At 60.8% G+C, this 56387-nt stretch carries 57 protein-coding genes and 2 pseudogenes (2 of these 59 only partly in view); 6 read left to right on the top strand and 53 right to left on the bottom strand.

Annotated elements, in window-relative coordinates:
• The 22 genes and pseudogenes from PSH78_RS06180 to PSH78_RS06075 all read right to left on the bottom strand — a co-directional run.
• Window positions 1-165, bottom strand: the 5' portion of a protein-coding gene (locus PSH78_RS06180; protein ID WP_305499152.1) for a phage tail assembly chaperone. Its footprint begins 282 nt before the window's first position; only the first 165 of its 447 coding nucleotides appear in the window; the start codon lies at window positions 163-165; its stop codon lies beyond the left edge, outside the window.
• The gene (locus tag PSH78_RS06175; RefSeq protein WP_305499150.1) at window positions 166-1062 is read right to left on the bottom strand and encodes a phage tail protein; all 897 of its coding nucleotides are present in this window, start codon (window positions 1060-1062) and stop codon (window positions 166-168) included. It abuts the gene before it with no gap.
• A 108-nt stretch (window positions 1063-1170) separates the two neighbouring features.
• A complete protein-coding gene (locus tag PSH78_RS06170) occupies window positions 1171-1731 on the bottom strand; it encodes a tail fiber assembly protein (RefSeq protein WP_305499148.1) in 561 nt (186 codons plus the stop codon).
• A gap of 7 nt (window positions 1732-1738) precedes the next feature.
• The gene (locus PSH78_RS06165; protein ID WP_305499147.1) at window positions 1739-2833 is read right to left on the bottom strand and encodes a phage tail protein; all 1095 of its coding nucleotides are present in this window, start codon (window positions 2831-2833) and stop codon (window positions 1739-1741) included.
• A 29-nt stretch (window positions 2834-2862) separates the two neighbouring features.
• Window positions 2863-3372 carry a phage tail protein gene (locus PSH78_RS06160; RefSeq protein WP_305499146.1) on the bottom strand — a complete coding sequence of 170 codons (510 nt, stop codon included), beginning with the start codon at window positions 3370-3372 and terminating at the stop codon, window positions 2863-2865.
• On the bottom strand, window positions 3369-4538 hold the full coding sequence (locus PSH78_RS06155) for a phage tail protein (protein ID WP_305499144.1): 1170 nt from the start codon (window positions 4536-4538) through the stop codon (window positions 3369-3371). Before PSH78_RS06155 ends, PSH78_RS06160 begins: the two co-directional genes overlap by 4 nt.
• 11 nt (window positions 4539-4549) lie before the next feature.
• The gene (locus PSH78_RS06150) at window positions 4550-5149 is read right to left on the bottom strand and encodes a YmfQ family protein (protein ID WP_305499143.1); all 600 of its coding nucleotides are present in this window, start codon (window positions 5147-5149) and stop codon (window positions 4550-4552) included.
• Complete coding sequence (locus tag PSH78_RS06145; protein WP_305499142.1) at window positions 5137-6177, bottom strand: baseplate J/gp47 family protein; 1041 nt, start codon at window positions 6175-6177, stop codon at window positions 5137-5139. Before PSH78_RS06145 ends, PSH78_RS06150 begins: the two co-directional genes overlap by 13 nt.
• Window positions 6167-6565 (bottom strand): phage GP46 family protein, encoded by a 399-nt coding sequence (locus PSH78_RS06140; RefSeq protein WP_305499141.1) that lies wholly within the window; start codon window positions 6563-6565, stop codon window positions 6167-6169. Before PSH78_RS06140 ends, PSH78_RS06145 begins: the two co-directional genes overlap by 11 nt.
• Window positions 6565-7074 carry a phage baseplate assembly protein V gene (locus tag PSH78_RS06135; protein WP_305499140.1) on the bottom strand — a complete coding sequence of 170 codons (510 nt, stop codon included), beginning with the start codon at window positions 7072-7074 and terminating at the stop codon, window positions 6565-6567. Before PSH78_RS06135 ends, PSH78_RS06140 begins: the two co-directional genes overlap by 1 nt.
• Before the next feature lie 209 nt (window positions 7075-7283).
• Complete coding sequence (locus PSH78_RS06130) at window positions 7284-8324, bottom strand: phage baseplate assembly protein (RefSeq protein ID WP_305499138.1); 1041 nt, start codon at window positions 8322-8324, stop codon at window positions 7284-7286.
• Between the two features lie 3 nt (window positions 8325-8327).
• On the bottom strand, window positions 8328-9566 hold the full coding sequence (locus tag PSH78_RS06125) for a DNA circularization protein (RefSeq protein WP_305499137.1): 1239 nt from the start codon (window positions 9564-9566) through the stop codon (window positions 8328-8330).
• The gene (locus PSH78_RS06120) at window positions 9553-11127 is read right to left on the bottom strand and encodes a phage tail protein (RefSeq protein WP_305499136.1); all 1575 of its coding nucleotides are present in this window, start codon (window positions 11125-11127) and stop codon (window positions 9553-9555) included. The genes PSH78_RS06125 and PSH78_RS06120 overlap by 14 nt, the downstream gene beginning before the upstream one ends.
• Before the next feature lie 130 nt (window positions 11128-11257).
• Entirely contained in the window at window positions 11258-11554 is a 297-nt protein-coding gene (locus tag PSH78_RS06115) for a phage tail assembly protein (RefSeq protein ID WP_305499134.1), read from the bottom strand.
• Complete coding sequence (locus PSH78_RS06110; protein WP_024780162.1) at window positions 11551-11898, bottom strand: phage tail tube protein; 348 nt, start codon at window positions 11896-11898, stop codon at window positions 11551-11553. The genes PSH78_RS06115 and PSH78_RS06110 overlap by 4 nt, the downstream gene beginning before the upstream one ends.
• A gap of 67 nt (window positions 11899-11965) precedes the next feature.
• A complete protein-coding gene (locus PSH78_RS06105) occupies window positions 11966-13462 on the bottom strand; it encodes a phage tail sheath subtilisin-like domain-containing protein (RefSeq protein ID WP_305499132.1) in 1497 nt (498 codons plus the stop codon).
• On the bottom strand, window positions 13462-13644 hold the full coding sequence (locus PSH78_RS06100) for a DUF2635 domain-containing protein (protein ID WP_305499131.1): 183 nt from the start codon (window positions 13642-13644) through the stop codon (window positions 13462-13464). Before PSH78_RS06100 ends, PSH78_RS06105 begins: the two co-directional genes overlap by 1 nt.
• Complete coding sequence (locus tag PSH78_RS06095) at window positions 13641-14225, bottom strand: hypothetical protein (RefSeq protein WP_305499129.1); 585 nt, start codon at window positions 14223-14225, stop codon at window positions 13641-13643. Before PSH78_RS06095 ends, PSH78_RS06100 begins: the two co-directional genes overlap by 4 nt.
• Window positions 14226-14356: 131 nt before the next feature.
• Window positions 14357-14707: a phage holin family protein gene (locus tag PSH78_RS06090; RefSeq protein ID WP_305499127.1), complete on the bottom strand. Its 351-nt coding sequence runs from the start codon at window positions 14705-14707 to the stop codon at window positions 14357-14359.
• A 63-nt stretch (window positions 14708-14770) separates the two neighbouring features.
• On the bottom strand, window positions 14771-15352 hold the full coding sequence (locus tag PSH78_RS06085; RefSeq protein ID WP_305499125.1) for a DUF642 domain-containing protein: 582 nt from the start codon (window positions 15350-15352) through the stop codon (window positions 14771-14773).
• Window positions 15349-15538 (bottom strand): annotated as a pseudogene (locus PSH78_RS06080) (Com family DNA-binding transcriptional regulator). The gene PSH78_RS06085 and the pseudogene PSH78_RS06080 overlap by 4 nt, the downstream one beginning before the upstream one ends.
• Before the next feature lie 459 nt (window positions 15539-15997).
• Window positions 15998-16732, bottom strand: a complete 735-nt coding sequence (locus PSH78_RS06075; RefSeq protein ID WP_305501185.1) for an XRE family transcriptional regulator — start codon at window positions 16730-16732, stop codon at window positions 15998-16000.
• Between the two features lie 545 nt (window positions 16733-17277).
• Between PSH78_RS06075 and PSH78_RS06070 the strand changes: the two genes are divergently transcribed.
• The 5 genes and pseudogenes from PSH78_RS06070 (at window position 17278) to fdxA (ending at window position 21545) form a co-directional block, all read left to right on the top strand.
• Entirely contained in the window at window positions 17278-17553 is a 276-nt protein-coding gene (locus tag PSH78_RS06070) for a DUF6124 family protein (protein ID WP_305499124.1), read from the top strand.
• 256 nt (window positions 17554-17809) lie between these two features.
• Window positions 17810-18040: pseudogene (locus PSH78_RS06065) on the top strand (zeta toxin family protein); the annotation flags it as partial.
• 73 nt (window positions 18041-18113) lie between these two features.
• On the top strand, window positions 18114-18281 hold the full coding sequence (locus PSH78_RS06060; RefSeq protein ID WP_305499122.1) for a hypothetical protein: 168 nt from the start codon (window positions 18114-18116) through the stop codon (window positions 18279-18281).
• 228 nt (window positions 18282-18509) lie between these two features.
• Entirely contained in the window at window positions 18510-21077 is a 2568-nt protein-coding gene (gene mutS, locus PSH78_RS06055; RefSeq protein WP_305499120.1) for a DNA mismatch repair protein MutS, read from the top strand.
• Window positions 21078-21221: 144 nt separating this feature from the next.
• On the top strand, window positions 21222-21545 hold the full coding sequence (gene fdxA / locus PSH78_RS06050; RefSeq protein WP_305499118.1) for a ferredoxin FdxA: 324 nt from the start codon (window positions 21222-21224) through the stop codon (window positions 21543-21545).
• 490 nt (window positions 21546-22035) lie between these two features.
• Here fdxA and rpoS read toward each other — a convergent pair whose 3' ends face one another.
• The 8 genes from rpoS to PSH78_RS06010 form a co-directional block, all read right to left on the bottom strand.
• Window positions 22036-23043 carry an RNA polymerase sigma factor RpoS gene (gene rpoS, locus PSH78_RS06045; protein WP_003198289.1) on the bottom strand — a complete coding sequence of 336 codons (1008 nt, stop codon included), beginning with the start codon at window positions 23041-23043 and terminating at the stop codon, window positions 22036-22038.
• A gap of 106 nt (window positions 23044-23149) precedes the next feature.
• Complete coding sequence (locus PSH78_RS06040; RefSeq protein ID WP_305499117.1) at window positions 23150-23995, bottom strand: peptidoglycan DD-metalloendopeptidase family protein; 846 nt, start codon at window positions 23993-23995, stop codon at window positions 23150-23152.
• Between the two features lie 226 nt (window positions 23996-24221).
• Window positions 24222-24857 carry a protein-L-isoaspartate(D-aspartate) O-methyltransferase gene (locus PSH78_RS06035; protein WP_161796107.1) on the bottom strand — a complete coding sequence of 212 codons (636 nt, stop codon included), beginning with the start codon at window positions 24855-24857 and terminating at the stop codon, window positions 24222-24224.
• Between the two features lie 41 nt (window positions 24858-24898).
• Window positions 24899-25648, bottom strand: a complete 750-nt coding sequence (gene surE, locus PSH78_RS06030) for a 5'/3'-nucleotidase SurE (RefSeq protein WP_305499115.1) — start codon at window positions 25646-25648, stop codon at window positions 24899-24901.
• Window positions 25636-26694 carry a tRNA pseudouridine(13) synthase TruD gene (gene truD, locus PSH78_RS06025; protein ID WP_305499113.1) on the bottom strand — a complete coding sequence of 353 codons (1059 nt, stop codon included), beginning with the start codon at window positions 26692-26694 and terminating at the stop codon, window positions 25636-25638. Before truD ends, surE begins: the two co-directional genes overlap by 13 nt.
• Window positions 26691-27164, bottom strand: coding sequence for a 2-C-methyl-D-erythritol 2,4-cyclodiphosphate synthase (gene ispF, locus PSH78_RS06020; RefSeq protein ID WP_305499111.1), 474 nt, complete (start codon window positions 27162-27164; stop codon window positions 26691-26693). The genes truD and ispF overlap by 4 nt, the downstream gene beginning before the upstream one ends.
• A 43-nt stretch (window positions 27165-27207) precedes the next feature.
• Complete coding sequence (fghA, locus tag PSH78_RS06015) at window positions 27208-28053, bottom strand: S-formylglutathione hydrolase (protein WP_305499109.1); 846 nt, start codon at window positions 28051-28053, stop codon at window positions 27208-27210.
• A gap of 8 nt (window positions 28054-28061) precedes the next feature.
• Window positions 28062-29174 (bottom strand): S-(hydroxymethyl)glutathione dehydrogenase/class III alcohol dehydrogenase, encoded by a 1113-nt coding sequence (locus tag PSH78_RS06010; RefSeq protein WP_214915574.1) that lies wholly within the window; start codon window positions 29172-29174, stop codon window positions 28062-28064.
• A gap of 107 nt (window positions 29175-29281) precedes the next feature.
• On the opposite strand from PSH78_RS06010, the gene PSH78_RS06005 reads away from it, so the two are divergent.
• A complete protein-coding gene (locus PSH78_RS06005) occupies window positions 29282-30178 on the top strand; it encodes a LysR substrate-binding domain-containing protein (RefSeq protein ID WP_305499106.1) in 897 nt (298 codons plus the stop codon).
• A 150-nt stretch (window positions 30179-30328) separates the two neighbouring features.
• Here PSH78_RS06005 and ispD read toward each other — a convergent pair whose 3' ends face one another.
• The 23 genes from ispD to rpsB all read right to left on the bottom strand — a co-directional run.
• Entirely contained in the window at window positions 30329-31036 is a 708-nt protein-coding gene (ispD, locus tag PSH78_RS06000) for a 2-C-methyl-D-erythritol 4-phosphate cytidylyltransferase (RefSeq protein WP_305499105.1), read from the bottom strand.
• Window positions 31033-31311 carry a cell division protein FtsB gene (gene ftsB, locus PSH78_RS05995; protein WP_003184873.1) on the bottom strand — a complete coding sequence of 93 codons (279 nt, stop codon included), beginning with the start codon at window positions 31309-31311 and terminating at the stop codon, window positions 31033-31035. The genes ispD and ftsB overlap by 4 nt, the downstream gene beginning before the upstream one ends.
• Before the next feature lie 168 nt (window positions 31312-31479).
• Entirely contained in the window at window positions 31480-32769 is a 1290-nt protein-coding gene (eno, locus tag PSH78_RS05990) for a phosphopyruvate hydratase (protein ID WP_258631378.1), read from the bottom strand.
• 154 nt (window positions 32770-32923) lie between these two features.
• The gene (kdsA, locus tag PSH78_RS05985) at window positions 32924-33769 is read right to left on the bottom strand and encodes a 3-deoxy-8-phosphooctulonate synthase (protein ID WP_305499104.1); all 846 of its coding nucleotides are present in this window, start codon (window positions 33767-33769) and stop codon (window positions 32924-32926) included.
• Window positions 33770-33773: 4 nt separating this feature from the next.
• Complete coding sequence (locus tag PSH78_RS05980; RefSeq protein ID WP_305499103.1) at window positions 33774-35405, bottom strand: CTP synthase; 1632 nt, start codon at window positions 35403-35405, stop codon at window positions 33774-33776.
• 274 nt (window positions 35406-35679) lie between these two features.
• Complete coding sequence (gene tilS / locus PSH78_RS05975; RefSeq protein ID WP_305499101.1) at window positions 35680-37008, bottom strand: tRNA lysidine(34) synthetase TilS; 1329 nt, start codon at window positions 37006-37008, stop codon at window positions 35680-35682.
• Window positions 37009-37141: 133 nt separating this feature from the next.
• A complete protein-coding gene (locus PSH78_RS05970; RefSeq protein ID WP_305499099.1) occupies window positions 37142-38089 on the bottom strand; it encodes an acetyl-CoA carboxylase carboxyltransferase subunit alpha in 948 nt (315 codons plus the stop codon).
• 149 nt (window positions 38090-38238) lie between these two features.
• Window positions 38239-41760 carry a DNA polymerase III subunit alpha gene (dnaE, locus tag PSH78_RS05965; RefSeq protein WP_305499098.1) on the bottom strand — a complete coding sequence of 1174 codons (3522 nt, stop codon included), beginning with the start codon at window positions 41758-41760 and terminating at the stop codon, window positions 38239-38241.
• 99 nt (window positions 41761-41859) lie between these two features.
• Window positions 41860-42504 carry a ribonuclease HII gene (rnhB, locus tag PSH78_RS05960; RefSeq protein WP_305501184.1) on the bottom strand — a complete coding sequence of 215 codons (645 nt, stop codon included), beginning with the start codon at window positions 42502-42504 and terminating at the stop codon, window positions 41860-41862.
• Window positions 42505-42515: 11 nt separating this feature from the next.
• Window positions 42516-43646 (bottom strand): lipid-A-disaccharide synthase, encoded by a 1131-nt coding sequence (lpxB, locus tag PSH78_RS05955; RefSeq protein WP_305499097.1) that lies wholly within the window; start codon window positions 43644-43646, stop codon window positions 42516-42518.
• A 2-nt stretch (window positions 43647-43648) separates the two neighbouring features.
• Entirely contained in the window at window positions 43649-44425 is a 777-nt protein-coding gene (lpxA, locus tag PSH78_RS05950; protein WP_305499096.1) for an acyl-ACP--UDP-N-acetylglucosamine O-acyltransferase, read from the bottom strand.
• Window positions 44422-44862, bottom strand: a complete 441-nt coding sequence (gene fabZ, locus PSH78_RS05945) for a 3-hydroxyacyl-ACP dehydratase FabZ (protein WP_003184897.1) — start codon at window positions 44860-44862, stop codon at window positions 44422-44424. Before fabZ ends, lpxA begins: the two co-directional genes overlap by 4 nt.
• A 111-nt stretch (window positions 44863-44973) precedes the next feature.
• Window positions 44974-46029, bottom strand: a complete 1056-nt coding sequence (gene lpxD, locus PSH78_RS05940; protein ID WP_305499095.1) for a UDP-3-O-(3-hydroxymyristoyl)glucosamine N-acyltransferase — start codon at window positions 46027-46029, stop codon at window positions 44974-44976.
• A gap of 3 nt (window positions 46030-46032) precedes the next feature.
• Window positions 46033-46536, bottom strand: coding sequence for an OmpH family outer membrane protein (locus tag PSH78_RS05935; protein WP_003184901.1), 504 nt, complete (start codon window positions 46534-46536; stop codon window positions 46033-46035).
• A gap of 45 nt (window positions 46537-46581) precedes the next feature.
• Window positions 46582-48969 carry an outer membrane protein assembly factor BamA gene (bamA, locus tag PSH78_RS05930; RefSeq protein WP_305499094.1) on the bottom strand — a complete coding sequence of 796 codons (2388 nt, stop codon included), beginning with the start codon at window positions 48967-48969 and terminating at the stop codon, window positions 46582-46584.
• 74 nt (window positions 48970-49043) lie between these two features.
• The gene (gene rseP / locus PSH78_RS05925) at window positions 49044-50396 is read right to left on the bottom strand and encodes an RIP metalloprotease RseP (RefSeq protein ID WP_305499093.1); all 1353 of its coding nucleotides are present in this window, start codon (window positions 50394-50396) and stop codon (window positions 49044-49046) included.
• Between the two features lie 52 nt (window positions 50397-50448).
• Window positions 50449-51639, bottom strand: a complete 1191-nt coding sequence (gene ispC, locus PSH78_RS05920; protein WP_305499092.1) for a 1-deoxy-D-xylulose-5-phosphate reductoisomerase — start codon at window positions 51637-51639, stop codon at window positions 50449-50451.
• Window positions 51636-52442: a phosphatidate cytidylyltransferase gene (locus PSH78_RS05915; protein ID WP_305499091.1), complete on the bottom strand. Its 807-nt coding sequence runs from the start codon at window positions 52440-52442 to the stop codon at window positions 51636-51638. Before PSH78_RS05915 ends, ispC begins: the two co-directional genes overlap by 4 nt.
• On the bottom strand, window positions 52442-53197 hold the full coding sequence (uppS, locus tag PSH78_RS05910) for a polyprenyl diphosphate synthase (RefSeq protein WP_305499090.1): 756 nt from the start codon (window positions 53195-53197) through the stop codon (window positions 52442-52444). The genes PSH78_RS05915 and uppS overlap by 1 nt, the downstream gene beginning before the upstream one ends.
• 13 nt (window positions 53198-53210) lie before the next feature.
• Window positions 53211-53768 (bottom strand): ribosome recycling factor, encoded by a 558-nt coding sequence (gene frr / locus PSH78_RS05905; RefSeq protein WP_305499089.1) that lies wholly within the window; start codon window positions 53766-53768, stop codon window positions 53211-53213.
• Complete coding sequence (gene pyrH / locus PSH78_RS05900) at window positions 53765-54508, bottom strand: UMP kinase (RefSeq protein WP_039591983.1); 744 nt, start codon at window positions 54506-54508, stop codon at window positions 53765-53767. The genes frr and pyrH overlap by 4 nt, the downstream gene beginning before the upstream one ends.
• Window positions 54509-54723: 215 nt before the next feature.
• The gene (gene tsf / locus PSH78_RS05895) at window positions 54724-55587 is read right to left on the bottom strand and encodes a translation elongation factor Ts (protein WP_024619613.1); all 864 of its coding nucleotides are present in this window, start codon (window positions 55585-55587) and stop codon (window positions 54724-54726) included.
• 194 nt (window positions 55588-55781) lie between these two features.
• Window positions 55782-56387, bottom strand: the 3' portion of a protein-coding gene (gene rpsB / locus PSH78_RS05890) for a 30S ribosomal protein S2 (RefSeq protein WP_003198231.1). 132 nt of this gene lie beyond the right edge of the window; only the last 606 of its 738 coding nucleotides appear in the window; its start codon lies off the right edge, out of view; its stop codon occupies window positions 55782-55784.

Genomic DNA, 56387 nt, shown 5'->3' with positions numbered 1-56387 from the left:
GGGGTTGGCTGAAACACGCTTGGGTGAAATGGCAAGTTGCTGAAGCAGCGACAGCCAGTAAGCCTTGGGGATTTCAATCACGTCGCCAGGAATATCAGAAATATTGATTCCAGGCACATAGGCTCCGCAAGTGCTTGGACTGAACAACAAGGTGAATTCATTCATTCAATAACCCTTCGCAAAATAGTAAACGCCCCATCCCGCGCTGACGTGCCCAGAATAGTCCCGGACTTTCAGACGCACGCCTTGGCGGGTAGCGGTTCCACTTACCACCATGACCATCGCTCCATCACCGCCCACATGGTTCGCCACAACCGAAACAAAAGTATTAGGGAATGAAATCGGGAACGTAACAAACACCTCCCCATTAACGTCAGTTGTACCGTAACCCCACTGGTCGATGTTTCCGCTCGCGTACCTTTGGTAACCCGGATTTCCCAATTGACCTGAAAACAACGAGGTGTATTTCAAAAGAACGGTGCCGCCGATCAACCGCCATTGATTGTCCAGCTTGACGAACTCTGCCGTTTCGCCACGGCCCAGATCGATGGGTCCAAGAGCTGAAGATGAAGGTCCCAGAGTATCGGTAGGCGAGGCTGTCGATACCTTTACCGCGGTCCCTACGTTGATAAGCGTGAGCGTCGCCCCATGCAAGATTCCCACGGTGTTGGGGAGCGTGACGTCGATTGCGGTGGCACTGGAAAAGCTGACGGCACCGCCGACATGGGCCGGTGTCAACGCGGTACTGACTGCGTACGCGAAAAAACCGGAGTACTGAATCCCGCTGCGCCTTACGAACTCCGTTGTCGCCACGGATCTGTCGTTATCAAATTGAGGCGCCGTGGTGAACAATTCGCTGCCACGCAAGGCCGTTAACAATTGATTGTTCAATTGTTCCGACGGCGTCTGACCGGCAGCTTGTATAACATTAAGCAACTCCAGCGTTACCCCATTGCCCCAACTGGCGGGAATCAACGATCCCGGCGTTCCCGCCAAAGGATCCTCGTCCACGAACCTGCCATTCGATAGACCTGCGCTGGGCACACTTTTTGGATAGTCCACATTTCACTCCTGATGGGCCAAAGATAAAAAACAGGCGAGACAAAGCCTCACCGGCATTACGCGGTGGCGCGATTGATTGGGAAAGTCTGAGAGGCTGCCCGAGGCGGGTTAAAGAGCAGGCTCGGGCAGGACAGGCCAGGTGATAGCGGTTGGAAAACCAGCTTGATGCTGGATGCGATTCAACTCGACGCTATAAAGCTTCCACTCCATCAGAGCCAGTTGTTCCTGGTCGCTGGCGTCGCCGATGTCTTCAGCGTACTGAAGCGGGGCTATACGCAACATTGCGTCGCGCAGAAGCGCATCCCGTTGGGCCAGAACCTGGCCAGTGATGTCGCTCAACTGCAAGTCAACGTCGAACTCCCAAGTGTGATTTTTCCAAGTATGGTAATTACCTGGCCATGGCTCAGTTGTGAACGCGTCCGGCAATTCCCCCAGTTCGTTCCAAATCTGCTGGCCGCCGTCTTTCTTGCGGTAGACCAAGCCGCGACGGTCAATAACCTCTCGGGGCACATTGTTCACCAGCGCCCATGTGCGGCCACCTTCCGGAGGGGGTAGTTCAAAGGAAATTGCCACCGCATTACTGGGGATCTGAACGCCAATACCTGGCGTTACGGGAAACTCCACGGGTCCGGACAATGCGCCGGCTTTATCGAAATGATAATAAAACACAGACACCTCAGATGAGTTTGATCCGCGCCGGATAAGCGACATTGCGCGGGCGCGATTTGAATGAGTAGAGCAACGTGTTGGCCGTATCTACCTGGAAACTGGTCCCGGTAGGAAATATCGGACCACCGTTTACCAGGTCTCCGATGATTTTGATTTCCTCACGGGTGTTGGCACCGAATCCGGTAAGGCTATCGGACCATCTTGACCCAACCGCACCAGCCCCTTGGCCTCCCAACGCATAGGAGTGGACAGTACCGGGTTGAAAGGTCCCCATTGCCCGACCAGGATCCACGGAGCGCCCTTCGTCCAGGATTCGCAAGAACTCTCCCCGTCCTTCCGGGGCACGAAAAGTGAGAACGCCATCACCGGAACTCCATTTGCCTTCACTGCCTTCCCGAGTGGCCTCGGTGCCGAGCATTCCGGACTGTTGGGCGTGATCCCACAGCCAGGGCCACTCAGCACGTTTCATGACTGTGCCGTTCAGCGCACCGTATCCACCCGGGCTGAGTTGGATAGTCGTTTCAAAAAACGGCCGTCCCAAAGCTGTGCTGTCAAACCGTCCCATGGGCCACCAACTGCCGGCGCCGTCACTGCGTAGATGCCACCAGTCACCACTGCCCATCAGCACGAGAAATGGATAACCGGCGGCCGAAAGATGGGTGTGAAACCTGATCCGATCAGCCCCACCGGCCTGAACCACAAGACGATTGCCGCTGTTGTCCAGGCGCCGAATGACGACATCTCGAACACCCAGCGCAGCGTTGGCCGGGGGTAATCCGATGGTCGTAGCGCCAGCGTTGGCGTCAATCAATACAAGGCCAAGTTCATTTGCCGTCAGCGCTTTCGACAGGGCCAGCCGGCTAATCACCGAACGCATGGGGTTGGTCATACCGATGATCTTCTGAACGGCTTTGAAAAGCTGATTGGTGTCCGCCTCGGAGGGCGCCATATCGGCGCCAGAAATCACACCAAGGATTTCCTGGGTAACGCTGTTTCCCCACACAGCCGGAATCAAGGATCCCGGCGAACCTTCGACGGGATTTTCATCCACGAACCGACCGTTCACCAGCCCGACGCTGGGAACACTTTTTGGATAATCCATGTCTTGTTTTCTCTTCTATGAGATGAGGATCACGCGCGAAGGCGTAGCGCCCGGATGGCCGCGAGCGCGTCATCGGCGGTTTGAGTGGCGAGTTCGGCTTTGCCCTTGGCTAGGTGCGCGCGAATCTGCGCCTTGGCCTTGAGGCGCAGCTCGCGAAGCGTCAACAGGGTCGCTTCGAACTCGGCGGCCTTGGCGAGAATCTGGTCCGCCGCCTGCCTGGCTGTGCGGCCCTTGACGACCCAGGCAGAAACCGACAACGGAACAGCTTTTTTCGGGTAGCCCTGATCCTTGAACGCCTGCGCTTCAAGGGCCGCTTGTTGATATTCCAGGGCCCGTAACGGATCACCGGCCAAAACGCGACGGGCGCTGTCGGCAGCGGCATCGACCTTGTCGCACAGGCGCTCGCCTTCCAGGCGCAGCAGTTCAGCAGCGTTCTCGTCGGTCAGCAGCCATGTCCCGTCCTCCCAGATGTGGGCCGCAGAGGGCGGAGGCGGACGCAGTCCTTCTTCGTACTGGTGCAGTTCTTGAATGACATTCATCGGATCAGCTCCCAGGACAGATGGACATTGACGGCGTTGGTGAAATTGATGCCGATACCGACGCTGTAGTCGGTTAACGCCTGGTGTCCTTTGATCCCCATGCTGAAGAGCAATTCGTCACTCTCCGCACTGGTTGAGCCCAATGTGTGCTCGGCCTGGTAGGACTGCCAAAGCGAACGCAATTGGTTATGGTCGAAACTCGCGGTGACCGTGGAAACCGTGACGTCATTGACAACGTTGTTGGAAAAGATCGCGCACATTGCCATCGGCACACTTGTAGGGTTCGCCCAACCCAGTGCGTTGTTGCCGGGATTTTCCGAGACGGGTGACAGGTAGCTGTAATTGCCCCCAACCCATCCAGCCGGAGCGAACGTCACCGATGTCACCCCATTCGGTGGGGGTGTCGGATTCCCCGCCACAAGCCGCCCCGCACGCGCATGTGGATCCAGCGGCAGATACACCACCCCGGTGCCATTTACCGTTTGCGTCCAGGTCAATTGAGCACGGTTGTAAATCGTGCGGATCGTCGGCAGGGAGCCAGGCGTCCCGGTCACCACCCAGGCCAGGCACATGTCCAGCGGCGTCGATGGGAACCCACCGCCTGCCGCTCCGTTTACGGTGCCTTTCAGGGATTCCGGAGCAAGGTCATACAGGCTTCCCCGCTGCACATAGAACGTCAGCGCATCACCGACTACCTGTGCCCTCAAAAAATAACTGGCGCTGGGCAACAGATCGGCGCTGCTCCAGGCCGTCGTCACGTAGGTACGTGTCCGCCCCAACCGCCCAGCCACCACCTCCTGCCCGATGCTGACGTACACACCCGCCGGAATCGAGACACGCCCACCACTGGTTGACAGCGCTGCTGGAGTGACGGCCAAACGGCTGTCCGCCGTGGCAATCGTCGGCAGCGGCAGCGCTGCGATCGGCAGGGCGAAGTCCTGGTTCCAGCCCTTGGCGGTTACCGTCCGAATCGCCGCGAGCAATTGATCGCTGCGGGTTTCATCCGGCGTCAGATCTCCCGCCTTGATGACATTCACGATCTCCTGCGTCACCCCGTTTCCCCAATCCGCCGGAATCAACGATCCCGGCGTCCCGGTCAACGGATTTTCATCGACGAACTTCCCATTCACCAAGCCGGCGCTGGGTACACTTTTCGGATAATCCATCCGTCTACTCCCTAGTCATAGTTGATGTGAACCTTGGTATGCGCCGGTGCACTGCGGTGAATAAGGCACTCCAGCGCCGACCCCGGATTGACGCCAAAACGTTCGCCCCAATAGCTCGCACCAAAGCGCCGTCCCAGCAGCAGCCGGCCGCCGGTGTTGAGGGTCCACATGAACTGTGCCTGCCACGTTCCGAAGTGCGCTTCGCCAAACCGTGAACGGCCCATGCGCGGCGCCTTGAGTTCGGTAATCGTTGCGTTGGGGTAGCCCTGGCTCCTGGCGATTTCCACGTAATAGGCGATGGCCTGGCTGCCCACCGCCAGCAACCGCCGGCGCACCGCGAGACGGCGATCGTCATACAGCGGCGTGGCGCCAAGGCACGGATCCGGCAGTTCCATCACCCGTTCCCAATCCGGCACCAGCTCGCTCACTCCCGCCGGGTCCATCTCGTTGAGCAGGTCGGCGGCGCGGGCATCCAGGCGCGCCAGCTCCTGGGCGATGCCTTGCAGCACTTCGTCCAGTTCCGGCACGCGCTCCGGGTCCCACGCCGGGCCGCTGGGCAGCAGGCTGCGCAGTTGGGCCTGGTATTGTTCGGCGGTTCTTATCCCAGCCATGTGCAGCCTCCGAAGGTCAGCAACTGGTTGCTGGCGGCGACGACATCGGCGGCGGGTGCGCTGAGCTTGTGGTCGGTTTCGCCGGTGGCGCTGCTGATCGCTTCGGCGATATGACTCAGCAACAGCGTTTCGCCGAGGCCGGCTTCGCGGTTATGCAGGTCGCGCAGTTGCGCCTCGATGGCGGCGCGCACCGCGCTGGTGTCCGGGCTGATGCGCAGCTTGTAGTTCACCGGCACCTGAGTCGGGGCCAGCACATGCAGTTCGGCGGTCACCGGGCGCAAGGGCTCGATGTAGGCCCGCACTTCCTCCAGTTGCTCGGCGTTGGGGATCGGTTGCGGATCGTCGTCACGCATCACGAACAGGCCAACGGTGCCCGGCCCCAGGTAGCTGCCGCGACACCAGGCGCGGGTAACCCCGGGACATTCCAGGGCCCAGGTCTCGTAGTCCTGGGCCGAACCGCCGTGAGGGATGACCCGATAGGAACGGATCACCCTCGATCGCAGCGATTCCAGGCTTTCCCGGGCGACACCGCCGGTCAGTCCTGGCGCCAGCACGGTGAAGCTGTTGCCGATGCCCAACAGCGGCTGCACCGGCGTGAGCACCAGGCCGGCATCGGCATTGCCCAGGCTACCGGCCTCCAACGCCGCAATGGCGGCGGTGTTCAGGCCATTGCTGGTGGTTCGCGCGGTGGTAACTTTATAAGTACGGCCATCGGCCGCTTGCAGCAGCGTGTCGGCATCCAGCACGGCACCCGCCGTGGCGGTGAAGCTGACGCTGCCGGTGGCCACTTGGGCGGCCTTGCGCGCCTGGTTCAGGCGCAGCGCGGCGATGCGTTCCAGCGTCGATTCATCGGCCTTGTCCGGGAGGATCTGCTCGGCGATCCAATCCAGATAGCCATACAGGCCATAGGCGGCGCCGCCGAGGGTACGCGCCAGGACCTGGGCGTCGGACTGGCGCAGCGAATCGCTGGCCAGGTCGCTTTGGGCGCGTTTGATCAGCACCGGCAGCGAAGGGGTTTCAAACGGCATAGGTCACCTGCCAACTGTGGTCGGGGTTGATGTCCAGGCGCTCGCCATTGGCCAGGGTCAGGACCGTTCGCAGGTTCAGACGCTGGGCGTCGAGGCGTTCGCTGATGATGTCGATGGCGCTGCAATGACCGTCATCGATCAGCCATTGCAGCGCCTCGCGGGCATAAAATTCGGCGTCGAGTTGGGTCTGGCGGGTCAGCTTGACCCGCCGCAACAGCCACAGCCGTGAGCCGATGCGGTCGTCGGCGACGGTGGGAAAGGTGTCGCCCCACCAGCCGAAACGCTCGTCGTCATCGACCGCATCGTCGGCGGCGGCGCGGCGCCAGGTGAACAGGCTGATCAGCACCGAGCGGGTCAGCGCGGCGTGCAGGTTCTGGCTGATGAACATCACTGGCCTCCCGCCGGCGCACCGGTCTGGCCGTTGCCGCCCTGTACACCGACGTGCACGTGCTTGATCTGGCTGATGCCGCCGGCGATCTGGTCGCCCTGGGAAACGATCTTGCCGGTGTGGTTGATCACCGGGCTGTCGATGTTCACCGCGCTGCTGGCGCGGATGTTCAGCGTCGCGGTCTCGATGTCGATGACCCGGCCGCGCTTGAAGTGGAGCTTGTCACCTTCATCGGTGTAGAGCGCGACTTCGCCCGGGGCCAGGGCCTTGAGACGAAAGCGCCGATCGGCGACCACCAGCACCACCGCGTGGGAGCGGTCGCCGCCGAGGAACGTGGCGATGCCCTCGGCGCCGGCCAGCGGGTTGCTGGTGAAGCCATAGGGCTCGAAATGCTCCATGTCGTCGCTTACTTCGCCAGCGGTGAGGCGCATTTGCAGCGATTGCAATTTATTCGCCGAATGGGCGAGCACGACAGTGCCGCGCGCCAGGAGGCGGGTCAGTAGGCTCATTGGGTTTTTCCTTCGGAATCGGGTTTAACGGCAGAGCACTGTGGGAGCGAGCCTGCTCGCGAAGGCACCGGCACATTCAACATCGATGCAAACCGAGCCACCGCTTTCGCGAGCAGGCTCGCTCCCACAAGGGATCTGCGCTGGGCAGGAATCTGGCGGCGGTCTCGCTCCCACAAGGGATTTGCGCAGGGCGGGTATCGGCGTCGGGCTCAGGCCTTGGGTGGCACCGGGTTCGCGTCGAAGGTGTGCGGCGGGGCGACTTGCAAGGTGGTGACCGAACCCTGGGCGGACAGCGAATAGGTCACCCTGGAGATCAGCATGTCGGCGTCAAATCCCAGCACCGGATCGATCACCCGCACCAGGGTGTTATGCCGCCAGATATCGCCGTTGGCCTGGCGCCAGCCCTGCACGCGGTAGGTGGTGGTCAGGGCGCGGCCGCTGCGAATCGCGCTTTCCCAGTCGGCCCGTTGCTGGGCCAGCGCCGGGGTCAACTGAGCGCTTTCGCTGATGACAGTCACCCGCTTGCGCTTGAAGCCCAGGTCAGTGGCGGTGCCCGAGACCTCGCTCACCGCCGCCCCGCTCTGCTGGTCATTGCCTTTGTGCTGGCCGATGACCCGGTATTCGGAAAACACCTGGCTGTAATCCATCGGCGCGTTGCCCGAGAGAATATTCTTGCCCAGTTCCAGCACATCACTGGCCCGCCCACCGCTGCCGGGCTTGGCCAGCAGCACGCGACCTTGCGGGTCGTCGGTGGAAAACACCCGGAACAATGTCAGCAAGCGGTCGATGGATTGAAATACCGTTTCTCCAGGCACGATGCTGTGCTCGCTCAGGCGCGCGGTTTCCGGGATCTCGCTGATCACCCCCACGGCATAGGGCGATGCCAGCGCCTGGACGATGCTCAGCAACGTTTGCCCGCGCCATTGCGTCGGGCGGTTGATCGCCGCGCAGTCCACCAGGTCCTGGGTCTTGGAGCCGCCTTCGATGCTCAGGCTGATCTGCCGGCCGTCGTAGCTGATGGGCGCCTTGAATACGTAGCCGCTGAGCAGCAGGTCGGCGCCGATGCGCACCTGGCATTCGTCACCGGGACGAATCGGCACCGCCTGGGTCTGCCCCGGCCATTGCCAGGTGATGTCGAGTTTGAAGGTGCGGAACTGGCGCTCCAGGTCCGCACTGATTTCCACGCTTTTCCAGCCGCCGTAATCCAGCCCGCCGACGGTGAGCGTGACAGCGTTTTCGAGCTCATTCATGGCTCACTCCCCGGAGACTTTCAGGTCGTTGGGTGGCAGGAAGCCAGGGTGCGCCACGCCGTTGCGCTGGGTCACCTCGGTCACCCGGGTAGCGTCAGCAAATTGCTGATACGCCACCACCAGCGCCGGCAGGCTTTGCTTGAACGACAGGTTGATCAGGCGGACACCGGACGACGCCACGGCCGTCAGGTGCGCGGCCATTTGCTGACGCAGGTTGTTCATTGCCTGGTAGTGATCCGGAGCGGCCTTGAGGGAAGCCTGCCAGATGGCTTCGTTGAGGGCATCGCGCAAGGCGAGCACATCATCGGCCACCGGCACGTCTCGGCGCTGGACCGGTTGCACCGCCTGTTGCGCCACCGACGGAGTGGCGTCCAGCTTGACCACTGGCGCCGCCACCGGCATCGCCGCAATCCATTGCGCCGCTTGCACCAGCAAGGTGTCCTGGACCAGATCGGCAACCGCCTGGGCTGCCGCCGTGGTGTCCTTGCCAGTGGTGAGTTTGGGCGCGTCCGCCTGACGGATGGCTTCCACCTGTTGCGACACGCTGGCAATCACGCCGCGATAGCCGTCACGGGCAAAATCCTTCAGCTCCCGAATGTCACCCAGCAGTCCCTTGAATTCCGCCGCCACTTCCTTGGGCAGCTCCTTGACCGCCTTGACCAGATCGCTGAGTTGCCGATAGGTCTCGATCAATGGTTTGAGCTCCTGCTCGATGACCCCATAAACCTCCTTGAGGCTGTTGCGCAGGTCGGCGATGCCGATCCGCGCCGCCTTGATCAGGCTCATGGCGTCTTCGAAACGCCGCACCGCCGAGCCGAGGAAACTGTCGGCCGAGACCAGCAGCAGTTTCTGGCTGTTGATCGCCGCCGAGGGAAACTGCAGCGGCTGGTCGGGGTAGAACTTCAGGGCAAACGTGACCAGCCCGCCGTCCTGGCGGGTCTGGGTCATGTCGCATTCACCCACTTTGACCTGCAGGCGCCCCAGCCATGGGTGCACCAGTTCACCGCTGCCCTGCTCCAGGGCTGCGAGCAGTTTGTCGCGCTGCTCCAGGCAATCGGGGCCGACGATGAACGCGGTCAACTCGTGGATGCGTGCCTGCCGGCCGAGCCCTTCGAAATACGGCTGGTCACGCTGTGGGTACTCATGCAACTGGCCTTTATGACCAATCGGGGTTTTCGCCTGGTCGACCCAGAACCCGACGCCACGAAACGACGCCGGCAACAAACGATCACGCCAGCTCATTGGAACCTCCTGCGGAAAGTGAGCGATAACCGATGCGCGAACTCACCGCCAGGCCCGGTTGATTGGTCTGGGGCGGGTCGGCGCGCAACCCCGCCGGCGCGTTTTCGAAGCGCACCGTCAGGCCGCCTTCCAGTTGCGTGCGGTTGTTGGCGGCGCTTTGTTGCACCAGGGCTGCGGAAGTTTGCGGCAATGTCCCTGGGGTCAAGGACGCTCTGGGCGACGCCGTGGCGGGCGTCGGCGCAAGGCTTGAAGACAGCCCCGAAGGCTGCTCGCTGGCTCCACCAAAAAACGCCGGCGCCAGCTCACCCTTGCCTTCGGCATTGGTGGCACGCTGCGCCTCGGCCAATCCCTCGACCTTGCCGGTGAACGAGGCAATCACCTCGCCAAAGCCGCCGTTGAAGAACGCCTTGATCGGCGCGATCACGCCCTGCAGCTCGTCCCACCATTGGCTGAACCATTCGCCCACCGGTCCCCACTGCCGGGTCAGGCCCTCGATGGGCGACCAGTCGAACAGGCCGCTGAATACCGCCAGCATGATCGAAACCTGATTGCGAATGCCCTCCCAGATCCCGGCGAAGACTTCGCCGATCGTGCCCCAGTTGGCCATGATCAGCCCCAACGGCGTCCAGTCGAACAAGCCTTTCAGGGCGTCCATCACCGGCACGGTCAAGGCTTTGAGCAAATCCCAGATTGCCGCGAACAACCCGCTCAGGGGCGTCCAGTTGGCAATGATCAACCCCAGGGGCGACCAGGCGAACAGCGTCTGCATGAAACCGATGATCGGCGTCGCCGCCGCCACGATCACATTCCAGAGTGCGCCAAAAAAGCTGCTGATCGGCCCCCAGTTGCTGATCACCTGCCCCATCGGGGTAAAGGCGAACATCGTCTTGAAGAACTCGACCATTGGCAGGACGATCGGCGCCAGCCGTTGCCAGAGCCCGGCAAAAAACGCCGAGATCGGCGTCCAGTGGGCGATGATCATCCCTGCCGCCAAGGCGATGCCCATGGCAATCAAGCCGATGGGGTTCATCTTCAAGGCCAGGTTGACCACTTCCATTGCCTGGCTCGCGCCGCTGACCGCCGTCTGGATCGCGTTGAACGCGACGACGCCATTTGCCAGGCCCTGGACCAGTTGCGGATTGTCCTGCAGTACCTGGGCCACGCCGCTGACCATCGGCTGCAAACCGACCGCCACCGCGTTGACCGCAGGCCCCAGCGCCGAGCCGAACTGCACCGACACATTGCTGATGGAAGTCTTCAATCCCTCCAGGTTCTGTGCCGCTACGCGAGGCGCTTGCGGCGCCTGGACGGCACTGGCCGCCGCGCTCGCTGCGCCGGCCTCATCCTTGAAGGCCAGCGCCGACTTGAGCCCGTCCATGAACGGTTGGGCCAGGCCGCCGCTGGGCAGCAGCCCGGAAATATCCAGGCTGCCCAGGCCCGTGGCGTCGAGGTTCTGCTTGAAACTCGCGACCTTCGCACGAAGGCTGGCGAGCTTGGGCGACAGCTCGTCGATACCGGTCAGCAGTAGCGCCTTTTTCTCTACCTTCTGTGTGTCTGCCATCACTGCACCTGCTGCATCGCATTGATCCGTTGCGCGTGCTCCAAGGATTCGCGGAGCACATCCAGTGGCCTGGCCATCATCTGTTCGGGGTCAACCTTCCAGAACCAGGCCAGGTCATAGGCGGCGGCGATCAGCTCGCCGATGGCCGCGACGCCGCACTCATGAAAAAACTCGCGACGGCCCAGCTCAGCGCGTTGAGGTCAGCCAGGTCCAACTGGTTGACCGATGACGGTGGGATACCGGCGCAGACCGCGATGTATTTGGCCGCGACGTCCATGTCCAGGCTGACCTCCTCGCTCTTGTCGATCTTGTACGGCAGCGCCTTGATCGCACGGACCTCCTGCACCGTCGGACGGCGCAGGGTCAGTTCGCTCAACGGCTCGCCGTGGGCCTCGATGGCCACGCGCAACGCCACGACATCAGTCATTGCCAGGTCCCCTTGATGCCTTCGAATTTCAGCTCGATGGTGGCGTCGTCACCTTTGGATACCGGCTCTTCCACCAGATACGCGCCGGCCAGTACGTAGACTTTGCCGTTGCTGAACTCGCAGGTGACGGTCATGTCAGTGCCGGCGACCAGTTGCTTGAGCGGAAAATCGGCGGTGTGCAGCGCGGTGACCTTGAACGACGGCGCGATGTCGGTTTCCTTGTAGAAACCCGGTACGACGGTTTCGCGTTTGGTAAACATCAGTGGCGCTTCGCAGCCGCCGTTGATGGTCAGTTGAGCGCCGTCCACTTTGACGTAGCAGGTGCCCGCAATCAGTTGACCCATGGTGTTTCTCCCTTCAAATAAAAAGCCCACGCGAGGTGGGCTGAATTCATGCAGCTGAGTGCCACTGTCAGGCGGCGGCGTCGTATTGCAGACGGAATTGGTTGAGCAGCGCGAACACGCGCAGGCCGTTGATGTAGTCCGGCGGGAACAGCACGTTGACCCGGCTCGGGTCCTGGCTGTCGCGCTCGACGATCAAGTGCTCGGCGAACAGTTCGGCGTTTTCCACGTGGCCTTCCAGCTCAAGCTTGGCGTACTGGGCGATCAACTCACCGCGAATGGTGCTCGGGGTGACGATGGGCTGGCCGGCGCCGAAACGAGTGCCGTCGGAGGCCAGTTTGTGACGACCGTATTTGCTGGTGATCACGCTTTGCAGGCGCCGCACGATGAACGCCGACTGGTGCATGGTTTCGCTGTCCAGGTAGGAGTTGTCCGCCTGGCCGAAGGCATTCTTCTGATAGGTAGTGATGGAACGCTGGATACGAACGTAGCCGCCTTCGTAGTAAGCGGTCGCGATGCCGTAGTTGAGCAACGATTGCCGCTCGGTCAGGGTGAAGCGCTCACTGGCCGGTGCCGGATCGAGCCCCGGCAGGCTGCCGCTTTGGGTCGGGCGGCTGGCGTCGGCGGAAATGAACACCGCAGTGCGTGCGGCCAGCGCAGCGGCCTGGACCCAGAACGGTTGCGGCACGCCCGGCTCCAGGGCCTGGATGGTCATGTGCTGGTCGTTGCGGGCCTGGCCGGCGGCGACGAGAGTGCCGAGGGTGCCGCGCTTGGCGCTGTAGACGTGGCCGAACAACTGCTTGGCCCAGGACCAGCGACCGGTGCTGTCATCCATGACCGCTTGCCACGTGTCGAGGCTCGACACATCGGACCACGGCATGGCAATGAACTCGAACGGCTCATCGCCCAGGGCGGCGACGGCGGCAGTCTGGTCCGGCACACCGACACCGCCGGCCATGGCAGTGACGGCCGTGGTCAAGCCGGCCGGGGTGTCTTCGCCGTTGCTCTTGCCCAGGCGATTGAATTGCAGGCTGATGTCATTGCCGCTGGCGCCGGTCCATTTGGCACTCAGGGTCACCACGCCTTCGGCGGCCGCGGCAGTCACCGGCAGATCGGCGGATGCGTTGATCTTGAGAGCCAGCGCCGTGGCCGCCTGGGCTGCGCTGGCACCTTTGACGACAGCGGCCTGGACACGCACGCCAGCGACGTACAGGTTGAGCACGCCGCTCTCCGCAGCGCTGCCGGTCAGCGTCAGCGTACCTTGGGCAATCGCCCCCTCGACGTTATGCAGCGGCAGGCACCAGATCTCACCGATCGGGTCGGTCTTGCGCCAGGTTTCGTACATCGACGCCAGCATCGAGCCTTGCCCGCCAATGCTCTTGGCCAGCGCGACGCTGGACACCAGCACCAGCTTGCCTACTTCGGCCGGGGCAATGTTGTCGTTGACCTGGGCAACGATCAACCGGCGCATGGCCGACGACGCGCTATTGGCGGCCGAATTGTCCATCTCGGCGTAGAACAGCGGAACACGAATGTCCGCGGGAATGTTGCTGAATCCAATCGCCATTATTTGGCTCCCTTCGGTTTTGCCGCTTGCACGGCTTTGGTAGTGATATCGCCATCGGCCAGACGTCGACGCCACCAGGCGTTGTCCGGCACTTCACGGCCTTCGAGGGGCAACAGGTCGCCCGCTTCCGGGTCCGGTACGACGCGGCCAGGGGCCGGCAGCACGGTGATACGTTTGCTCATGGGGTTACGTCTCCAGAGAAAGTCAGTTCCAGGCGCCCGTCGGGGCCGGGACGTTTCAGGTTGGGGTCCGCCGGGTCGATGGCATCGACGCGCACGGTGGCCCCGGTAAAGGACGACAAGCCGTCCAGTTCACGCTCATGCCAGCTTTCGGCAGGCTGGCCCGGCAGATTGCGGCCCAGCTGGAACTCGGCGAAAAAGCGCAGCCGGTACAACACGCGACTGCTATTGATGGAAACCAGCTCGCTGCCGTCGTACTCGACGCCGGTGTACTCGGCGCCCGGCTTGAACCCCACCAGCGCGCGCCACAGTTCAGCCCGCAGGTCGTGCAACAGATCCAGCGCTTTTGTCGCGTCAGTCGCGTCGAGCACCAGCACGGCATCGAAACGATCACGTACCGCTTGCAGCGTGACGTTCTGCGCCGCGTTCTTGCTGGCAACGTCGGCGGTTGCCAGGACATAGGCGCAGGGGAGTTGCAGCGGGGCCTGGGCTTGCAGCGTGGCAAGGTCAAAGCCTGCCGCCACGCGACGGGCGAGCGTGGGGCATTGCTCACGCAGTTGCGTGAGGATCGGGGTGATCTTCATGGGAGGGTCCGGTGGTATGGAAGGTAACGTCAGGGAAACCTGTGGGAGCGAGCCTGCTCGCGAAAGCGGTGGGCCAGGCGATACGGATGTGGGTTGTGCTTACATCTTGCGGGCAGGCTGGAAACAGGGAATCAATGTGGGTCGGAACGGGAATCGCGCGGCGGTAGCTCACTGATGCCCATCCGCTTGGCGGCCCAGCGTTCGTAAAGCCCGATGGCCACGTCAGCCCCGGCCATCGCGGTCAGGCAGCCGAAGGCACCGGCGGCCCAGATCGACAGGCCCATGGCGTACAACAGCATGATCGCCGAGACGCCACAGACCATGCAGGCGCCGGAGCGCAGGGCCAGGCGCCGCAGCAGTGACCAGCCACGGGCGCCCTCCTTGTCGGCACGCCACATCTCGCCAGTCACCCCGCCCACCAGGGCGAGCACGATGACCAGCCAGATCGGCATGTCCAGCAACGCTTGTTGCTCGTTTGTCATGTCTCGTTTCCTGGGGAGATGGATGAAAGAACGGGGGTCAGGCCTGGACAGCCAGATAACGTTCTACAGTCGCTCAACGATTACGTTGTCGATAAAGGCATAGTTGGCATATGGATTCTGCTCATTGGAAAAAGCCAGGGTTGTCTGAGGCGAGGTCGCGATGAAGTCATACGTAATGGTGCTCCACTCAACAGCTCTACCTTTTGCTGAAGGGGTGTTGAAAGTGACACTTTGGCCCGCCACTTTTATTTGGATAACACCTTCACCGGAACGACTTGCGTAACGCGAATTACCTGCGCTGAAGGTCAAGCGGTACTTGGCGCCAACGGAGGTTGCAAAGTTCTGCTGAATGCCGCCGCCGTTGCTATAGATATAGTTAGCCAAGTCGACAATGACGACGCCATCCGCCGCCAGGGAACCGCCAATCGAAGCGGGCAGGTTGAAATACTCGGCTCCAGACAGAAACGTCGTCCAACCCGTAATGAAGTTGGCTTGCGCTGGAGTACTCAATATGCAACTTGCGCTGCAGCCTGGCTGTTCGAAGCTACCGTTGACCAGAAGGTTGGCAGCAACAGCGTTGCCTCCGACACCGAACAGGACAACGCAGAGCATCAGCGGGGTAGCGTACTTCTTGAAACGATTCATGATTCACCTGTTGAGTTCGTGATTGATTGCACGGCTGATACATTGCTCGCCGGCGTCCACTCGAGGCTCAACGGCCTTCACATGATTCAACGTCCCGCAACGGGGACACTTGATCTGGAGTTCGGTGTTCTCGCCCATGCGGGCCAGAAGTCTTTTGCAGTGACCGCATCTGAAATCCTTCAGCATCGAAGTCCTCCCACTGGTGGCGGTTTGAAGTACCTCGCGGCACAGGCATTCCAAAAAGCCCGGTCGCCCAGGCTTTTCAGTAATGCGCTTGATCTTTCGGCGCGACTGGCGCGGTACGGATCCATTCAAATTGTTCCTCCGACCGCGGTCCCTGCCCGCCGGATAACTGCTTCTGGTGCTTTACGCTGCACACCCGGGTCAGTTGCCAACCCTCTGAACCGTTAAGGCCGGTTCATCGCTGCCTGTTGGTGGAACTAAAGAGCTTTGTTGCCAGCTGCTTTGTCGAGCGGCTTGGACACAGAATATGCATGGATGCATATACAGTCAATGCGTTAATGCATTTATTTATGCGCGACGAATGCGCAAATGCATGGAGCCCGCTTAAGTACCGGGGTCGAAGGTTTTCAGGAGGCGAAAAAAAACCCGCACGACGGCGGGTTTTATCTGACAGCGGAAGGATTAACGGGCGTACATGCCCCACCAAAAGACGTGACCGAGGATGACGATCTGCTCGTCCTGCATTTCCTGGAACGTGTAGTCCTCGTCCGGATGCTCATCGCGGTTGAAGCTGCGCAGGCGAATGCCGGTGGGCAGGCGATAAAGCTGCTTCACCCGCAGTTGGCCGTTGTGATTGATGGCGTAGAGGTCACCGTCGACGATGTCGCCGATCCCGCATTTGCCCGCGTTCACCCCGACCGTGGCGCCGTCGCGCAGCACCGGCAACATACTGTTGCCGCGCACCGTCACGCACTTGGCCTGGTCGAACTGCACGCCGTTATGGCGCAGGCTGCGCTTGCCGAAACGCAGGCTTGAGCGCTCGCTTTCCTCGATGACGAATCTTCCTGATCCAGCAGCCAATTCAACCTCACGCAGAAAAGGAACGGACACCTCGTCTTCCTCGACGGGCGTGTCATCGTCCCACAGGCTTATGTCCTTGAGTTCGGAATGCGGCTCTTCGCGGCGGCTGTTACCGGCAGGCGCAACGTCGACGCGACCGCGCAACTGGTCGGTGCTCACGGCGAAATATTCGGCGATCTTCGAGATATGTTTATCAGAAGGGTCGACGATCTTGCCGCTGAGGATCCGCGAGAGGGTGGACTGAGGCACGCCGGTACGCCGGTGAAGCTCCGTGGGGGAGATCCCGTGCTGATCGAGCAATGCTCTTAATACGGTAGAAACGTTGCGTTTTTGCATAACGCGCATAATGCTTGTTCTTTTCGCGGAAGACAAATGCTGTTTTGCATAAATACGCAAACATTGTGCTTAAGCTCTGCAGATGCTTTTGTGGCGAGGGAGCTTGCTCCCGCTTGAGTGCGCAGCGCTCACAAAAGGGTCTGCTGCGCAGCCCAGCGGGAGCAAGCTCCCTCGCCACGGGATTCGCCCTACACAGCCTTAGGAAAAACCTCCCACCCCGTCCTTCAAATGCGCATCGCGAGACTACGTTGCCTTGCGCCTCTGCCTACAACTACGCCAGAATCCGCCGGCTTGTGCGCCTTGGGCCCCACCGGTACTTTTGATCTTGTCACTGCCCATCAGTGATCGGGTTTAGTAGCCCGGCATTCCAAGGCGTACATCGCTCCGCTCAGCCAGGTTTTTACCTGCGCTCAATGGTAGCTGTGCGCAGGGCGCCCTCGGGCGCGCCGGTTTCTTGGATCCCCGGTCTACTAACCTGCGTACAGCTGCCGCCCATCTCGTTTAGTAGCGGATTGGTAGTGGCTCCAACTCAAGGATCCAAGACTATGTCCAAACAGATACCAGATCCCCTCGAAGATGACCTCAAGCCGAAAGCCGACGAGGAAAGATCCGATACCCTCTACCTTATTGCTCCCAACATCGACACCGAATGCCTGCTCGCCAACCTCAGCGAAACCCTGGCCTCGGCCAACGCCATGGTCAGCGATCTCGCCTTCGACCTGGAAGGCTCGCGACGACATATCGCACTAGGGATCCTGCAGATGATCGAGCTGAGCCAGTTGCTGGCGAATCGGGCATTGGATGTCGTGGATCCCAGATAAAACAGGCCAATTCGACGAGAAACAAAAAAGCCTGCATGTCGCCAGGCTGTTCATTCAAGAAGGACAACCCCCTATGACGAGGGGGCTTGCTCCCGCCGGGTTACGCAGTGACCCCGCTTCTAGCGGCCGCTGCGTCCCCAAAGCGGGAGCAAGCTCCCTCGCCACGTCGTTATCAACTATAAATGGGCAGCAATAAGCACAAAGAGGCCTGGGGGGTTCGATACAAACAGTCAGACCATCGAAAGGGATCGGATTAATGACGGAGAATGCCGATACACGCAGCCGGCTACTGGCCTCAGCAGACCAAGCCGTCCATGAAGACGCATTGCGCTTCGCTCGGTCCAATAAAAAAGCAATCGCGAAGCGACTGACAGATAAGGCTCTTTATCCGCCAGAGGAAGCGCCGGTGTCAGTTTTTATGGCAGGCTCTCCGGGCGCCGGTAAAACCGAGGCATCAATAGCCTTGGTGAATCTGTTCGCAGATTCACTACCATAATCCCTGAGCAACACACGCGGGCCGACCTAGAGGCCATGCTCGAGCCACCATCAGGAGGGCACCTATGATTTCGATCAAGCTGGGCTTGTCCAAAGGAACCAAAAGCACCTTTGCCGATTTTATTCGTAATGCTAAATCGGACCAAAAGAAACGTGTTTATAGCGAGGTTTTGACAGAGGCTACCAAGCAGCAAAACCTCGTGATGATGCAGGCCGAGGCGAAACGAGGCTGATATCAAAATTCAAGAGAAGCCCGACTACATGTCGGGCTTTTTGTTGCGAGATTTACCTGGCCAGAGGTTTTTCCGCAACATTCTGGGAAAACAATCGAACCCACTCATCCCTGGGTCGCACCAGACCGCCCATGTTAACCTTGCGCCCATCGCGGAAAAGCCGGGCCGATGCCCCTCCTTTTGCCCCACACCTTTCAACGAGCTTGCCTGACACCGATGAATACCGCCGTGAACGACCTGTCCTCCCACACGCCGATGATGCAGCAATACTGGCGCCTGAAGAACCAGCACCCCGATCAGCTGATGTTCTATCGCATGGGCGACTTCTACGAAATCTTCTATGAGGACGCGAAGAAGGCCGCCAAGCTGTTGGACATCACCCTGACGGCGCGTGGGCAATCGGCGGGCATGGCGATTCCGATGTGTGGGATTCCTTACCACGCGGCGGAAGGCTACCTGGCGAAGCTGGTCAAGCTGGGCGAGTCCGTGGTGATTTGCGAACAGGTCGGCGACCCGGCCACCAGCAAAGGCCCGGTGGAACGCCAGGTCGTGCGGATCATCACTCCCGGCACAGTCAGTGACGAGGCATTGCTGGATGAACGTCGGGACAACCTGATCGCCGCTGTCCTCGGTGACGAGCGCCTGTTCGGCCTGGCCGTGCTGGACATCACCAGCGGCAACTTCTCGGTATTGGAAATCAAGGGCTGGGAAAACCTGCTGGCGGAACTGGAGCGGGTCAATCCTGTGGAGTTGTTGATCCCGGATGACTGGCCCAAAGACCTGCCGGCGGAAAAACGCCGTGGCGTACGTCGCCGGGCGCCGTGGGATTTCGAACGCGACTCGGCGTTGAAAAGTCTCTGCCAGCAGTTTTCCACCCAGGACCTCAAGGGCTTCGGCTGCGAGAACCTGACCCTGGCCATCGGCGCCGCCGGCTGCCTGCTGGCCTACGCCAAGGAAACCCAGCGCACCGCCCTGCCCCATCTGCGCAGCCTGCGTCACGAACGCCTGGATGACACGGTCGTGCTGGACGGCGCGAGCCGCCGCAACCTGGAACTGGACACCAACCTGGCCGGTGGCCGCGATAACACCCTGCAATCGGTGGTCGATCGCTGCCAGACCGCCATGGGCAGCCGCCTGTTGACCCGCTGGCTGAACCGACCGCTGCGGGACCTGACGGTACTGCAAGCACGCCAGTCTTCGATTACTTGCCTGCTGGACCGTTATCGTTTCGAGCAGTTGCAACCGCAGCTCAAGGAAATCGGCGATATCGAGCGGATCCTCGCGCGGATCGGCCTGCGCAACGCCCGTCCTCGCGACTTGGCGCGCCTGCGCGACGCCCTCGGCGCGCTGCCCGAACTTCAGGTGGCAATGACCGACCTTGAAGCACCTCACCTGCAGCAACTGGCGCGCACTACCAGCACCTACCCGGAACTGGCCGCGCTGCTGGAAAAAGCCATCATCGATAATCCGCCAGCGGTGATTCGGGACGGTGGCGTGCTGAAAACCGGTTACGACGCTGAACTCGACGAGCTGCAATCGCTGAGCGAAAACGCCGGCCAGTTCCTGATCGACCTCGAAGCCCGGGAAAAGGCCCGTACCGGCCTTGCCAATCTCAAGGTCGGCTACAACCGCATCCATGGCTACTTCATCGAGCTGCCGAGCAAGCAGGCCGAGCAAGCCCCGGCCGATTACATCCGGCGCCAGACCCTCAAGGGCGCCGAGCGTTTCATCACACCGGAACTCAAGGCTTTCGAGGACAAGGCCCTGTCGGCCAAGAGTCGCGCCCTCGCCCGGGAAAAGATGCTCTACGAAGCGCTGCTCGAAGACCTGATCAGCCAGCTCCCACCGTTGCAGGACACCGCCGCCGCCCTGGCGGAACTGGACGTGTTGAGCAACCTGGCCGAGCGCGCGCTGAACCTGGACCTCAATTGCCCACGCTTCGTCAGCGAGCCGTGCATGCGCATCAGCCAGGGTCGCCACCCGGTGGTCGAGCAGGTACTGACCACGCCGTTCGTGGCCAACGACCTGAGCCTGGACGACAATACCCGCATGCTGGTGATCACCGGTCCGAACATGGGCGGTAAATCCACCTACATGCGCCAGACCGCGCTGATCGTATTGCTGGCTCACATCGGCAGCTTCGTCCCGGCGGCCAGTTGCGAACTGTCCCTGGTGGACCGGATCTTCACCCGGATCGGCTCCAGCGATGACCTGGCCGGTGGGCGTTCGACCTTCATGGTGGAAATGAGCGAAACCGCGAACATCCTCCACAATGCCACCGAGCGCAGCCTGGTGCTGATGGACGAAGTCGGTCGCGGCACCAGCACCTTCGATGGCCTGTCCCTGGCCTGGGCGGCCGCTGAACGTTTGGCCCAGTTGCGCGCTTATACGCTGTTCGCCACGCACTATTTCGAATTGACGGTGTTGCCGGAGAGCCAGCCGCTGGTGGCCAACGTCCACCTCAACGCCACCGAGCACAACGAACGCATCGTGTTCCTTCACCACGTACTGCCCGGCCCGGCCAGCCAGAGCTACGGCCTGGCGGTGGCACAACTGGCCGGTGTGCCGAGCGACGTCATCACCCGCGCTCGCGAGCACCTCAGCCGCCTGGAGACCACCAGCTTGCCGCACGAGGTAGCGCGCCCGAGCAAAGGCAAACCGGCCGCGCCGCAGCAAAGCGACCTGTTCGCCAGCCTGCCGCATCCGGTGCTCGACGAACTGGCCAAGCTCGACCTCGACGACATGACCCCGCGCCGGGCGCTGGATTTACTCTATACATTGAAGACACGGGTCTAACGCACAGGCTTTCAAGCTGTTAGAATCTCGCGCGGTTTGGGATGCTGCGACCTATTAGCCTGGGTTTGCAGACAATCGCTCCCGAACCTCGCGACCCCTACCGTGATGGGGCTTCGCCGCAGCCGCCTGAGGAGAGAATTAGAAATGACCTTCGTCGTCACCGACAACTGCATCAAGTGCAAGTACACCGACTGCGTAGAAGTCTGTCCGGTGGACTGCTTTTACGAAGGCCCGAACTTCCTGGTCATTCATCCGGACGAGTGCATCGACTGCGCCCTGTGTGAACCGGAATGCCCGGCGAACGCCATTTTCTCGGAAGACGAAGTGCCAGCCGGTATGGAGAACTTCATCCAGCTGAACGCCGAACTGGCGGATATCTGGCCGAACATCACCGAGAAGAAAGACGCCCTGCCCGACGCCGAAGAATGGGATGGCAAGACTGGCAAGATCGCAGACCTGGAACGCTGATTACCCCAGCGTTCGCTGAAAAGGCCCCTCGCGGGCCTTTTTGCTGCCTGGAACAAAATCGCGGGCAAAAAAAAGGGGCGGTTTGACCCGCCCACATTTTTTCCATAATCCCTTTAATCCTTTTCATCGTCCTGATGAATCGCATCCTGCGATGTCCTTCCTGTCCCATCGTCCTTGACGGGTGTGTCTGTCCGTCGACACAGGATTGATATTAGTGTTTTCCCAAACGAGTGCAATGCCTCGGCGGCGCTCCGCCGGCACTGTCACGAGCCATTCACACTTAGGAAAATCTTTTAAAAACAGTCACGTACAGGTTTATAAAACGCTTGATTAGCAATCTGTCCCATCGTCGTGGAACCGAACGCTTACGTAACACTAGGCAAAAGCTTACAAACTGAAGCTGCAAAATGGGCTGATGAGAAATTCTCCCTGCTGGCAAAAGCAAAAGCCCCGAACTCAGTCGGGGCTTTCTCTGCTGCGCTTGCCTGATCTACTGGAACAACGACTCGCTCGACAGGCCGTTCTTCTCCAGGATCTCCCGGAGCCGCTTGAGGCCTTCGACCTGGATCTGCCTGACCCGCTCACGCGTCAAACCAATCTCCAGGCCCACATCTTCAAGGGTGCTGCTTTCATGACCGCGCAAGCCGAAGCGGCGGATTACCACTTCCCGTTGCTTGTCCGTAAGCTCCGACAGCCATTGGTCGATGCTCTGGGACAAGTCATCATCCTGGAGCAACTCGCACGGATCGGTCGGACGATCGTCGGTAAGGGTGTCGAGCAGCGTCTTGTCCGAGTCTGGCCCCAGTGAAACGTCGACCGATGAGACCCGCTCGTTGAGACCGAGCATGCGCTTGACCTCGCCCACCGGCTTCTCCAACAGGTTGGCGATTTCCTCGGGTGAAGGTTCGTGGTCGAGCTTCTGGGTCAACTCGCGGGCGGCCCGCAGGTAGACGTTTAGCTCCTTGACCACGTGGATCGGCAGCCGGATGGTCCGGGTCTGATTCATGATCGCCCGTTCGATGGTCTGGCGGATCCACCAGGTCGCATAGGTCGAGAAACGGAAGCCGCGCTCGGGGTCGAACTTCTCGACGGCGCGAATCAGGCCCAGGTTGCCCTCTTCGATCAGATCCAGCAGCGAAAGCCCACGATTGACGTAGCGTCGGGCGATTTTCACCACCAGGCGCAGGTTGCTTTCAATCATGCGTTTTCGACCCGCCGGGTCGCCACTTTGCGACAAGCGCGCAAAATGAACTTCTTCCTCGGGGGAGAGCAATGGTGAGAAGCCGATTTCGTTGAGGTACAGCTGAGTGGCGTCCAGCGCCCGGGTGTAATCGATGTACTTATGTTGTTTAAGTGAAGCGGAGTGTTTGGATTTGGCACGAACGGAAGGTGGAGTCGCCCCTTCATCATTCGACATCGAATCCATAGCGATGCCGGTCTCCATAAGGAGGACCTCATCGTCGATGTCAAACTCCGGCACTTCTTTACTGAGAGCCATTGTTATAGTCCTTTGGTGAGTTCGACCTCAAGCTCAAGCGACGCCTTTATCCTTGGCAACGCTGGAGCCTGTTCCCTCTACGTGACGGAACAGGCTGACAAGCAAATCAACGACGTGGCAGGAATTGCAGCGGATCCACAGGTTTACCTTGTCGGCGAATCTCAAAATGCAGTTTCACTCGATCCGTACCCGTTGAGCCCATTTCGGCAATTGTCTGTCCGACCTTGACCTGCTGCCCCTCCCGAACCAACAGCCTGCGGTTGTGACCGTAGGCACTGACGTAGGTATCGCTGTGTTTGATGATCACGAGTTCGCCGTAGCCCCTTAAACCACTCCCGGCGTACACGACCGTGCCATCAGACGCTGCCAAAACAGGCTGTCCCAAATCCCCGGCGATATCAATTCCTTTATTCAAACTACCGTTTGAAGAGAATTTTCCAATGAGAACGCCATTAGAAGGCCATCCCCAGCCGGTCGGGGCGGGGCCTGCCGGAGGCATCGGAGCGGGTGCCGGCTTGTTCGCGACGGACGGTACAGTCGCCGTTGCGGCACCCGCCGGACGACGGATAACCGTGGTTTTGCTCGAGGATGACGGGGTCGAACCCGACTGCGTCACGACCGCGGTAGGCGTTGAGGCACTGCGACCGTCAAAGCGAATTGTCTGACCCGGATGGATCGTATAAGGCGCAGGAATGTTGTTGCGAGCCGCGAGGGCCTTGTAGTCCCAGCCGTAGCGAAACGCGATGGAAAACAGCGTATCGCCGCGACGGACTACATACTGGCCGGTCGTTACTGTAGGCCGCTGCGGTGTCGCATTGTTGCGATCGACCACCCGGACATTACCCGACGGAGTACTGGAACAACCGACCAGCAAGGTACTCAAGAGAAGGCCAGTCACCAGGCGCTTGAAGCTCGTGATACCCATACGCTGCGCAATGACTGTGAGACTCACCCGCCGCTCCCTTTGTGGTGGCTGAAAAAATTGCACACTGCCTGTCCAGGCAGAAATATTGCCCCGTGGCGAGCCGACACCACGCTTCTATAAAGGAAGCGCGAAAAGCTACCGCACACGTTTGCTCGACGCTGTTGAACGCTGTTTGGCAAACCAGCGCTTGTCGAACAGCTGCTGCCGTAAGACACATGTCGTGCCCCGGAATTCAGCGTCTGTCTATAAATGCTCAGGCCAATGGCCCGTTGAGCAACGGCACGAAACGCACCGCCCCGAGGACGTGTCGTGAAAAACCGTGTTCTTCACGCACAATCAACATCAGTTGCTGGACTTCGCCCGCACCCACCGGAATCACCAGTCGCCCGCCGGGAGCGAGTTGGTCCAGCAGGGCCTGGGGAACATCGGTGGCAACAGCCGTGACGATGATGCCGTTATAAGGCGCCAGTGCCGGCCAGCCTTCCCAACCGTCGCCCCAGCGAAACACCACGTTGCGCAGGTTCAGCTCCACCAGGCGCTCCTTGGCGCGATCCTGCAGGACCTTGATCCGTTCCACCGAAAACACCCGCTCCACCAACTGCGACAATACCGCGGTCTGGTAACCCGAGCCCGTGCCGATCTCCAGCACCTTGTCCAGCGGCCCCGCCTCCAGCAGCAACTCGCTCATGCGAGCCACCATGTAGGGCTGGGAAATGGTCTGGTTGTGGCCGATCGGCAACGCCGTGTCTTCATAGGCGCGATGGGCCAGCGCTTCATCGACGAAAAGATGGCGCGGCGTACGGCGAATCACCTCGAGCACCTGGGCGTTGGACAAGCCTTCTTCGTACAGCCGCTGGATCAACCGTTCCCGGGTCCGCTGGGAGGTCATGCCAATTCCGCGGCGCAGCATATCGTCTTGTTCACGTGCCATCAGCGCAGCCCCTCCAGCCAGCCATCGAGACTTCGAAAGGCATCGTTGAAAGTGCGATCGAGCTGCAAGGGCGTGATCGAGACATAACCCTGCATCACTGCATGGAAGTCGGTGCCAGGCCCGCCATCTTCGGCATCGCCGGCGGCGGCGATCCAGTAGCCGGCCTTGCCGCGCGGGTCGACGACATGCATCGGCCTGGCAGCCCGGGCGCGGTGACCCAGGCGAGTGAGCTGGATGCCACGGATATGATCAAGCGGCAGATTCGGGATATTCACGTTCAGCACCGTACGCGGCGGCAGGTCCAGCTCGCCGTGGGCCTGCACCAGTTTGCGGGCGAAGTAGGCGGCAGTGGGCAAATTGTCGACCTGCCGTGAAACAAACGAAAAGGCAAACGACGTATGGTTGAGGAAACGACCTTCCAGGGCGGCGGCAACCGTTCCGGAATACAGTACGTCATCGCCCAGGTTGGCCCCCAGGTTTATCCCGGAGACCACCATGTCGGGCTCGCGCTCCAGCAGGCCGTTCAGGCCCAGGTGCACGCAATCGGTCGGCGTACCGTTGAGGCTGATGAAACCGTTGTCCAGGTAGCAGGGATGCAGCGGACGGTCGAGCGTCAGCGAGCTGCTCGCGCCGCTTTTGTCCTGGTCCGGGGCGATGACCACGCACTCGGCAAAATCCGCCAGCGCAGCATAAAGCGCGGCAAGACCGGGTGCTGTCACCCCGTCGTCGTTAGAAATCAGAATACGCATGGGCTGTCCGTCTGCCCCACCGGCACCAGATCGACGAGTTCGCGCACCAAGACAGTGGCGAAACATCCGGCCGGCAGGACGAATTCCAATTGCAGAATGTCAGGCGAGGGATAATGCCACGACAGCCCGCCAATGGGCAGTCGCAGGATGCGACGTTCGTGACTCATTCCCGCGTTTATCAACCAGTCCCGCAGATCGGCCTCGTCCGCGGCGATGGCCTGCTCCAATTCGAAGGTTGCCCCGGCGGCGGGCGAAGGTCCTTCGCCCCACTGCGGCCCGGTCGGGTGCAGATCGAGAATGGCCAGGCGCGGATCGCTGCACTCAGCCTCACTGGCGGGGAAAAAACTGCGGCTGTCGGTAAAGGCGAGCAAGTCGCCCACCTGGGCTTGCCGCCAGGTACCGTCGGCGACTCGCGCCGCCAGCACCCGGTTGAACAGAAAGCTGCGCGCGGTGGACAACAGCCGAGAGCGCACGTTGCGCTGCTCCGGCAAAGCCTTGCGCGCCGCCCAGGCACGGGCATCGACGACATTGCCGCCGTCATGGCCAAAGCGCTGGGCACCAAAATAATTCGGAATGCCTTGGTGGGCGATGTGTTGCAGACGTGTCTCGATAGCCTCCTTGTCGCCCGAGAATTGGGTCAGGCGCAAGGTAAAGCCATTGGCCGAGTGCGCGCCACGCTGCAGCTTGCGTCTGTGGCGTGCGGTCTTGAGGATCTTCAGCGTATCGTTTTCTGCCGTCGACAGGTCCGGGTCGGCCTTGCCGGGCAACTGCACGCTGAACCATTGCCGGGTCAGGGCCTGACGATCCTTGAGCCCGGCGTAGCTGACCGTGCGCAAAGGCACGCCGGCGGCCTTGGCGATTCGCCGGGCAGCCTCCTCGGTATTCAAGCCGCGTTTTTCCACCCAGATCCACAGATGCTCGCCATCCCCGGACAACGGGATATCAAGCACTTCGTCGACCTGGAAATCCTCGGCGGTAGCCTTCAGTACCGCACGGCCCAATGTCTCACCGTAGGCCCGCGGGCCCAAGAGTTCCAGTTCGGTCATGGGCGCTGCAACAAGGCGACGGAATGGACGGCGATGCCTTCTTCGCGACCGACGAAACCAAGCTTCTCGGTCGTGGTGGCCTTGACGTTAACCTGGTCCAGTTCAACCTGGAGATCCTCGGCAATCCGCTGGCGCATCGCTTCGATGTGCGGCGCCATCTTGGGGGCCTGGGCAATAATGGTGTTGTCGACATTGGCCACGACCCAGCCCTTGGCGTGGATCAACGCGACCACGTGGCGCAGCAGTACGCGGCTGTCGGCGCCCTTGAATTGCGGGTCGGTGTCCGGGAAATGCTTGCCGATGTCGCCCAGGGCAGCCGCGCCAAGCAGAGCGTCGCTCAAGGCATGCAGCAACACGTCACCGTCAGAATGCGCAAGCAGCCCGAAGCCGTGTGCGATACGCACGCCGCCCAGAGTAATGAAGTCGCCTTCAGCGAAACGGTGAACATCGTAGCCGTGGCCAATACGCATAAAAAAACGCCCCGATTTTTGTCAGGGCGTGATTCTACCTGCATTAGGCGTTCAGAGCGCGCGCATGATGCTGCAAGTGTTCATCAATAAAGCTGGCGATGAAGAAATAGCTGTGGTCGTAGCCTGGTTGCAGGCGCAACTCCAGCGGATGACCGGCCGCTTTGGCCGCCTGCTGCAGCGCTTCGGGCTTGAGCTGATTGGCCAGGAAATCATCGCGATCACCCTGATCCACCAGCAGTGGCAGCTTTTCCTGCGCCTCGGCAATCAATGCACAGGCATCCCACTCACGCCACTTCGAGCGGTCTTCCCCCAGGTAGCGGGAAAAAGCCTTCTGCCCCCACGGACAATCCATCGGGTTGTTGATCGGCGAAAAAGCCGACACCGAACGGTAGCGCCCTGGGTTGCGCAAGGCGCAGACCAGCGCGCCATGGCCGCCCATGGAATGACCACTGATGCCGCGTTTATCCGAGGCAGGGAAATGCGCTTCGACCAGCGTCGGCAATTCCTGCACCACATAGTCATGCATCCGATAGTGTCGCGCCCAAGGATCCTGCGTGGCATTCAGATAAAAGCCCGCGCCCAGGCCGAAATCCCAGGCGCCGTCCGGATCGCCCGGCACATCGGCGCCACGGGGGCTGGTGTCCGGCGCGACGATGATCAGCCCCAACTCGGCGGCCATGCGCTGGGCACCGGCCTTGTGCATGAAGTTTTCATCGGTGCAGGTCAGTCCGGACAACCAGTACAGCACCGGCAGCTTGCCGCCCTGCTCGGCTTGCGGCGGCAGGTAGACGGCAAAGACCATGTCACAACCGAGCACTTCGGAACGGTGACGGTAACGTTTGTGCCAGCCGCCGAAGCTTTTCTGGCAGGAGATGTTTTCCAGGCTCATGACCGACCTCAGAAATGGATAACGGTACGGATGCTCTTGCCTTCGTGCATCAGGTCGAATGCCTTGTTGATGTCTTCCAGGCCCATGGTGTGGGTGATGAAAGTATCCAGCGGGATCTCGCCCTTTTCGGCCATTTCCACATAGCTTGGCAACTCGCTGCGACCACGCACGCCGCCAAAGGCCGAACCGCGCCAGACGCGACCGGTCACCAATTGGAATGGACGGGTGGCAATTTCCTGGCCGGCCCCGGCCACGCCGATGATCACCGACTCGCCCCAACCCTTGTGGCAGCATTCCAGCGCGGCACGCATCAACTGGACATTGCCGATGCATTCAAAGGAGAAGTCCACGCCGCCATCGGTCATGTCGACGATGACTTCCTGGATCGGGCGATCGAAGTCTTTCGGGTTGACGCAATCGGTCGCGCCGAGCTGCCTGGCGATTTCGAACTTGGCCGGGTTGATGTCGATGGCGATGATGCGCGAGGCCTTGGCTTTCACCGCGCCGATCACTGCCGACAGGCCGATGCCGCCCAGGCCGAAAATCGCCACGGTGTCCCCTGGCTTGACCTTGGCGGTATTGAGCACCGCGCCGATGCCGGTGGTGACACCGCAGCCCAGCAGGCAGACTTTTTCCAGGGGCGCTTCTTTTGGAATCTTCGCTACGGAGATTTCCGGTAGCACGGTGTATTCAGAGAACGTCGAAGTACCCATGTAGTGGAAAATCGTCTCGCCCTTGTAGGAAAAGCGCGAAGTGCCGTCCGGCATCAGGCCTTTGCCTTGGGTGGCGCGAATCGCCTGACACAGGTTGGTCTTGCCCGACTTGCAGAACTTGCACTGGCCGCACTCCGGTGTGTACAGCGGAATCACATGATCACCCACCGCCACCGAAGTCACACCTTCGCCAATCGCTTCGACGATCGCGCCGCCTTCATGACCGAGGATCGACGGGAAGATCCCCTCCGGGTCAGCGCCCGACAACGTGTAGGCGTCGGTATGGCAAACGCCCGAAGCCACCACGCGCAACAGCACCTCGCCAGCTTTCGGCATGGCGACATCGACTTCAACGATTTCCAGGGGTTTCTTGGCCTCGAAGGCAACGGCGGCGCGCGACTTGATCATTCGGATTCTCCGGCAAATAAAAACAAGACCGGGAGTGTAATCCTTCGCCGAACGATGAATAATCCAACCAAAAGCAAAACATTATTGCTGTATAGGGACAATCCTTCATGTATGACAATCGCTGGGAAGGCATCGACGAGTTCGTCGCCGTGGCCGAATGCAGCCAGTTCACCGCGGCGGCCGAGCGCCTCGGGGTTTCGTCTTCGCACATCAGTCGACAAATCGTACGGCTGGAAGAGCGTCTGCAGACACGATTGCTCTATCGCAGTACCCGGCGTGTGACCCTCACCGAGGCTGGTCAGACTTTTCTGCAGCATTGCCAGCGCCTGCAGGACGGACGCGAGGAAGCGCTGCGGGCGGTGGGTGATCTCACCAGCGAACCCAAGGGCATGCTGCGAATGACCTGCGCCGTGGCCTACGGCGAGCGCTTTATCGTGCCGCTGGTGACGCGGTTCATGGGGCTGTACCCGCAACTGCGAGTAGACATCGAACTGAGCAATCGCCCACTGGACCTGGTTCACGAAAGTCTGGACCTGGCGATTCGCCTCGGCCGCCTGCAGGACTCGCGCCTGGTCGCGACACGCCTGGCGCCGCGGCGCATGTATCTCTGTGCTTCACCGTCCTATCTGGAACGCTATGGTCGGCCCCACAGTGTGTCGGAACTGAGCCGTCACAACTGCCTGATCGGCAGCTCCGACATTTGGCAACTGGAGCAGAACGGGCGGGAATTTTCTCAACGGGTGCAGGGAAACTGGCGTTGTAACAGTGGGCAAGCGGTGCTTGATGCGGCGCTGCAAGGGGTGGGTTTGTGCCAATTGCCGGATTATTACGTGCTTGAGCATCTGCACAGCGGTGCACTGATCTCTTTGCTGGAGGCTCATCAACCGCCGAACACAGCGGTTTGGGCGTTGTACCCGCAGCAACGGCATTTGTCGCCCAAGGTGCGCAAGTTGGTGGATTACTTGAAGGAGGGGTTGGCTGAGCGGCCGGAGTATCGGGGGTGACCGTGGTTTTTGTGTTGCCTGAGCAATTGCTATCGCGAGCAGGCTCGCTCCCACAGAGGTTTTTGGTTGTACCCAACATTCATGGCGACTGGAGATCCAATGTGGGAGCGAGCCTGCTCGCGAAGACGGTCAGGAAGACGCCTCCAGCGCTCAACGCCGATTAGCCCAACGCTGGCGCAACCACTCCAGGTCTTCCGGCCGGGTTACCTTGATGTTGTCAGATCGCCCTTCGATCAACCGAGGCGCCTGCCCCGCCCATTCCATGGCCGAAGCTTCGTCGGTGATCAGTGCATCCGCCACCAGGCTGTCGGCCAGGGCCCGATGCAAGGCGCCGAGGCGGAACATCTGTGGCGTGTAGGCTTGCCAGATCACGCTGCGATCGATTGTTTCCAGCACACGGCCATGCTTGTCGACGCGCTTGAGCGTATCGCGCGCCGGTACCGCCAACAGACCGCCGACCGGATCGTTCGCCAGCTCATGGAGCAATGTGTCGAGATCGCCCCGCGCCAGATTGGGCCGCGCGGCGTCATGCACCAGCACCCAATCGAAATCGTCGGCGCCTTGTTCATGAAGGTGCAACAAGGCATTGAGCACCGAATCGGAACGCTGCTCACCGCCGGCCACACGCTGGATTCGAGGATCGCTGGCGCAGGCCAGTGTCGGCCAGTAAGGGTCGTCCTGTGCAACGCTGACCACCACGCCCTTGACGGTTGGGTGGTCGAGAAAACAGCCAAGGCTGTGTTCGAGAATGGTACGTCCGCCCAGTTGCAGATATTGCTTGGGACGGTCCGCGGCCATGCGGGCGCCAACGCCCGCGGCAGGAATCACGGCCCAGAAGGCCGGCAAACGAATACTCATTGGGCCAACTGGTAGAGGGTTTCGCCCTCCTTGACCATGCCCAGCTCATGTCGAGCCCGCTCTTCAACGGTTTCCATGCCTTTTTTCAGCTCTGTCACTTCGGCGTCCATTACCCGGTTACGCTCCAGCAGCGCCTCGTTTTCAGCATGCTGGTCGGCAATTTGCTGAGTCAGGTCGGCCACTTGCGCCAGGCTGCCGTTACCCACCCACAGGCGGTACTGCAAGCCGGCCAGCAAGAGAAGCAAGACAAGAAACAACCAATTGGGACTGCGCATCGAATATCAGTATCCAGTGAAAAAAGACCGCCATGCCAAACTTGAAGGTCTGATAGCACGAAGCCTGGAAAATCCAGGCTTGTGCTTGATAAGGCATCAGATTAGAGGCAAAACCGTCGCCTTGGCGACCTTTGCGACACAATCCGCTGTCTTTTTACCATTTACCGCTTAGCCGCGAAACTCGGCACGGCCGTTGTACTTGGCCTTGCCGTTCAACTGCTCTTCGATACGCAGCAGTTGGTTGTACTTGGAAACGCGGTCGGAACGGCACAGGGAACCGGTCTTGATCTGGCCTGCCGCAGTACCCACGGCCAGGTCGGCGATGGTCGAATCTTCGGTTTCACCGGAACGGTGGGAGATTACCGCGGTGTAGCCGGCAGCCTTGGCCATCTGGATGGCTTCCAGGGTTTCGGTCAGGGTACCGATCTGGTTGAACTTGATCAGGATCGAGTTGGCGATCTTCTTGTCGATGCCCTCTTTCAGGATCTTGGTGTTGGTCACGAACAGGTCGTCACCCACCAGCTGGGTTTTCTCGCCGATCTTGTCGGTGAGGATTTTCCAGCCAGCCCAGTCGGACTCGTCCAGGCCATCTTCGATGGAGATGATCGGGTAGCGCTCGGTCAAGCCCTTGAGGTAGTCGGCAAAACCTTCGGCGGTGAACACCTGGCCTTCGCCGGACAGATTGTATTTACCGTCTTCGAAGAACTCACTGGCCGCGCAGTCCAGGGCCAGGGTCACGTCGGTGCCCAGCTTGTAGCCAGCGTTGGCCACGGCTTCGGAGATCACTTTCAGCGCGTCTTCGTTGGACGCCAGGTTCGGCGCGAAGCCGCCTTCGTCGCCAACCGCGGTGCTCAGGCCACGGGCCTTCAGCACGGCCTTGAGGTGATGGAAAATCTCGGTGCCCATACGCAGGCCTTCGGAGAAGGACTTGGCGCCGACCGGCTGGACCATGAATTCCTGGATGTCGACGTTGTTATCGGCATGCTCGCCGCCGTTGATGATGTTCATCATCGGCACCGGCATCGAGTAGACGCCCGGGGTACCGTTCAGGTTGGCGATGTGCGCGTACAGCGGCAGGTCCTGGTCCTGGGCGGCAGCCTTGGCGGCGGCCAGGGAAACGGCGAGGATCGCGTTGGCGCCCAGGGTCGCTTTGTTTTCGGTACCGTCGAGTTTGATCATGGCCTGGTCGAGGGCTTTCTGGTCGGCAGGGTCCTTGCCCAGCAACAGGTCGCGGATCGGACCGTTGATGTTGGCGACGGCTTTCAGCACGCCCTTGCCCAGGTAACGGCTCTTGTCGCCATCACGCAGCTCCAGCGCTTCGCGCGAGCCAGTGGAAGCACCGGACGGCGCGCAGGCGCTGCCGATGATGCCGTTGTCGAGAAGCACGTCCGCTTCGACAGTGGGGTTGCCACGGGAGTCGAGAACTTCACGACCTTTGATGTCGACGATTTTTGCCATTGTTGTGAACACTCCAAAGTTGACGAAAACGACGCAGCGAGAGGAAATCTTTTACCGTCGGCGGGTACAGAGCAGCGGGCAGGCTCGCCGACGATAACGCCCGGCCCGCAGGCCAGAGCGTTTATCGAGCGGTACTTTACCGGAGAAAGCCGTGTTACGCGGTTTCTATCGTCGGAAAACCCTTGACCAGCTCGTCCAGCGCCTTGAGCTGAGACAGGAAAGGTTCCAGCTTGTTCAAGCGCAGGGCACAAGGGCCGTCGCACTTGGCGTTGTCCGGATCAGGGTGGGCTTCGAGGAACAGGCCCGCCAAGGACTGGCTCATGCCGGCCTTGGCCAGCTCGGTGACCTGGGCGCGACGACCGCCCGCGGAATCGGAACGACCGCCGGGCATCTGCAGCGCATGAGTAACGTCGAAGAATACCGGGTACTCGAACTGCTTCATGATGCCGAAGCCGAGCATGTCCACCACCAGGTTGTTGTAGCCGAAGCTCGAACCGCGCTCGCAGAGGATCAACTGATCGTTGCCGGCCTCTTCGCACTTGCTCAGGATGTGTTTCATTTCCTGGGGCGCGAGGAACTGGGCTTTCTTGATGTTGATCACCGCGCCGGTCTTGGCCATCGCGACCACCAGGTCGGTCTGGCGCGACAGGAAGGCCGGCAGCTGGATGATGTCGCAGACCTCGGCGACAACCGCGGCCTGGTCAGGCTCGTGCACGTCGGTGATGATCGGCACGCCGAACGCTTGCTTGATGTCCTGGAAGATCCGCATGCCCTCTTCCAGGCCCGGACCACGGTAGGAAGTCACGGATGAACGGTTGGCCTTGTCGAAGCTGGCCTTGAACACGTAAGGAATGCCCAGCTTCTGGGTGACCTTGACGTACTCCTCACAGACCTGCATAGCCATGTCGCGGCTTTCCAGCACGTTCATGCCGCCGAACAGTACCATGGGTTTGTCGTTGGCAATCTCGATGTCGCCGACGCGGATGATCTTCTGAGCCATGGTCTTATGCCTTCTTCTGGTGTTGAGCCAATGCGGCTTTCACGAAACCGCTGAACAACGGATGACCGTCACGCGGTGTCGAGGTGAACTCCGGGTGGAACTGGCAAGCGACGAACCACGGGTGGTCCGCGGCCTCGACCACTTCAACCAACGCACCGTCACCGGAGCGGCCGGAGATTTTCAGGCCGGCTTCGATCAGTTGTGGCAGCAGGTTGTTGTTGACTTCATAGCGGTGGCGGTGACGCTCGACGATCACGTCCTTGGCGTAGCAATCGTGCACCTTGGAGCCAGCTTCCAGCAGGCACTCCTGGGCTCCGAGGCGCATGGTGCCGCCCAGGTCGGAAGTTTCTGTACGCACTTCGACCGAGCCGGTGGCGTCTTCCCACTCGGTGATCAGACCCACGACCGGGTGGCCGCTGCTGCGATCGAATTCGGTGGAGTTGGCGTCCTTCCAGCCCATCACGTTACGCGCGAACTCGATGACTGCCACTTGCATGCCCAGGCAGATGCCCAGGTAAGGCACCTTGTTCTCGCGAGCGTATTGCACCGCGGTGATCTTGCCTTCCACGCCCCGCAGGCCAAAGCCGCCCGGCACGAGGATCGCATCGGCGCCTTCAAGCAGGCCGGTGCCCTGGTTCTCGATGTCTTCGGAATCGATGTAGCGCAGGTTGACCTTGGTGCGGTTGCTGATGCCGGCATGACTCATCGCCTCGATCAGCGACTTGTACGCGTCCAGTAGCTCCATGTACTTGCCGACCATGGCGATGGTGACTTCGTGCTCCGGGTTCAGCTTGGCATCGACGACCGCGTCCCATTCCGAGAGGTCGGCACTGGCGCATTGCAGGCCGAAGCGCTCGACGACGAAGTCATCCAGGCCCTGAGAATGCAGGATGCCGGGGATCTTGTAGATGGTGTCGGCGTCTTCCAGGCCGATCACCGCACGCTCTTCGACGTTGGTGAACTGGGCGATCTTGCGCCGCGAGGAAATATCGATCGGGTGGTCGGAGCGGCAGATCAGCACGTCCGGCTGCAGGCCGATGGAGCGCAGCTCCTTGACCGAGTGCTGGGTCGGCTTGGTCTTGGTTTCACCGGCGGTAGCAATGTACGGAACCAGTGTCAGGTGCATCAGCATCGCGCGCTTGGCGCCGATTTCGAAACGCAGCTGGCGGATGGCCTCGAGGAACGGCTGGGATTCGATATCGCCCACGGTACCGCCGATCTCGACCATCGCCACGTCGGCGTCGCCGGCACCCTTGATGATGCGGCGCTTGATTTCGTCGGTGATGTGCGGAATGACCTGGATGGTCGCGCCCAGGTAGTCACCCCGACGCTCCTTGCGCAGCACGTGCTCATAGACACGGCCGGTGGTGAAGTTGTTGTTCTGGGTCATGGTCGTGCGGATGAACCGCTCGTAGTGGCCCAGGTCCAGGTCGGTCTCGGCGCCGTCGTGGGTGACGAACACTTCACCGTGCTGGAACGGGCTCATGGTGCCCGGGTCGACGTTGATGTACGGGTCCAGCTTGAGCATGGTGACCTTAAGTCCCCGCGCCTCCAGGATGGCCGCCAATGAAGCCGAGGCAATGCCTTTCCCCAATGAAGAAACAACACCGCCCGTGACGAATATGTAGCGCGTCATGAAAAACCCTAGAAGTCTGCGTTAAAGCGGTCCGAGCCGCCGGGGAGAGCGAAGGAAGGCCGAAGCCCCCGATCACCTGCATTAATCACAGTGCACCTTTCAAAAAAACCGCCGCGTCGGGACAGACCGGAGGTGAAATCACCGGTACGTTGCTCGCTACACATTTTTTGGAATCGCCCAGCAAAGACTGCTTGGTAATCGGCAACTCCTGCAATTCAGGCGAATCCACAGAAGTTGTATCAAGAAGGGAGCGTAGTCTACCGGAAAGCCCCTTTCAGCTCAAACCCAGATCTTGGCTTCCTGGCGTCCAGATCAATTGCCAACTGCCACCAGCCTGCGCGTCGAGCCCGGCCAGATTGGCCACCGCCAATAATTGTTCACCTTGATAAAGCAGCGGCAATCGACCGCGGACGAACGCCGGCAGGCCGCTTTCATTGAGCAGGCGCTTGAGATCACGGTGACCCCGGCCGGGGACGTCCAGCACTTCGCCGCCTTGGCGATAACGAACACAGAGTGGACCGATGGGGCCCTTGCCGCGCAGGATCACCCTGCCGTTATCGGGCAATGACAAGGGCTGATCAACCCGCGCCCAGGCTACCGAGCCCGAGACCGGACGCAGCCAGTGGTCGGATAACCACCAGACTCTTCCGCCGGCCCGGTGCAATTCGCCGCCGGCCAGTCGCCAGATCGGGCGGGCGTCCTCTTGCGCGTCACGCAGTGAGTCCCAGCCGACCCAATGATCGCTGTCGGGAAGGCTCGTCAGCGGCGCCAGCCAGTGACTCAGCGCATTGCGCTGGCGAGCCGGCGAGAGGGCCCGCAATGGCGCCAGTTCCAGTGACTGCAGCCCGAGCCAGTCGAATGCGCCCGGCGGGCGGGCGCGGTGCAGATCGAACTGCGCCAGCTCGTCCAGCAAGCCCTGGGCCTCGCTCAAATGCGCGGCGCTGCGGGCCAGGGTCAACGACGCTTGGGGCCACTGCGCGGACAACACTGGGAAGACCCGCTGGCGCAGGTAATTGCGCGCGTACCGGAGATCGTCGTTGGAGGGATCCTCGATCCAGTCCAGGCCTTGCTCCGCCGCGTAGTTTTCCAACTCTGCCCGGGACACGTCGAGCAATGGCCGCAGTAAATGCCCCTGGCCCAAGGCTCGCTGCCGGGGCATCGCCGCCAAGCCCCTCGCCCCTGCCCCGCGCAGCAAACGAAACAACAAGGTTTCTGCCTGATCATCGCGATGCTGGCCTGTGAGCAACACTTCGTTGCCCTGCGTCGCGGCAATGAACGCCGCATAACGCGCGTCACGGGCGGCTCGTTCGATGCTGGCGCCGGGGCGGACTTGCACACAGACCACCTCCAGAGGCACGCCAAGGGCTGCGCAAACCCGACGACAATGTTCAGGCCAGGCATCGGCCACAGCCTGGAGGCCGTGATGGACGTGAATGGCGCTCAGCGCAGGCAACGAATGGTTTTTCGAAAGGGTCGTGAGCAGATGCAACAGGACAGTGGAATCGAGGCCACCGGAGAAAGCGATGCGCCAGGTGGCGGCGTTGCGCCAGGGGGATAGCTGGGTGAGGAGCCGGGCCGTCAGGTCAATGGTGGGTTGATTCATGGAAACTGGCCTTCACACAAAGCAAATGTGGGAGCGAGCTTGCTCGCGATGGCGGTGTATCAGTCAACTCATCTGTTGAATGTCAATCCGCTTTCGCGAGCAGGCTCGCTCCCACATGGGTGTTGCAGTCGGATCAGAGACCGTAGCTCATCAACCGCTCGTAGCGACGCGCCAGCAGCGCGTCGTTATCGAAGTTCTTGAGCATCGACAGCTGGGAGCTCAGCTCCGCGCGAATCAGCGCTGCGGCCGCGACCGGGTCGCGATGGGCGCCGCCCACTGGCTCGCTGATCACCTTGTCGACGATACCCAGGCCCTTCAGGCGTTCGGCGGTGATGCCCATGGCTTCCGCGGCGTCCGGTGCCTTCTCGGCGGTTTTCCACAGGATCGAGGCGCAGCCTTCCGGCGAGATCACCGCGTAAGTGGAATATTGCAGCATGTTCAACTGGTCGCAGACGCCGATGGCCAACGCCCCGCCGGAACCGCCTTCGCCGATCACGGTAGCGATGATCGGGGTCTTCAGGCGAGCCATCACGCGCAGGTTCCAGGCAATCGCTTCGCTCTGGTTGCGCTCTTCGGCGTCGATACCCGGGTAGGCGCCCGGCGTGTCGATGAACGTCAGGATCGGCATCTTGAAGCGCTCGGCCATTTCCATCAGGCGGCAGGCCTTGCGGTAGCCTTCCGGACGCGGCATGCCGAAGTTGCGGCGTACTTTCTCGCGCACTTCGCGGCCTTTCTGGTGGCCGATGATCATCACCGGCTGGTCATCCAGACGGGCGACACCGCCGACGATCGCGGCGTCATCGGAGAAGTGACGGTCGCCGTGAAGTTCATCGAACTCGGTGAAGATGTGTTCAATGTAGTCCAGGGTGTAGGGACGACGCGGATGCCGCGCCAGACGCGCGATCTGCCAGCTGGTCAGCTTGCCGAAGATGTCCTCGGTCAGCGTGCGGCTTTTGTCCTGCAGCCGAGAGATTTCATCGCCGATATTCAGCGAATTGTCGTTACCGACCAAGCGCAACTCTTCGATCTTGGCTTGAAGGTCGGCGATCGGCTGTTCGAAATCTAGAAAATTCGGGTTCATAGGCGTCCGTCTTGGGTCGACGTCCAAGTGAGCTTGGGCCGGCCGGTTGTCTATTCGCGCCTACCTTAAGGGAGAGGCGCGTTCAGGTCGAGATTAAAAATTCGAGTCGAGGTCAGGGGCGCTCCAGGTTCAGGAGTGGCCCCTGGCCGTCAACGGTATTGGAGGAAGACGTTGTCTTTGCCGAACTGGTCACGCAAGGCTTGAATCAACGCATCCGCCGGGTCGATCCGCCAGCCCTCGCCGAACTGCAGCACGGCCTTGGCATCGGGGCGCACGTATTCCATGGTGATCGGGCACGCACCACGGTGACGCTTGAACAACTCGCCCAACCAGCGTAGCTGATCGCCCTTGAGGTCCTGGGTCTGCAACTTCAGGCGCAGGCTCTCGGCCAGGTTGGTGCGGGCATCCTCCATGCTCATCACCCGCTTGACCCGCAACCGCAGGCCGCCGGAGAAGTCGTCGTTACTGACCTCGCCTTCCACCACAACCATTGCATCCGTCTGCAACAGCGACTGCGCCGAATGGAACGCATCGGCAAACAACGACGCCTCGATACGCCCGGAGCGGTCATCGAGGGTGATGAAGCCCATCTTGTCGCCCTTTTTGTTCTTCATTACCCGCAGGGCGATGATCATGCCGGCGACGGTTTGCGTATCGCGAGCGGGCTTCAGGTCGATGATGCGCTGGCGAGCGAAGCGGCGGATTTCGCCCTCGTACTCGTCGATCGGATGGCCGGTCAGGTACAGGCCCAAGGTATCTTTCTCGCCCTTGAGGCGCTCCTTGAGGGTCAGTTCCTTGGCCTTGCGATGGTTGGCATACACATCGGCGTCTTCCTCGACAAACAGCCCGCCAAACAGGTCGGCGTGGCCGCTGTCGTGGGTACGGGCGGTCTGTTCAGCAGCCTTGATCGCCTCCTCCATCGCCGCCAGCAACACCGCGCGGTTGCGGTCGATGTTGGCCTGGTAGGCCTTGGGCTCATCCTGGAAGTACGGGCCCAAGCGGTCCAGCGCGCCACTGCGGATCAGCCCGTCGAGGGTGCGCTTGTTGATGCGCTTGAGGTCGACCCGCGCGCAAAAATCGAACAGGTCCTTGAACGGCCCGTCCTGGCGCGCTTCGGTGATCGCCTCCACCGGACCCTCGCCCACGCCCTTGATCGCGCCAAGGCCATAGATGATGCGGCCTTCGTCGTTGACCGTGAATTTGAACTCCGAAGCGTTCACATCCGGCGCGTCGAGGCGCAGCTTCATGGTCCGCACTTCTTCGATCAAGGTCACGACCTTGTCGGTGTTGTGCATGTCCGCCGAGAGTACCGCGGCCATGAACGGCGCCGGGTAGTGCGCCTTCAGCCACGCGGTCTGGTACGAAACCAGGCCATAGGCGGCGGAGTGGGATTTGTTGAAGCCGTAGCCGGCGAACTTTTCCACCAGGTCGAAGATGTTGCCCGCCAGGTCCGCATCGATGCCGTTGTTCGCACAACCCTCGATGAAACCACCGCGTTGCTTGGCCATCTCCTCGGGCTTTTTCTTACCCATGGCTCGACGCAGCATGTCCGCGCCGCCGAGGGTGTAACCGGCCATGACCTGGGCAATCTGCATCACCTGTTCCTGATACAGGATGATGCCGTAGGTCGGCGCCAGCACCGGCTTGAGGCCGTCGTACTGGTAGTCCGGGTGCGGGTACGCCAGCTCGGCGCGCCCGTGCTTGCGGTTGATGAAGTCATCGACCATGCCCGATTGCAGAGGGCCCGGACGGAACAGGGCCACCAGTGCGATCAGGTCTTCGAGGCAGTCGGGCTTGAGCTTCTTGATCAGCTCCTTCATGCCGCGCGATTCAAGCTGGAACACCGCGGTGGTTTCGGCTTTTTGCAACAGACTGTAGGTCGGCTTGTCGTCCAGCGGAATGAAGGCGATGTCCAGCGGCTCTTCGCCGACCTTGGCCCGGTCGCGGTTGATGGTCTTGAGCGCCCAATCGATGATCGTCAGGGTCCGCAGGCCGAGGAAGTCGAACTTCACCAGGCCCGCCGCCTCGACGTCGTCCTTGTCGAACTGGGTCACCAGGCCGTCGCCCTCTTCGTCGCAATAGATCGGCGAAAAGTCAGTCAGTTTGGTCGGCGCGATCACCACGCCACCGGCGTGCTTGCCGACGTTACGCACCACGCCTTCGAGCTTGCGGGCCATCTCCCAGATTTCCGCCGCTTCTTCATCGACCTTGATGAAGTCGCGCAGGATCTCTTCCTGCTCGTAGGCTTTTTCCAGGGTCATGCCGACTTCGAAAGGGATCATCTTCGACAGACGATCCGCCAGGCCGTAGGACTTGCCCTGCACTCGCGCCACGTCACGCACCACTGCCTTGGCGGCCATGGAACCGAAGGTGATGATCTGGCTTACCGCGTTGCGGCCGTACTTCTCGGCCACATAGTCGATCACCCGGTCGCGACCGTCCATGCAGAAGTCGACGTCGAAGTCGGGCATGGAAACCCGTTCCGGATTGAGGAAACGTTCGAACAGCAGGTCGTATTCCAGCGGGTCGAGGTCGGTGATCTTCTGCACGTAGGCCACCAGCGACCCGGCACCCGACCCCCGCCCTGGGCCGACGGGCACGCCGTTGCTCTTGGCCCACTGGATAAAATCCATCACGATCAGGAAGTAACCGGGAAAACCCATCTGGATGATGATATCCAGCTCGAAATTCAGCCGGTCGACATAGACCTGGCGCTTGGCTTCGTAATCTTCGGTGGTGTCCTTGGGCAGCAGGACCTTGAGGCGCTCGTCCAGGCCGTCGAACGAAACCTTGCGAAAATACTCATCGATGGTCATGCCATCGGGAATCGGGAAGTTGGGCAGGAAATGTTTGCCCAGCTTCACTTCGATGTTGCAGCGCTTGGCAATCTCGACGGTGTTTTCCAGCGCCTCGGGCAGGTCGCTGAACAGCTCCGCCATCTCCTCGGCGCTCTTGAGGTACTGCTGGTCGCTGTAGTTCTTTGACCGACGAGGATCATCAAGGGCCCGCCCCTCACCGATGCAGACGCGGGTTTCGTGGGCTTCGAAATCTTCCTGCTTGATGAACCGCACGTCGTTGGTCGCCACCAGCGGCGCGCCCAGCTTGTCGGCCAGGGCCACGGCGGCGTGCAGGTGCTCTTCGTCATTCGGACGGTTGGTGCGTTGCACCTCGATATAGAAGCGGTCCGGGAACACCGTCATCCAGTCGCGAGCCAGTTGCTCGGCTTCCTCGGTGTTGTCGCTGAGCAGGGCCAGGCCGATCTCACCCTCCTTGGCCGCCGACAGCATGATCAGGCCTTCGCTCGCCTCGGCCACCCACTCGCGCTCGATGATGATCGAGCCATTGCGCTGGCCCTCGATAAAACCGCGGGAAATCAGCTCGGTGAGGTTGCGGTAGCCGACGGCGTTCATCACCAGCAGGCTGATACGGCTCAGCGGCGCATCCGGGTCCTTGTTCGCCAGCCACAGGTCGGCACCGCAGATCGGCTTGATCCCGGCGCCCATGGCGTTCTTGTAGAACTTGACCAGCGAACACATGTTGTTCTGGTCGGTAACGGCCACGGCAGGCATGTTCATGCCGACCAGGGTCTTGACCAATGGCTTGATCCGCACCAGGCCGTCGACCAGGGAATATTCAGTGTGCAGGCGTAGATGAACGAATGAAGCCGGCATAGTGATCCTGCGTTAAGTCATGAAAACAACAAGGCCCGGATTGTACCGGGCCTTGGGTAAAACATCAGCCATGAGCGGTCAGCCTGACAAAGGCCTGCATCAGGAAACCAGAGCCTGACTACTCACAATCAAGCCTTCGCGAGCTTCATAGGCCAGCCGCACCGGGGCGAACGAGCGCCGGTGGATGGGCGTCGGCCCGAGGCGCGCCAAGGCTTCCAGATGAACGGGGGTCGGATAGCCCTTGTGGCTGCCGATGCCATAGCCCGGGTAGATCAATTCGAACGCGGCCATTTCCCGGTCGCGGCTGACCTTGGCCAGAATCGACGCCGCTGCGATAGCCGGCACCTTGCCGTCGCCCTGGATGACCGCTTCAGCGCGCATCGACAGCTGGGGGCAACGGTTGCCGTCGATCATCGCCAGCTTCGGTGTGATGTGCAGGCCGTGTACCGCCCGCTGCATCGCCAGCATGGTGGCGTGCAGGATGTTCAACTCGTCGATTTCTTCGACCTCGGCCCGGGCAATGCACCAGCTCAAGGCTTTTTCGCAGATCTCGTCGTAGAGTTTTTCACGCCGGGCCTCGGTGAGCTTCTTGGAGTCATCGAGCCCCAGGATCGGCCGCTTCGGATCGAGGATCACCGCCGCCGTCACCACCGCACCGCACAACGGGCCACGGCCCACCTCATCGACACCCGCGACCAACTCTTCGACTTCGGCGACCAGGTTGAAATCCAGGCCCATCTGCAGCTTCACGTTGCTCATCGTCTGGCGCCGATCAAGGTCAGTACCGCGTCTGCTGCCTGGTTGGAGGCATCGCGACGCAAGGTACGGTGGATTTCGTCAAAGCCCCGGGTCTGTTCCTCGCCGCCATCGATCAACGGCAAAAGCGTGCTGGCCAGGGACTCGGCGGTCGCGTCATCCTGCAGCAGTTCAGGCACCAGCAGGCGCTGGGCCAGCAGGTTCGGCAGGGAAACGTAAGGGCTCTTGACCATGCGTTTGAGAATCCAGAACGTCAACGGCGCCAGGCGATAGGCAACCACCATCGGGCGCTTGTACAACAATGCCTCAAGGGTAGCGGTGCCGGAAGCAATCAGCACGGCATCGCAGGCCGCCAGCGCTTGATGGGATTGGCCGTCGAGCAGCGTGACCGGCAAATCGCGATCGGCCAGGAGCGCCTCGAGCTGGACCCGCCGCTGTGGACTGGCGCACGGCAAGATGAATCGTACGTCCGGACGCATCGCCCGCAGACGCTCGGCGGCGTCGAAGAACAACCCGCCCAGGCGACTCACTTCGCCGCCTCGGCTCCCCGGCATCAACGCCACCAGCGGCCCCGCGGCGAGGCCCAGCCCCTGGCGAGCCGCCTCGCGGTCCGCCTCCAGGGGAATGGTGTCGGCCAGGGTGTGACCGACAAATCGCACGGGCACGCCTTTTTCTTCGTAGAACCGGGCTTCGAACGGCAGCAGCGTAAGCATCAGGTCGCAGCCCTCGCGAATCTTCAACACGCGCTTCTGTCGCCAGGCCCAGACCGACGGGCTGACGTAATGCACCGTCTTGATCCCGGCCTGGCGCAGCTTGAGTTCGATATTGAGGGTGAAATCCGGCGCATCGATACCGATGAACACATCCGGTTTTTCTTCGATCAGCGTCTGGATCAGCTTCTTGCGCCGGGCCAGCAGCTCACGCAAGCGGCCGAGCACTTCCACCAGCCCCATCACCGACAGGCGCTCCATCGGGAAGTAGGAGACCAGTCCCTCGGCTTCCATCAATGGCCCACCCACGCCGATAAACTCGACCGCCGGGTGCTGCGCCTTGAGCGCGCGCATCAGGCCGGCGCCCAGGATGTCACCGGACGCTTCGCCCGCCACCAGTGCGATACGCAGGTTAGCCATGGTCAGCGGGTGATGCCACGGGTCGAAGACTGGATGGAGTCGCGGAAAATCGCGACTTCCGGAAACTGTGCGGCTGCCTCGGCCAGTTCGGCGAGCGCCTGCTCGACCGTCAGGCCCTGGCGATACACAACCTTGTAGGCGCGACGCAGGGCAGTTATGGCCTCTTCGCTGAAACCACGCCGACGCATGCCTTCGAAGTTCATGCTGCGAGCTTCGGCCGGATTGCCGAACACCGTGACATAGGCAGGGACGTCCTTGCCGATGGCGGTGCCCATGCCGGAGAAGCTATGGGCGCCAATGTGGCAATACTGGTGGACCAGGGTGAAACCGGACAGGATCGCCCAGTCATCCACGTGCACATGACCGGCCAACGCGGTGTTGTTGACCAGGATGCAATGGTTGCCGATGACACTGTCGTGGCCGATGTGGGCATAGGCCATGATCAGGTTATGGTCGCCCAGCGTCGTTTCGGAACGGTCCTGGACGGTGCCACGGTGAATCGTCACACCTTCGCGGATCACATTGTGATCGCCAATCACCAGGCGGGTTTCTTCACCTTTGTACTTGAGGTCGGGCGTGTCCTCGCCTACCGATGAGAACTGGTAGATGCGGTTGTGCCGGCCGATCCGGGTCGGCCCCTTGAGGATCACATGGGGCCCGATCACCGTGCCCTCGCCGATTTCCACACCTGCGCCGATGATCGACCAAGGGCCAACCTCGACATCGGCGGCCAATACGGCCGTCGGATCGATGATTGCGCGAGGGTCAATCAAACTCATAGCTTGCGTTCCGCGCAGATGATTTCAGCGGAGCAGACCGGCTTGCCATCGACCGAAGCCTGGCATTCGAATTTCCAGATCTGGCGCTTGCAACTGATGAACTTGGCTTCGAGGATCAACTGATCGCCCGGAGTGACCGGCTGGCGGAAGCGCAGCTTGTCGGAGCCAACAAAGTAGTAAAGCGTGCCGTCGGCGGGCTTCACGTCGAGCATTTTGAAACCAAGGATCCCGGCAGCCTGAGCCATCGCCTCGATGATCAATACGCCCGGCATGATTGGATGCGCGGGGAAGTGACCATTGAAGAAGGGTTCGTTGATGCTGACATTCTTGTAGGCGCGAATGCGCTTGCCTTCAACATCCAGGTCCACGACCCGATCCACCAGCAGGAACGGGTAACGGTGAGGCAGGTATTCGCGAATCTCGTTGATGTCCATCATTTCGGGGGGAAGCCTATGTAAAGATTGGGAGCGCACGATTGACGCGCACCCCGCTAGCAAATCAAGGAGGCCAGGGCCTAGCGGCTGTGCACACTTGATATGGAAATGGTATCAGCCATCTGATGAAGCATTACCGCCAGGGGTCACGTCCCCTACACGCTTTTCCACCTGCTTGAGGCGCCGCGCGATGTCGTCGAGCTGGCGGATACGCGCCGCGCTCTTGCGCCACTCGGCAGCCGGTTGCATGGCTGTGCCGGAAGAATAGGCACCCGGCTCGGTAATCGAGTGGGTCACCATGGTCATCCCGGTCAGGAACACGTTGTCACAGATATCGATATGGCCCACCAGGCCCACGCCACCGGCGAGCATGCAGTGCTTGCCGATTTTGGTACTGCCGGAGATGCCCACGCAGGCGGCCATGGCGGTGTGGTCACCGACCTGGACGTTGTGGGCGATCTGGATCTGATTGTCGAGCTTGACGCCATTGCCAATGACCGTATCGGCCAGCGCGCCACGGTCGATGGCGGTGTTGACGCCAATCTCCACGTCATCGCCGACGGTTACGCCACCGATCTGGGCAATCTTTTGCCAGACGCCTTTCTCATTGGCAAAACCGAAGCCTTCGCCACCGAGCACTGCGCCAGACTGGATCACTACCCGCTTGCCGATGCGCACATCGTGATACAGCGTCACCCGGGGCGCCAGCCAGCCACCTTCGCCGATCTCGCAGCGCGCGCCGATGAAGCAATGGGCGCCCAGCGTCACGCCGGCGCCAATCCGGGCCGCGTTTTCAATCACGACAAACGGGCCAACGCTGGCCGAGGGATCCACCACGGCGTCCGCCGCGATCACTGCAGTCGGGTGAATACCGGCAGCCGACTTGGGCTTGGGATCGAACAGATGGGAAATCCGCGCATACGCAAGGTAGGGGTCGGCCACGATCAGCGAATCACCGGCAAACCCTTCGGCATCACCGGCCTTGAGCAACAGCGCGGCAGCCCGGCTATCAGCCAGGTATTTGCGATATTGAGGATTTGCCAGGAAGCTCAACTGAGCTGGGCCAGCCTCTTGCAAAGTGGCTAGCCCAGTGATGACCTTCTCCGGGTCGCCACGCAGGGTGGCGCCGAGGAACTCGGCCAACTGGCCGAGCTTGATAGTCGCTGTCATGGATTACTTCAGCTGATTCATGCGCTCGATAACCTGGCGCGTGATGTCGTACTGAGGCTTGACATCAATCACTGCACCACGCTCGAACACCAGGTCAAAACCACCCTTCTTGATGACTTCTTCCACAGCGCTGTCGAGTTTCGGCTTGAGCTGCTTGAGCATTTCACGGTCGGCAACGGCTTTGGCTTCGTTCAGCTCCTTGGACTGGAACTGGAAGTCGCGGGCCTTTTGCTTGAATTCAAGCTCCAGACGCTCGCGTTCACCCTGGGCCATCTTGTCGCCACCGGCCACCAGACGATCCTGGATACCCTTGGCGCTGCTTTCCAGGCCTTTGAGCTTGGTCAGTTGCGGGCCGAATTTTTTCTCCGCGTCTACAGCGTATTTCTTCGCCGCGTCGGATTCCAGCAGGGCCATCTGATAGTTCAGGACGGCGATCTTCATGTCGGCAAAAGCCGGACCTGCGACCAGTACGGTCGCCAGGAGAACCAATTGAGTCAACTTACGCACGATGTACTCCTACAAAATCCATTGTCGTTATCTTGGGTCAGACGCTTAGAACGTCTGGCCGAGGGAGAATTGGAAAACTTGGGTTTCAGCTTCATCCGGCTTCTTGATCGGCATCGCCAAGGCAAAGCTCAACGGGCCCAGCGCGGTGACCCAGGTCACGCCGACGCCGACGGAGCTGGCGAGATTGCTCAGGCTGATGTCGTTGCACTCTGCGTTGGATGCCGTGCCATTGTTGTTGGTGGGCTTGTCGCAACTGGAGTCGAATACGTTACCCACGTCCCAGAATACCGAGGTACGCAGGGAACGCTGATCCTTGACGAAAGGCATGGGGAACAGCAATTCAACCCCGCCCTGAATCAGGACGTTACCACCGAACGGCAGCGGATCCTGGTCCGGATCCCGGATGGTCCCCTGGTTGCCAGTGACAGCTGCACCGCGGCTTGGCGTACTGCGCGGGCCCAAGGTGCTGTCCTTGAAGCCACGTACCGAGTTGAAACCACCAGCGTAGTAGTTCTCGTAGAACGGCAGGCCGTCGGTCGAACCGTAGCCATCGCCATAACCCAGCTCGGTGTGCAAGCGCATGGTGTAGTTGTCGGACAGCGGCTGGAACAGTTGGCCGCGGTAGTCGAGCTTGAAGAAAGACAGGTCGCTGCCAGGCGTGGTGGTTTCCAGGACCAGGCTTTGCGAACGGCCACGGGTTGCCAGCACCCCCTTGTTCAGGGTCGACTCAGACCAACCAACAGACGCCTTGAAGTTCAGGTACTTATCGCCTTCTTTCTCAACGAAATCGAAAATTTCGTCAACGGTGTAGCGGCCAGTGCTGATCTCGTCCTGCTGGGCGGTGAGGCCGAAGGTCAGGCGCGAAGTTTCGCTGATCGGATAGCCGATGTTGACGCCCGCCCCCAGGCTGTCCACCGCATAGCTGGAGAGATCCGTATCGAGCTCGTCGTAGTCGGTGGTGCGATAGAAGGCGTTGTAGCCCAGGCTCACGCCGTCGGCGGTCCAGTAGGGGTCCACGTAACCGAAGTTGTAGCGGGTCTGGTATTCGCTGCGGGTCAGACCCACGCTGACGCGGTTACCGGTACCGAGGAAGTTGTTCTGGGTGATCGAACCACCCAGGATCAGGCCGGCGCTCTGGGCGAAACCGACGCTGGCGGTGATCGAACCGGAGGCCTGTTCCTCGACACTGTAGTTGACGTCTACCTGGTCATCGACGCCCGGTACGGCCGGGGTCTCGACGTTGACTTCCTTGAAGAAGCCCAGGCGCTCCAGGCGGGTCTTGGACTGGTCGATCAGGTAGGTCGAAGCCCAGCCACCTTCCATCTGGCGCATTTCCCGACGCAGCACTTCGTCCTCGGACTTGGTGTTGCCACGGAAGTTGATGCGGTTGACGTAGGCACGCTTGCCAGGGTCCACGGCGAACGTGATGTCGACGGTATGGTCTTCATCGTGGGGCTGTGGCACGCCATTGACGTTGGCGAAGGTGTAACCCTCGTTACCCAGGCGACGGGTGATCAGCTCGGACGTGGTGGTCATCAGCTTGCGCGAGAACACCTGGCCCTTCTGCACCAGCAACAGCGATTTGACTTGGTCTTCGGGAACCTTCAGGTCACCACTGAGCTTGACGTCACGAACGGTGTACTTCTCGCCTTCGTTGACGTTGACAGTGATGTAGACGTGCTTCTTGTCCGGGGTGATGGACACCTGGGTCGAAGCAATGTCCATGTTGATGTAGCCACGGTCCAGGTAGTAGGAGCGCAGGCGCTCCAGGTCACCGGATAGTTTTTCACGAGCGTACTTGTCGTCGTTCTTGAAGAACGACAGCCAGTTGGTGGTCTTGAGTTCGAACAGGTCGATCAGGTCTTCATCCGGGAACACCGTGTTGCCGACCACGTTGATGTGCTGGATGGCGGCGACGGTGCCTTCGTTGATGTTGACCTTCAGGCCGACGCGGTTGCGCGGCTGCGGCACGACTTCGGTATCGACAGTCGCCGAATAACGGCCCTGGGCAACGTACTGGCGTTGCAGCTCGTTACGGACGCCTTCGAGGGTCGCGCGCTGGAAGATCTCGCCTTCGGCCAGGCCGGATTGCTTGAGGCCTTTCATCAGGTCTTCAGTAGAGATCGCCTTGTTGCCTTCGATCTCGATACTGGCAACCGATGGGCGCTCGACGACCGTGATGACCAGGACATTGCCGTCGCGGCCCAGCTGGATATCTTGAAAGAAGCCGGTCTTGAACAGCGCACGAGTGGATTCCACCAGGCGCCGATCATCCGCCTGCTCGCCGACGTTCAACGGCAAGGCACCAAAGACGCTACCCGCGGAAACCCGCTGGAGGCCGTTGACGCGAATATCAGAGATAGTGAAGGACTCGGCGTGAACTTCGGCGATCATCAATACGGTGAGAACCGCAGTTAGCAGCAGACGTTTCATGAAGTCCTTTCTTATTCCAACTGGCAATAAACAAACTGCCGCAAAATGCGGCAGATTCGCAATTCAGCGAAGCGTTACAGACGACCCAGATCGTTGACCAGAGCAAGCAACATCACCCCGACCACCAAGCTGATACCGATCTGTATCCCCCAACCTTGCACCCGATCCGACAAGGGACGACCACGCGCCCACTCGATCAGATAAAACAGCAGATGCCCCCCATCCAGTACCGGAATGGGCAGCAAATTCAGAACCCCCAGGCTAATGCTCAGATAAGCAAGGAAATTCAGGAAATCAGCGACGCCCGACTGGGCAGAAGCGCCCGCCACTTTAGCAATGGTTATCGGTCCACTCAAGTTTTTTACCGAGAGCTCGCCGAACAACATTTTCTTCAGCGAGTCCAGGGTCAGGACACTCATGGTCCAGGTACGACGCGCACCCTCGCCAACCGCCTCAAGAGGGCCGAAGCTGACCTCGCGGATCATTTCCGGTGGCCACTCGACAGCCTTGACCCCAGCCCCCAGGTAACCGGTTGGCGCCTTGCTTTCGCCACGGGCGGCCAGGGTCACCGGGACGTCGATTGAAGCACCGTCGCGTTCGACGCGCAGCATGATTTTGGTATCAGGACGTACACGAACCGAATCAACCACCTGTTGCCAGTCATTCACCGACTGGCCATCGAATGCCAGCAAGCGGTCGCCGGTTTTCAGACCCGCGGCGTGAGCCGGGCCTTTCGGATCGAGCTCGGCCAGCACAGGCGGCAGCGCCGGACGCCATGGGCGGATCCCCAGGGAACGGATCGGATCCGGCTCGTCGGCGCCCTTGAGCCAGTTGTCGAGAATCAGCTCTCGCGGCGAATCCGCCGTCGAGCCCTGCTCGCGCACCAGCAATTGCAGCGAGCCACTTTCGCCCAGGCGACGCACCAGCTGCAGGTTGACTGCCGCCCAGCCCGAGGTGGGTTCACCATCGATGGCGACAATTTCCTGGCCTGCGCCCAACCCGGCCCGAGCCGCCACGCTGCCGGCCTCTACCGCACCGATGACCGGGCGCACCTGCTCGCTGCCAAGCATGGCCAACGCCCAGAAAAACACCAGAGCCAACAGGAAATTGGCGATCGGGCCCGCCGCCACGATAGCGATACGCTGACGAACGGTCTTGCGATTGAAAGATTGATCAAGCTGATCGACAGGCACTTCGCCTTCGCGCTCATCGAGCATCTTGACGTAGCCGCCCAGCGGGATGGCCGCGACGACGAACTCGGTGCCCTGCTTGTCGTGCCAGCGCAGTAAAGGCATGCCGAAGCCAACGGAAAAACGCAGAACCTTGACGCCACAGCGACGCGCGACCCAGAAATGGCCGAATTCGTGAAAAGTGACCAGCACCCCCAGCGCAACCAGGGTGCCGACAATCATATAGAGCGCGCTCATCTGTTTTCTCCACAATCCTGCCCGGGACAACCCTGGCTAAGGTACCGCAGTCTCAACGCCCGTGGCGCTTCAACCAATGGCCCGCCAGCTCACGAGCCCTGGCGTCGACGGTAAATACCGCATCGAGATCATCAAGCGAAACCACGGCCTCGAGATTCAAGACCTCCTCGATGATACTCGCGATCTCGAGGTAACGGACACGCCCATCGAGAAACGCTGCGACCGCCACCTCGTTGGCCGCGTTAAGCATGGCCGGGGCGCTGTTGCCGGCCTCGGCCGCTTGCCGCGCCAGGCGCAGGCAAGGAAACCGCTGTTCATCGGGCGCCTGGAAATCCAGGCGGGCGATGGCAAACAGGTCCAGCGGCGCCACCCCCGAATCGATCCGCTCCGGCCAGGCCAGCGCATTGGCGATCGGCGTGCGCATGTCCGGGTTCCCCAACTGGGCGAGGACCGAACCATCGACATAATCCACCAGGGAGTGGATCACGCTTTGCGGATGGATCACCACCTCGACCTGGGACGGCCGGGCATCGAACAGCCAGCAGGCCTCGATCAGCTCCAGCCCCTTGTTCATCATGCTGGCGGAGTCCACGGAAATCTTGCGTCCCATGGACCAGTTCGGGTGGGCGCAAGCCTGCTCGGGCGAAACATGCACCAGTTCTTCCAGGGGTGTCTGCCGGAATGGGCCGCCAGACGCTGTCAGAAGAATCCGCCGAACGCCGACCGCCCCCAGGCCGCGGGAAAAATCCTGCGGCATGCATTGGAAAATCGCATTGTGTTCGCTGTCGATGGGCAGCAGTACCGAGCCGCTTTTGCGCACCGCCTGCATGAACAGTGCACCGGACATCACCAGCGCTTCCTTGTTCGCCAGCAGGATTTTCTTGCCAGCCTCCACCGCCGCCAGCGTCGGACGCAGGCCCGCCGCCCCGACGATTGCCGCCATCACGGCGTCGACTTCAGGGTCGGAAGCGACCTGGCAAAGGCCCTCCTCCCCCACCAGCACACAGGTTTGCAGGCCAGCGGCGCGCAGGTCGTCCTGCAGCGCCCGCGCCACATCGGCATGGGGCACCACGGCAAAGCGCGGCGTGTGGCGGATGCACAGCGCCAGCAGCTCGCTCAGGCGGGTGAAGCCACTGAGAGCGAATACCTGATAGCGCTCCGGATGGCGACCAATGACATCAAGGGTACTCAGGCCGATGGAGCCCGTGGCCCCCAGGACGGTAATCTGCTGAGGACGACTCACGGTGCCGCCATCCACAACAGCACGGCGAAGATCGGGATTGCGGCGGTCAGGCTGTCGATACGGTCCAGCACACCACCGTGGCCCGGCAGCAGGTTACTGCTGTCCTTGACCCCGGATTGACGCTTGAACATGCTTTCGGTCAGGTCGCCGACGACCGATACGAAAACCACCAGGGCCGCGCCGAACAGGCCCATCAGCAATTGCGCGACGGTCCAGTCCCGCACAAAACCGACCACGGCGGTAATGACCAGGCTCAGGGCCAGGCCACCGTAGACACCTTCCCAACTTTTACCCGGACTGACCTTCGGCGCCAGCTTGCGCTTGCCAAAGGCACGACCGGAGAAATAGGCGCCAACGTCAGCCCCCCAGACCAGCACCATCACCGCCATGATCTGCCAGTTGCCCAGTGCGCCCTGCTTGATCCAGATCAGCCCTTGCCAGGCCGGTAGCAGGATCAACAGGCCGATCACCAGCTTGGTCGCGGCATTGGCCCAGTGGTGCGTAGTGCGTGGATAGGTCAACACCAGGAAGGTGGCCGTCGCCCACCACAGCACTGCCGCCCCCAGCACCCACGGCGCGATGCCAGGCACGAGGTACATGATGAACAGCATGGCGGCGACTACTGCCGCGTAGATCATGCGCGCCGACTGCGCAGCAAAACCTGCCAGCCGCGCCCATTCCCAGGCGCCCAGCGTCACGACCAGGCCGATGAACAGGGCGAAGCCGGCTCCTTCAAGCAGGAAAAAACCAGCCAAGGCGATGGGCAACAGGATCAGGGCGGTGATGATTCGTTGTTTGAGCATTAAACCCGGGCTCCAGCTTCGATCTGCTCGCTCGTTTTACCGAAACGACGCTGACGGGAAGCGAAATCGGCCAGCGCAGTACGCATGGCTTCGTGTTTGAAGTCCGGCCAGAACAGGTCGGAGAAGTACAGCTCGGCGTAAGCCAGCTGCCAGAGCAGGAAATTGCTGATGCGATGTTCGCCACCGGTGCGGATGCACAGGTCCGGCAACGGCAGGTCGCCGGTTGCCAGGCAGGTTTGCAAAAGCTCGGGCGTGATGTCTTCGGGCCGCAAGTGGCCGGCCTGGACTTCCCGCGCCAGGCGCTGGGCCGCCTGGGCGATATCCCACTGACCGCCGTAATTGGCGGCAATCTGCAGCACGAACCGATCGGCGCCAGCCGTGGCGGTCTCGGCTTCGCGCATCGCAGCCTGCAGTTCCGGATGAAAGCGCGAGCGATCACCGATGATCCGCAGGCTGATCCTGTTCTCGTCGAGGCGCTTGGCTTCACGCCGCAACGCCTTGAGGAAGAGGTCCATCAAGGCGCTGACCTCGTCGGCCGGACGCTGCCAGTTTTCGCTGGAAAACGCGAACAGGGTGAGCACCTCGACCCCGGCCTCGGCGCACACCTCAATGACCGCCCGAACCGCGTCGACCCCGGCTTTATGCCCGGCAACACCGGGCATAAAGCGCTTCTTGGCCCAGCGGTTATTGCCGTCCATGATGATCGCCACATGGCGCGGTACCGCGAACGGCACGGCCTGCTTGGTCTTATCCATGAAAACGAGACCCTTATACGGCCATCAGGTCTTTTTCTTTCTCGTCCGTAGCCTTGCTGATCTGGGCCTCGGATTCTTTGGTCAGCTTATCGATATCAGCGATGGCACGACGCTCTTCGTCTTCACTGATTTCCTTGTCCTTGACCAGCTTCTTCAGCTCACCCAACGCGTCACGACGAATATTGCGCACGGCAACACGCGCATCTTCCGCGGCGCTACGGGCCTGTTTCGTGAAGCCTTTGCGCGTTTCCTCGGTGAGGGCCGGCATCGGGATCAGCAGCAGCTCGCCCAGGTTGGTTGGGTTGAGGTTCAAACCGGCGCTCTGGATCGCCTTGTCTACAGCAGCGAGCATGTTGCGCTCGAAAGCCACGACCTGCAGGGTGCGCGAGTCTTTCACGGTGACGTTGGCGACGCTGCTCAGCGGCGTGTCAGTGCCGTAGTAAGGCACCATGACGCTGCCGAGGATGCTCGGGTGAGCCTTGCCGGTACGAATCTGGCCGAATGCGTGGCTCAGAGACTCCAGGGATTTCTGCATGCGCTCTTGAGCGTCTTTCTTGATGTCGTTGATCATTGCTTGCCTTCCTCGATCAGTGTTCCTTCGGCGCCACCGTGCACGATGTTGAGCAGGGCCCCGGGTTTGTTCATGTTGAAAACGCGCAGCGGCATCTTGTGGTCGCGGCACAGGCAGATAGCGGTCAGGTCCATTACACCCAGCTTGCGATCCAGCACTTCATCGTAGGTCAGATGATCGAACTTCTCGGCATGCGGGTCTTTGAATGGGTCTGCGGTATACACTCCGTCAACCTTGGTTGCCTTGAGCACGACATCGGCGTCGATCTCGATCGCTCGCAGGCACGCGGCCGAATCCGTGGTGAAGAACGGATTGCCGGTACCCGCGGCAAAAATCACCACTTCCTTGGAATTGAGGTGGCGCATGGCCTTGCGGCGATCGTAGTGATCAGTCACGCCGACCATGGAAATGGCCGACATCACGATGGCGGAGATATTGGCACGCTCCAGCGCGTCGCGCATAGCCAGGGCGTTCATCACAGTGGCCAGCATGCCCATGTGGTCGCCCGTGACCCGATCCATGCCCGCCGCGCTCAGCGCCGCGCCACGGAACAGGTTGCCGCCGCCGATGACCAGGCCGACCTGAACGCCGATCCCGACCAGCTGGCCCACTTCCAGGGCCATGCGATCCAGCACTTTCGGGTCGATCCCGAACTCTTCCGAGCCCATCAGGGCCTCGCCGCTAAGCTTGAGTAGAATGCGTTTATAGCGAGCCTGATAACCACTGCCCTGCTGAGCCATTGCGAATCTCTCCTGCGGCGTATTTTTCAAAAAATTCTGTTGCGGGCTGTTTGCAGCCTGCGTTCACTCTAGCTTGACGCTGACACAGCGCCATCGGAACACGGCTTTGTAAGCCAGTTCCGACAGGAAACCAATATAAATCGGCATCCTTATCCGAAAAGAGGCTGCGCGCGTGAGCGGGCAGCCTCTTCAGGGCGACAGTTATACAAATTGTCTTATTGCTTGCTGGCAGCCAGCTGAGCAGCTACTTCTTCAGCGAAGTTGTCTACTGGTTTCTCGATGCCTTCGCCCACTTTGAAGTAGGTGAAGGAAACGATTTCAGCGCCGCCCTTCTTGGCCAGTTCACCGACCTTGATTTCAGGGTTCTTGACGAACGCCTGCTCAACCAGGCTGGCTTCTGCCAGGAACTTGGTGATACGACCGGCAACCATTTTTTCAACGATTTCGGCTGGCTTGCCTTTGATCTTGTCTTCGTTGAGCTGCATGAACACAGCTTTTTCACGCTCGATGGCGTCAGCGGAAACTTCCGACGGCAGCAGGAACTCAGGGTTGCTGGCAGCGACGTGCATCGCGATGTCTTTGGCCAGCTCGACGTTGCCGCCCTTGAGGGCCACAACAACACCGATCTTGTTGCCGTGCAGGTAAGAACCGACAACATCGCCTTCGACGCGAACCAGACGACGGATGTTGACGTTTTCGCCTACTTTGGCAACCAGGGCTTCACGAGCCGATTCCTGAGCGGCGATCAGCGGAGCTGCGTCGGTCAGTTTGTCGGCGAATGCTTTTTCGACGCTGGCGGCAACGAACGCCTTGAAGTCGTCTTGCAGGGCCAGGAAGTCGGTCTGCGAGTTGACTTCGATGATAACGGCAGCTTTACCGTCATCCTTGATGCCGATCGCGCCTTCAGCGGCAATGTTGCCGGCTTTCTTGGCAGCCTTGATGGCGCCCGAAGCGCGCATGTCATCAATGGCTTTCTCGATGTCGCCGCCAGCCTTGGTCAAGGCTTTCTTGCAGTCCATCATGCCTTCGCCGGTACGCTCGCGCAGTTCTTTGACCAACGCTGCAGTAATCTCTGCCATTTCAAAATCCTCTTGGATAGGTTTTCAACCATTCCACCCGACCGAACGGGCGATCAATTCTTCCTGAAAAACCACTGCTTATAGACCGCGGCAGGTTACAAACAGGTAGCTGCGCTGGCGACAAGTGGTTTTCGAGGTGGCAAAAAGGGGGCCAAGCCCCCTTTTTGCTTACTGAGTCAACGCCAGGGCGTCAATTACTCAGCGGCTGCTGCCGGAGCTTCTTCAGCGAAGACTTCGGTGCCGCCATTTACATTGTTGCGACCACGGATGACAGCGTCAGCCATCGAACCCATGTACAGCTGGATGGCGCGGATGGCGTCATCGTTGCCTGGGATGATGTAGTCAACGCCTTCCGGGCTGCTGTTGGTATCGACAACGCCGATGACCGGGATACCCAGCTTGTTGGCTTCGGTGATCGCGATGCGCTCGTGATCAACGTCGATCACGAACAGCGCGTCAGGCAGACCGCCCATGTCCTTGATACCGCCCAGGGAGCGGTCCAGCTTCTCAAGATCGCGAGTGCGCATCAGCGCTTCTTTCTTGGTCAGCTTGGCGAAAGTACCGTCTTCGGACTGGACTTCAAGGTCACGCAAACGCTTGATGGAAGCGCGGATGGTCTTGAAGTTGGTCAGCATGCCGCCCAACCAGCGGTGATCGACGTACGGCGAACCGCAACGTGCTGCTTCTTCAGCAACGATCTTGCCAGCGGAACGCTTGGTGCCGACGAACAGAATCTTGTTTTTGCCCTGGGCCAGGCGCTCTACGAAGGTCAGTGCTTCGTTGAACATCGGCAGGGTTTT

Origin of the sequence: Pseudomonas sp. FP198, assembly GCF_030687895.1 — a bacterium.
GTDB lineage: Bacteria > Pseudomonadota > Gammaproteobacteria > Pseudomonadales > Pseudomonadaceae > Aquipseudomonas.
Note: the sequence above shows the minus strand (reverse complement) of the source record. Positions and strands in the feature narration are given on the sequence as shown.

What these genes read in the sequence shown, in the direction of transcription:
- lpxA (WP_305499096.1), bottom strand. Translation starts at nt 44,425, where the DNA reads ATGAGTTTGATTGACCCTCGCGCAATCATCGATCCGACGGCCGTATTG.
- ispF (WP_305499111.1), bottom strand. Translation starts at nt 27,164, where the DNA reads ATGCGTATTGGCCACGGCTACGATGTTCACCGTTTCGCTGAAGGCGAC.
- PSH78_RS06035 (WP_161796107.1), bottom strand. Translation starts at nt 24,857, where the DNA reads ATGACCTCCCAGCGGACCCGGGAACGGTTGATCCAGCGGCTGTACGAA.
- pyrH (WP_039591983.1), bottom strand. Translation starts at nt 54,508, where the DNA reads ATGGCTCAGCAGGGCAGTGGTTATCAGGCTCGCTATAAACGCATTCTA.
- PSH78_RS06130 (WP_305499138.1), bottom strand. Translation starts at nt 8,324, where the DNA reads ATGAATGAGCTCGAAAACGCTGTCACGCTCACCGTCGGCGGGCTGGAT.
- PSH78_RS05980 (WP_305499103.1), bottom strand. Translation starts at nt 35,405, where the DNA reads ATGACGCGCTACATATTCGTCACGGGCGGTGTTGTTTCTTCATTGGGG.
- bamA (WP_305499094.1), bottom strand. Translation starts at nt 48,969, where the DNA reads ATGAAACGTCTGCTGCTAACTGCGGTTCTCACCGTATTGATGATCGCC.
- tsf (WP_024619613.1), bottom strand. Translation starts at nt 55,587, where the DNA reads ATGGCAGAGATTACTGCAGCGTTGGTCAAAGAACTGCGCGAGCGTACC.
- lpxD (WP_305499095.1), bottom strand. Translation starts at nt 46,029, where the DNA reads ATGACAGCGACTATCAAGCTCGGCCAGTTGGCCGAGTTCCTCGGCGCC.
- PSH78_RS06155 (WP_305499144.1), bottom strand. Translation starts at nt 4,538, where the DNA reads ATGGATTATCCGAAAAGTGTACCCAGCGCCGGCTTGGTGAATGGGAAG.
- PSH78_RS06145 (WP_305499142.1), bottom strand. Translation starts at nt 6,177, where the DNA reads ATGCCGTTTGAAACCCCTTCGCTGCCGGTGCTGATCAAACGCGCCCAA.
- surE (WP_305499115.1), bottom strand. Translation starts at nt 25,648, where the DNA reads ATGCGTATTCTGATTTCTAACGACGACGGGGTGACAGCACCCGGTCTT.
- PSH78_RS06070 (WP_305499124.1), top strand. Translation starts at nt 17,278, where the DNA reads ATGTCCAAACAGATACCAGATCCCCTCGAAGATGACCTCAAGCCGAAA.
- eno (WP_258631378.1), bottom strand. Translation starts at nt 32,769, where the DNA reads ATGGCAAAAATCGTCGACATCAAAGGTCGTGAAGTTCTCGACTCCCGT.
- fdxA (WP_305499118.1), top strand. Translation starts at nt 21,222, where the DNA reads ATGACCTTCGTCGTCACCGACAACTGCATCAAGTGCAAGTACACCGAC.
- PSH78_RS06075 (WP_305501185.1), bottom strand. Translation starts at nt 16,732, where the DNA reads ATGCAAAAACGCAACGTTTCTACCGTATTAAGAGCATTGCTCGATCAG.
- PSH78_RS06005 (WP_305499106.1), top strand. Translation starts at nt 29,282, where the DNA reads ATGTATGACAATCGCTGGGAAGGCATCGACGAGTTCGTCGCCGTGGCC.
- PSH78_RS05970 (WP_305499099.1), bottom strand. Translation starts at nt 38,089, where the DNA reads ATGAACCCGAATTTTCTAGATTTCGAACAGCCGATCGCCGACCTTCAA.
- PSH78_RS06150 (WP_305499143.1), bottom strand. Translation starts at nt 5,149, where the DNA reads ATGGCTGGGATAAGAACCGCCGAACAATACCAGGCCCAACTGCGCAGC.
- PSH78_RS06100 (WP_305499131.1), bottom strand. Translation starts at nt 13,644, where the DNA reads ATGAGCAAACGTATCACCGTGCTGCCGGCCCCTGGCCGCGTCGTACCG.
- PSH78_RS06105 (WP_305499132.1), bottom strand. Translation starts at nt 13,462, where the DNA reads ATGGCGATTGGATTCAGCAACATTCCCGCGGACATTCGTGTTCCGCTG.
- PSH78_RS06090 (WP_305499127.1), bottom strand. Translation starts at nt 14,707, where the DNA reads ATGACAAACGAGCAACAAGCGTTGCTGGACATGCCGATCTGGCTGGTC.
- PSH78_RS06085 (WP_305499125.1), bottom strand. Translation starts at nt 15,352, where the DNA reads ATGAATCGTTTCAAGAAGTACGCTACCCCGCTGATGCTCTGCGTTGTC.
- PSH78_RS06160 (WP_305499146.1), bottom strand. Translation starts at nt 3,372, where the DNA reads ATGAATGTCATTCAAGAACTGCACCAGTACGAAGAAGGACTGCGTCCG.
- PSH78_RS06110 (WP_024780162.1), bottom strand. Translation starts at nt 11,898, where the DNA reads ATGGGTCAACTGATTGCGGGCACCTGCTACGTCAAAGTGGACGGCGCT.
- rseP (WP_305499093.1), bottom strand. Translation starts at nt 50,396, where the DNA reads ATGAGCGCGCTCTATATGATTGTCGGCACCCTGGTTGCGCTGGGGGTG.
- PSH78_RS06060 (WP_305499122.1), top strand. Translation starts at nt 18,114, where the DNA reads ATGATTTCGATCAAGCTGGGCTTGTCCAAAGGAACCAAAAGCACCTTT.
- tilS (WP_305499101.1), bottom strand. Translation starts at nt 37,008, where the DNA reads ATGAATCAACCCACCATTGACCTGACGGCCCGGCTCCTCACCCAGCTA.
- truD (WP_305499113.1), bottom strand. Translation starts at nt 26,694, where the DNA reads ATGACCGAACTGGAACTCTTGGGCCCGCGGGCCTACGGTGAGACATTG.
- dnaE (WP_305499098.1), bottom strand. Translation starts at nt 41,760, where the DNA reads ATGCCGGCTTCATTCGTTCATCTACGCCTGCACACTGAATATTCCCTG.
- PSH78_RS06165 (WP_305499147.1), bottom strand. Translation starts at nt 2,833, where the DNA reads ATGGATTATCCAAAAAGTGTTCCCAGCGTCGGGCTGGTGAACGGTCGG.
- fabZ (WP_003184897.1), bottom strand. Translation starts at nt 44,862, where the DNA reads ATGATGGACATCAACGAGATTCGCGAATACCTGCCTCACCGTTACCCG.
- kdsA (WP_305499104.1), bottom strand. Translation starts at nt 33,769, where the DNA reads ATGGCTCAGAAGATCATCCGCGTCGGCGACATCGAGATTGCCAACGAC.
- PSH78_RS06010 (WP_214915574.1), bottom strand. Translation starts at nt 29,174, where the DNA reads ATGATCAAGTCGCGCGCCGCCGTTGCCTTCGAGGCCAAGAAACCCCTG.
- fghA (WP_305499109.1), bottom strand. Translation starts at nt 28,053, where the DNA reads ATGAGCCTGGAAAACATCTCCTGCCAGAAAAGCTTCGGCGGCTGGCAC.
- ispD (WP_305499105.1), bottom strand. Translation starts at nt 31,036, where the DNA reads ATGAGTATTCGTTTGCCGGCCTTCTGGGCCGTGATTCCTGCCGCGGGC.
- PSH78_RS05915 (WP_305499091.1), bottom strand. Translation starts at nt 52,442, where the DNA reads ATGCTCAAACAACGAATCATCACCGCCCTGATCCTGTTGCCCATCGCC.
- PSH78_RS06140 (WP_305499141.1), bottom strand. Translation starts at nt 6,565, where the DNA reads ATGTTCATCAGCCAGAACCTGCACGCCGCGCTGACCCGCTCGGTGCTG.
- frr (WP_305499089.1), bottom strand. Translation starts at nt 53,768, where the DNA reads ATGATCAACGACATCAAGAAAGACGCTCAAGAGCGCATGCAGAAATCC.
- PSH78_RS06125 (WP_305499137.1), bottom strand. Translation starts at nt 9,566, where the DNA reads ATGAGCTGGCGTGATCGTTTGTTGCCGGCGTCGTTTCGTGGCGTCGGG.
- lpxB (WP_305499097.1), bottom strand. Translation starts at nt 43,646, where the DNA reads ATGGCTAACCTGCGTATCGCACTGGTGGCGGGCGAAGCGTCCGGTGAC.
- PSH78_RS06120 (WP_305499136.1), bottom strand. Translation starts at nt 11,127, where the DNA reads ATGGCAGACACACAGAAGGTAGAGAAAAAGGCGCTACTGCTGACCGGT.
- PSH78_RS06095 (WP_305499129.1), bottom strand. Translation starts at nt 14,225, where the DNA reads ATGAAGATCACCCCGATCCTCACGCAACTGCGTGAGCAATGCCCCACG.
- PSH78_RS06115 (WP_305499134.1), bottom strand. Translation starts at nt 11,554, where the DNA reads ATGACTGATGTCGTGGCGTTGCGCGTGGCCATCGAGGCCCACGGCGAG.
- PSH78_RS06135 (WP_305499140.1), bottom strand. Translation starts at nt 7,074, where the DNA reads ATGAGCCTACTGACCCGCCTCCTGGCGCGCGGCACTGTCGTGCTCGCC.
- rpoS (WP_003198289.1), bottom strand. Translation starts at nt 23,043, where the DNA reads ATGGCTCTCAGTAAAGAAGTGCCGGAGTTTGACATCGACGATGAGGTC.
- ftsB (WP_003184873.1), bottom strand. Translation starts at nt 31,311, where the DNA reads ATGCGCAGTCCCAATTGGTTGTTTCTTGTCTTGCTTCTCTTGCTGGCC.
- uppS (WP_305499090.1), bottom strand. Translation starts at nt 53,197, where the DNA reads ATGGATAAGACCAAGCAGGCCGTGCCGTTCGCGGTACCGCGCCATGTG.